The sequence below is a fragment of the Odoribacter sp. AF15-53 genome, assembly GCF_003479425.1.
GTDB lineage: Bacteria > Bacteroidota > Bacteroidia > Bacteroidales > Marinifilaceae > Butyricimonas.
This window is the reverse complement of the sequence record NZ_QUHC01000001.1, coordinates 1,038,088-1,095,758: the sequence shown is the minus strand read 5'-3', so window position 1 is coordinate 1,095,758 and position 57,671 is coordinate 1,038,088. Positions and strand designations below refer to the sequence as shown.

Annotated in this window: 48 protein-coding genes (2 of these 48 only partly in view); 31 read left to right on the top strand and 17 right to left on the bottom strand. The window is 42.5% G+C overall.

The features are described 5' to 3' along the window. Positions 1 to 1,580: the 5' portion of a penicillin-binding protein 1A gene (locus DWW52_RS04420; protein ID WP_118714224.1), read on the bottom strand. It extends 775 nt beyond the left edge of the window; only the first 1,580 of its 2,355 coding nucleotides appear in the window; it begins with the start codon at positions 1,578 to 1,580; its stop codon lies off the left edge, out of view. Between the two features lie 436 nt (positions 1,581 to 2,016). Between DWW52_RS04420 and DWW52_RS04415 the strand changes: the two genes are divergently transcribed. The 10 genes from DWW52_RS04415 to DWW52_RS04370 all read left to right on the top strand — a co-directional run bounded on the left by DWW52_RS04415 (position 2,017) and on the right by DWW52_RS04370 (position 16,355). Then, positions 2,017 to 2,364: a hypothetical protein gene (locus DWW52_RS04415; RefSeq protein ID WP_118714223.1), complete on the top strand. Its 348-nt coding sequence runs from the start codon at positions 2,017 to 2,019 to the stop codon at positions 2,362 to 2,364. A gap of 151 nt (positions 2,365 to 2,515) precedes the next feature. Further along, the gene (locus DWW52_RS04410; protein ID WP_118714222.1) at positions 2,516 to 3,088 is read left to right on the top strand and encodes an adenylate kinase; all 573 of its coding nucleotides are present in this window, start codon (positions 2,516 to 2,518) and stop codon (positions 3,086 to 3,088) included. Positions 3,089 to 3,151: 63 nt separating this feature from the next. Continuing rightward, positions 3,152 to 3,850, top strand: coding sequence for an RNA polymerase sigma factor (locus tag DWW52_RS04405; protein WP_233556691.1), 699 nt, complete (start codon positions 3,152 to 3,154; stop codon positions 3,848 to 3,850). Between the two features lie 80 nt (positions 3,851 to 3,930). Then, on the top strand, positions 3,931 to 5,103 hold the full coding sequence (locus DWW52_RS04400) for a FecR family protein (RefSeq protein ID WP_118714221.1): 1,173 nt from the start codon (positions 3,931 to 3,933) through the stop codon (positions 5,101 to 5,103). Between the two features lie 163 nt (positions 5,104 to 5,266). Next, positions 5,267 to 8,566: a SusC/RagA family TonB-linked outer membrane protein gene (locus DWW52_RS04395; RefSeq protein WP_233556690.1), complete on the top strand. Its 3,300-nt coding sequence runs from the start codon at positions 5,267 to 5,269 to the stop codon at positions 8,564 to 8,566. Between the two features lie 11 nt (positions 8,567 to 8,577). Then, positions 8,578 to 10,056 (top strand): RagB/SusD family nutrient uptake outer membrane protein, encoded by a 1,479-nt coding sequence (locus tag DWW52_RS04390; protein ID WP_118714219.1) that lies wholly within the window; start codon positions 8,578 to 8,580, stop codon positions 10,054 to 10,056. 6 nt (positions 10,057 to 10,062) lie between these two features. Next, positions 10,063 to 10,935, top strand: coding sequence for a DUF4843 domain-containing protein (locus tag DWW52_RS04385; protein ID WP_118714218.1), 873 nt, complete (start codon positions 10,063 to 10,065; stop codon positions 10,933 to 10,935). 27 nt (positions 10,936 to 10,962) lie between these two features. Next, on the top strand, positions 10,963 to 12,504 hold the full coding sequence (locus DWW52_RS04380) for a PKD-like family lipoprotein (RefSeq protein ID WP_118714217.1): 1,542 nt from the start codon (positions 10,963 to 10,965) through the stop codon (positions 12,502 to 12,504). Between the two features lie 12 nt (positions 12,505 to 12,516). Beyond that, entirely contained in the window at positions 12,517 to 13,866 is a 1,350-nt protein-coding gene (locus tag DWW52_RS04375; protein WP_158582476.1) for a TlpA disulfide reductase family protein, read from the top strand. Positions 13,867 to 14,063: 197 nt separating this feature from the next. Then, complete coding sequence (locus tag DWW52_RS04370) at positions 14,064 to 16,355, top strand: GH92 family glycosyl hydrolase (RefSeq protein WP_118714215.1); 2,292 nt, start codon at positions 14,064 to 14,066, stop codon at positions 16,353 to 16,355. Positions 16,356 to 16,760: 405 nt separating this feature from the next. Here the strand turns inward: DWW52_RS04370 and DWW52_RS04365 are convergent, their stop codons facing one another. After that, positions 16,761 to 17,873 carry an MFS transporter gene (locus tag DWW52_RS04365; protein WP_118714318.1) on the bottom strand — a complete coding sequence of 371 codons (1,113 nt, stop codon included), beginning with the start codon at positions 17,871 to 17,873 and terminating at the stop codon, positions 16,761 to 16,763. A 239-nt stretch (positions 17,874 to 18,112) separates the two neighbouring features. Between DWW52_RS04365 and DWW52_RS04360 the strand changes: the two genes are divergently transcribed. Continuing rightward, on the top strand, positions 18,113 to 19,021 hold the full coding sequence (locus DWW52_RS04360) for a bifunctional enoyl-CoA hydratase/phosphate acetyltransferase (RefSeq protein WP_118714214.1): 909 nt from the start codon (positions 18,113 to 18,115) through the stop codon (positions 19,019 to 19,021). 90 nt (positions 19,022 to 19,111) lie between these two features. Here the strand turns inward: DWW52_RS04360 and DWW52_RS04355 are convergent, their stop codons facing one another. Further along, entirely contained in the window at positions 19,112 to 19,555 is a 444-nt protein-coding gene (locus DWW52_RS04355; protein WP_118714213.1) for a peptidylprolyl isomerase, read from the bottom strand. 340 nt (positions 19,556 to 19,895) lie between these two features. Between DWW52_RS04355 and lipA the strand changes: the two genes are divergently transcribed. The 4 genes from lipA to DWW52_RS04335 all read left to right on the top strand — a co-directional run bounded on the left by lipA (position 19,896) and on the right by DWW52_RS04335 (position 24,327). Then, positions 19,896 to 20,750 carry a lipoyl synthase gene (lipA, locus tag DWW52_RS04350; RefSeq protein WP_118714212.1) on the top strand — a complete coding sequence of 285 codons (855 nt, stop codon included), beginning with the start codon at positions 19,896 to 19,898 and terminating at the stop codon, positions 20,748 to 20,750. An 11-nt stretch (positions 20,751 to 20,761) separates the two neighbouring features. Next, positions 20,762 to 21,442 (top strand): lipoyl(octanoyl) transferase LipB, encoded by a 681-nt coding sequence (lipB, locus tag DWW52_RS04345; RefSeq protein WP_118714211.1) that lies wholly within the window; start codon positions 20,762 to 20,764, stop codon positions 21,440 to 21,442. Positions 21,443 to 21,723: 281 nt separating this feature from the next. Beyond that, positions 21,724 to 22,488, top strand: a complete 765-nt coding sequence (locus DWW52_RS04340; RefSeq protein WP_199691950.1) for a copper homeostasis protein CutC — start codon at positions 21,724 to 21,726, stop codon at positions 22,486 to 22,488. A gap of 78 nt (positions 22,489 to 22,566) precedes the next feature. Further along, positions 22,567 to 24,327, top strand: a complete 1,761-nt coding sequence (locus DWW52_RS04335) for an aconitase family protein (protein WP_118714210.1) — start codon at positions 22,567 to 22,569, stop codon at positions 24,325 to 24,327. Between the two features lie 286 nt (positions 24,328 to 24,613). Here the strand turns inward: DWW52_RS04335 and DWW52_RS04330 are convergent, their stop codons facing one another. The 5 genes from DWW52_RS04330 to DWW52_RS04310 form a co-directional block, all read right to left on the bottom strand. Continuing rightward, a complete protein-coding gene (locus tag DWW52_RS04330) occupies positions 24,614 to 25,798 on the bottom strand; it encodes a porin (protein ID WP_118714209.1) in 1,185 nt (394 codons plus the stop codon). Positions 25,799 to 25,879: 81 nt separating this feature from the next. Further along, complete coding sequence (locus DWW52_RS04325; RefSeq protein WP_118714208.1) at positions 25,880 to 26,572, bottom strand: OmpA family protein; 693 nt, start codon at positions 26,570 to 26,572, stop codon at positions 25,880 to 25,882. 154 nt (positions 26,573 to 26,726) lie between these two features. Then, positions 26,727 to 27,884, bottom strand: a complete 1,158-nt coding sequence (locus tag DWW52_RS04320; protein ID WP_118714207.1) for a porin — start codon at positions 27,882 to 27,884, stop codon at positions 26,727 to 26,729. A 147-nt stretch (positions 27,885 to 28,031) separates the two neighbouring features. Beyond that, positions 28,032 to 29,093, bottom strand: coding sequence for an L-asparaginase 2 (gene ansB, locus DWW52_RS04315; RefSeq protein WP_118714206.1), 1,062 nt, complete (start codon positions 29,091 to 29,093; stop codon positions 28,032 to 28,034). 37 nt (positions 29,094 to 29,130) lie between these two features. After that, on the bottom strand, positions 29,131 to 30,441 hold the full coding sequence (locus DWW52_RS04310) for an anaerobic C4-dicarboxylate transporter family protein (protein WP_118714205.1): 1,311 nt from the start codon (positions 30,439 to 30,441) through the stop codon (positions 29,131 to 29,133). Positions 30,442 to 30,676: 235 nt separating this feature from the next. Between DWW52_RS04310 and DWW52_RS04305 the strand changes: the two genes are divergently transcribed. The 7 genes from DWW52_RS04305 to DWW52_RS04275 all read left to right on the top strand — a co-directional run bounded on the left by DWW52_RS04305 (position 30,677) and on the right by DWW52_RS04275 (position 36,713). Beyond that, on the top strand, positions 30,677 to 31,876 hold the full coding sequence (locus DWW52_RS04305) for a hypothetical protein (RefSeq protein ID WP_118714204.1): 1,200 nt from the start codon (positions 30,677 to 30,679) through the stop codon (positions 31,874 to 31,876). 168 nt (positions 31,877 to 32,044) lie between these two features. After that, the gene (locus DWW52_RS04300) at positions 32,045 to 32,695 is read left to right on the top strand and encodes a hypothetical protein (protein WP_148315326.1); all 651 of its coding nucleotides are present in this window, start codon (positions 32,045 to 32,047) and stop codon (positions 32,693 to 32,695) included. Between the two features lie 8 nt (positions 32,696 to 32,703). Further along, positions 32,704 to 33,021: a cupin domain-containing protein gene (locus DWW52_RS04295; protein ID WP_118714202.1), complete on the top strand. Its 318-nt coding sequence runs from the start codon at positions 32,704 to 32,706 to the stop codon at positions 33,019 to 33,021. A gap of 11 nt (positions 33,022 to 33,032) precedes the next feature. After that, positions 33,033 to 33,284 carry a hypothetical protein gene (locus DWW52_RS04290; protein ID WP_118714201.1) on the top strand — a complete coding sequence of 84 codons (252 nt, stop codon included), beginning with the start codon at positions 33,033 to 33,035 and terminating at the stop codon, positions 33,282 to 33,284. Next, positions 33,285 to 33,800, top strand: coding sequence for a hypothetical protein (locus DWW52_RS04285; RefSeq protein ID WP_118714200.1), 516 nt, complete (start codon positions 33,285 to 33,287; stop codon positions 33,798 to 33,800). A 254-nt stretch (positions 33,801 to 34,054) separates the two neighbouring features. Further along, a complete protein-coding gene (gene gyrB / locus DWW52_RS04280; RefSeq protein ID WP_118714316.1) occupies positions 34,055 to 36,013 on the top strand; it encodes a DNA topoisomerase (ATP-hydrolyzing) subunit B in 1,959 nt (652 codons plus the stop codon). 136 nt (positions 36,014 to 36,149) lie between these two features. Continuing rightward, positions 36,150 to 36,713 (top strand): TIGR00730 family Rossman fold protein, encoded by a 564-nt coding sequence (locus DWW52_RS04275; RefSeq protein WP_118714199.1) that lies wholly within the window; start codon positions 36,150 to 36,152, stop codon positions 36,711 to 36,713. A 452-nt stretch (positions 36,714 to 37,165) separates the two neighbouring features. On the opposite strand, the gene DWW52_RS04270 is transcribed toward DWW52_RS04275, so the two are convergent. Next, positions 37,166 to 38,116: a transcription antitermination protein NusB gene (locus tag DWW52_RS04270; RefSeq protein WP_118714198.1), complete on the bottom strand. Its 951-nt coding sequence runs from the start codon at positions 38,114 to 38,116 to the stop codon at positions 37,166 to 37,168. A gap of 118 nt (positions 38,117 to 38,234) precedes the next feature. On the opposite strand from DWW52_RS04270, the gene recN reads away from it, so the two are divergent. The 6 genes from recN (at position 38,235) to DWW52_RS04240 (ending at position 45,707) form a co-directional block, all read left to right on the top strand. Beyond that, positions 38,235 to 39,893: a DNA repair protein RecN gene (gene recN / locus DWW52_RS04265; RefSeq protein ID WP_118714197.1), complete on the top strand. Its 1,659-nt coding sequence runs from the start codon at positions 38,235 to 38,237 to the stop codon at positions 39,891 to 39,893. 29 nt (positions 39,894 to 39,922) lie between these two features. Continuing rightward, a complete protein-coding gene (locus DWW52_RS04260; RefSeq protein WP_118714196.1) occupies positions 39,923 to 40,759 on the top strand; it encodes an enoyl-ACP reductase in 837 nt (278 codons plus the stop codon). A gap of 121 nt (positions 40,760 to 40,880) precedes the next feature. Continuing rightward, complete coding sequence (locus DWW52_RS04255) at positions 40,881 to 41,453, top strand: 3'-5' exonuclease (protein WP_118714195.1); 573 nt, start codon at positions 40,881 to 40,883, stop codon at positions 41,451 to 41,453. Between the two features lie 4 nt (positions 41,454 to 41,457). Further along, complete coding sequence (gene dnaB, locus DWW52_RS04250; RefSeq protein ID WP_118714194.1) at positions 41,458 to 42,999, top strand: replicative DNA helicase; 1,542 nt, start codon at positions 41,458 to 41,460, stop codon at positions 42,997 to 42,999. Between the two features lie 68 nt (positions 43,000 to 43,067). Beyond that, complete coding sequence (locus DWW52_RS04245) at positions 43,068 to 44,879, top strand: LTA synthase family protein (RefSeq protein WP_118714193.1); 1,812 nt, start codon at positions 43,068 to 43,070, stop codon at positions 44,877 to 44,879. 57 nt (positions 44,880 to 44,936) lie between these two features. Continuing rightward, a complete protein-coding gene (locus DWW52_RS04240) occupies positions 44,937 to 45,707 on the top strand; it encodes an N-acetyltransferase (protein WP_118714192.1) in 771 nt (256 codons plus the stop codon). 193 nt (positions 45,708 to 45,900) lie between these two features. On the opposite strand, the gene DWW52_RS04235 is transcribed toward DWW52_RS04240, so the two are convergent. The 5 genes from DWW52_RS04235 to DWW52_RS04215 form a co-directional block, all read right to left on the bottom strand. Continuing rightward, the gene (locus DWW52_RS04235) at positions 45,901 to 47,652 is read right to left on the bottom strand and encodes a SpoIIE family protein phosphatase (protein ID WP_158582475.1); all 1,752 of its coding nucleotides are present in this window, start codon (positions 47,650 to 47,652) and stop codon (positions 45,901 to 45,903) included. 134 nt (positions 47,653 to 47,786) lie between these two features. Continuing rightward, positions 47,787 to 48,977, bottom strand: coding sequence for a metallophosphoesterase (locus DWW52_RS04230; RefSeq protein WP_118714190.1), 1,191 nt, complete (start codon positions 48,975 to 48,977; stop codon positions 47,787 to 47,789). A 6-nt stretch (positions 48,978 to 48,983) separates the two neighbouring features. Continuing rightward, complete coding sequence (locus DWW52_RS04225) at positions 48,984 to 49,640, bottom strand: carbohydrate-binding family 9-like protein (RefSeq protein ID WP_118714189.1); 657 nt, start codon at positions 49,638 to 49,640, stop codon at positions 48,984 to 48,986. 208 nt (positions 49,641 to 49,848) lie between these two features. Beyond that, positions 49,849 to 51,519 (bottom strand): formate--tetrahydrofolate ligase, encoded by a 1,671-nt coding sequence (locus DWW52_RS04220; RefSeq protein WP_118714188.1) that lies wholly within the window; start codon positions 51,517 to 51,519, stop codon positions 49,849 to 49,851. A gap of 23 nt (positions 51,520 to 51,542) precedes the next feature. Further along, positions 51,543 to 52,430, bottom strand: a complete 888-nt coding sequence (locus DWW52_RS04215; RefSeq protein WP_118714187.1) for a hypothetical protein — start codon at positions 52,428 to 52,430, stop codon at positions 51,543 to 51,545. Positions 52,431 to 52,665: 235 nt separating this feature from the next. Here DWW52_RS04215 and DWW52_RS04210 point away from each other — a divergent pair, with 235 nt between their 5' ends. Beyond that, positions 52,666 to 53,943: a DUF2851 family protein gene (locus DWW52_RS04210; protein ID WP_118714186.1), complete on the top strand. Its 1,278-nt coding sequence runs from the start codon at positions 52,666 to 52,668 to the stop codon at positions 53,941 to 53,943. A gap of 19 nt (positions 53,944 to 53,962) precedes the next feature. On the opposite strand, the gene DWW52_RS04205 is transcribed toward DWW52_RS04210, so the two are convergent. The 3 genes from DWW52_RS04205 to DWW52_RS04195 are packed head-to-tail and all read right to left on the bottom strand — an operon-like array spanning position 53,963 to position 55,565. Next, the gene (locus DWW52_RS04205) at positions 53,963 to 54,535 is read right to left on the bottom strand and encodes a DUF4840 domain-containing protein (RefSeq protein WP_118714185.1); all 573 of its coding nucleotides are present in this window, start codon (positions 54,533 to 54,535) and stop codon (positions 53,963 to 53,965) included. A 10-nt stretch (positions 54,536 to 54,545) separates the two neighbouring features. Beyond that, a complete protein-coding gene (locus DWW52_RS04200) occupies positions 54,546 to 54,908 on the bottom strand; it encodes a hypothetical protein (protein ID WP_118714184.1) in 363 nt (120 codons plus the stop codon). A gap of 6 nt (positions 54,909 to 54,914) precedes the next feature. Then, complete coding sequence (locus DWW52_RS04195; RefSeq protein ID WP_118714183.1) at positions 54,915 to 55,565, bottom strand: hypothetical protein; 651 nt, start codon at positions 55,563 to 55,565, stop codon at positions 54,915 to 54,917. A 201-nt stretch (positions 55,566 to 55,766) separates the two neighbouring features. Between DWW52_RS04195 and DWW52_RS04190 the strand changes: the two genes are divergently transcribed. Both DWW52_RS04190 and thiM read left to right on the top strand, forming a co-directional pair. Then, positions 55,767 to 56,951 (top strand): carboxypeptidase-like regulatory domain-containing protein, encoded by a 1,185-nt coding sequence (locus DWW52_RS04190; protein WP_118714182.1) that lies wholly within the window; start codon positions 55,767 to 55,769, stop codon positions 56,949 to 56,951. A 140-nt stretch (positions 56,952 to 57,091) separates the two neighbouring features. Continuing rightward, positions 57,092 to 57,671, top strand: the 5' portion of a protein-coding gene (thiM, locus tag DWW52_RS04185; protein ID WP_118714181.1) for a hydroxyethylthiazole kinase. It continues 215 nt past the right edge of the window; the window shows 580 of its 795 coding nt (coding positions 1-580); its start codon is at positions 57,092 to 57,094; its stop codon lies beyond the right edge, outside the window.

Sequence of the window (57,671 nt, the reverse complement as noted above, 5' to 3'; positions counted from 1 at the left end):
ACGGCAATCGTGTTGATAGATTGACTTAACGCACCCTTTAAAGTATAATAACCGCCATACTGGTTGTTCGAGTTCCGGGGCGTCCAGTTGTCGTAAGCCGGGTAACTTTTTTGCTCGTTATTATAATAGGCGTCCACCCGAGCCCCGTGTTCAATGGCAGCGCTGTAAACCACCGGTTTGAAAACCGAACCTACCTGACGGGGAGCCAATACCTGATCGTATTGGAAATACTTGAAATCAAGTCCCCCGATCCATACTTTTATTTTGCCCGAATGGGGTTCCACGGCAATCACGCCGGGCTGTAATATTTTCAGGTAATGCTTGATCGAGTCGATCGAGGACATCTGCATTTCGGTATCTCCCTGGTAGGCGCTGTAAATGGTCATTGTTTTTTTCTCGTTCATGGCAGCAAGGATCGCCTTCTCGCCAAGGCCCTGACGTTTTAATTGCTTGTAAACCTCGCTTTCCCGGATTGCGTTGTCAAGGATACTTTTCTCTTTATCCCACGGTTCCTGTTTTCCCAGATGCGTGTAGAATGAGTGCTGGAGTGATTTCATGTGTTGACGCATGGCATCTTCCGCATACCGTTGCATTTCCGCGTCAATCGTGGTCGTTAGTTTCAAACCGTCCTTGTACAGGTCGTAATTGGTACTGTTGGCTTCGTTGTACTCGGCGATAAGCCGCATGGCATCCTGCCGGATTTGTTCCCGCAAGTAGGGTGCCAATCCGGAATAATGATTCAGAGGTTTGAACCGGAGTTGCATTTTTTCTTTTTTCAGGATTTCTCCTTCCTCTTCGGTCAGGTAGTCGTACTTGACCATTTGAGCGATTACCGTGTTCCGGCGTTGTAACATGCGATCGGGATGTACCCGCGGATTGTAGTAGGAGGGACCTTTCAGTAATCCGATCAGCGTGGCTGCCTCCGGTATAGAGAGATGCGTGGCTGTCGTGGAGAAATATTTCTGCGCCGCACTTTCAATACCGAACGTGCCTTCCCCGAAAGATACCGTGTTCAGGTAGAGGGTTAGAATCTCGTCTTTCGTGTACAATTTTTCGAGGCGATGGGCCGTGATGATTTCCTTTATTTTAATCACGGGAATCATGAATCGGCTGTTGTATTGGCGGGGATACAGGTTCTTGGCCAATTGTTGGCTAATGGTGCTTCCACCTCCCGAACTCTTGTCCCCAAGAAGCAAAGTCTTGCATAAGACGCGTAGCATACTGACCTTGTCGAACCCGTGATGTTCGTAAAAGCGCACGTCTTCGGTGGCAATAAGTGCGTTCACGGCATTCCGGGATATTCCCCCGAACATGACGTTCGTGCGATTCTCCACGTAATATTTTCCAAGCAGTTCCCCGTCCTCGCTATATAAAGAGGATGCTTCGCTGTTGCGGATTTCTCTCAGATCCCGGTAATCCGGAATTTTTCCCCACATCCCGTAATACACGCAACACACGAATAGTCCGACAAGAATGGCACAGAATATCGCACTTAATAATAATGTATTAAAAATGCGGGCGAGGATACTTCGCTTTTTCTTGGCTGCTTTTTTTCGGGTTACGGGTTTCTTTTTATTCATATTTTTTTCATCGTGGAAATGGTTGCGAATGTACGAAATTGTAGCGTACTTTTCAAGTGTCTTTACTAAAACGAAAATCACTCTGGGATATCCTTGCTTTCAGGTTGGGCAATCTTTTCTCTTGCTCAAGAACATAACAACTACATAACACGAACATAACATAGACATATGTTTCGGTTTATGTTCCGTTGGTGTTGGGTAGGGATTGGCTTGTTGTTCAAGTGTAAGGGGGGAGGAAAAATAGTTTAAAATAATATGAATTAGTCTGGTGTAGTGACCTTTATCGGGGAAATGACATGTATTTATGGCCAACCTAGTCAAATAAAAAACAAATAACGCAATATATTTAAATTATTTTATATATTTGTAACTGCAAGGTGATGTTCACATGTTTGTGTGAAAAGTGATTTAGTTATTTCGATAAATGAATTAGACTATGACAAAAGAAGAGTTTTTGGCTTCCATGAGAGAGCTGGAGGAAACTATTGCTAAATATCGGGAGCAAGAAAAGCAACTGAAGGAGCAATATATTAACGAGAATAAGAAATTTGAGCTTGACGAAAAAGTGAAAATTATTACTCCTGCCTACAAGAGATCTATCCCGGATGAAAATGGCAGAAGGTATATGCCACAAGATTTTAAGTATGGATTTGTTGAGGATTATGAGGTTGATAACCAGGGAAATATCCGGTACGTTTTGGCCAAGATGAATGCAACGGGCAAGAAGTCTCAACATCGAACTTATTACACGGATATGGATCTACTTGAAAAGGTGGAGGAATAATTTGGCCTGAATATGTATAGACATGAATAACTTTATTGGAAAATAATCTGACTTTTCTATTTTAAAGTTTAGATTTAAATATACCTTTGTTGCAGAGTTCATAAACATGAAACAATTAATACATCAAAAGAAATAAAATAAAGTTATTGTCATGCTAAATGTTGCATTGTTTGGCCCTCCAGGAGCTGGGAAAGGAACCCAGGCTAAAAAGATTGTTGAGAAATACAATTTGGCTCACCTGTCAACGGGTGAAATGATCCGTAAAGAGATCGCCGAGGGTTCGGATTTTGGTAAAATGGCTGCCGGAATTATCAATAAAGGCGAATTATTGTCTGATGAGTTCGTGGTTGCATTAATTGAAAACAGTATCGAACATTGTAAAGGTGTTAACGGTTTTCTATTTGACGGTTTTCCTAGAACGGTTAGACAGGCCGAGATTCTAGATGAAATGTTGGCAAAGACGGGACATCCGCTTAGTGCTTTAGTGAGTATTGAGGTGCCTCATGACGAGTTGATGCGTCGTATGTTGGAACGTGCCAAGATCGAGGGGCGTTCCGATGACAATGAGGAAGTGATTGAAAATCGTTTCCGCGAGTACAAGGCCAAAACGTTACCCGTGGCCGATCACTACAAGGCTCAAAAGAAACATTTTTCAGTGAATGGACATGGTACCGTGGAGGACGTGTTCCAGTTCATCACGAAGATTCTCGAAGAAGTGAAGTAAGGTTATTTCGGAAAATAGATGAAGAGAGGTTAATCGACAAGACTAACCTCTCTTTTGTTTTTCATGATTAGTGATATTACGTTTTCAGAAAATTTACTGGTGCTTTTTGGGGGAGAAGTATTTATTTTCTACTTTTGTGATAAAGCTGTGTTAATCGAGTACAATTTAGGAAGATATAAAGTGAATGGTTCTAGATTAGATAGGAATCAAGAAATATGCGTGGTGTTACATTCCGATGATCCCAAAGGAATGGAAATGCTTTTTGATGTCTATTACAGTACTCTGGTCGTGTGGGCAGATACATTTTTACATGATATGGATTCCGCGGAGGATGTGATACAAGAGTTTTTTATTGATATTTGGAACGGTAAGATTTATCGAAAATTGAGGCCGGAGACATTGGCTTCTTTCTTGTATGTTTCCGTGCGGAATCGTTGTTTGAAGAAGATCGAGAAACAGGATGTGTTTCGTCATGTGATGTCGCTTGATCAGGTGGATCTTGTTTTCGAGGAGTATAATGAGCGCCATGATATAATCGTCTCAAAGGTGTTGGAGGAAATTAGTCAATTACCGGAACGGAGTAGGGATGTTATGAAATGTGTTTTCGTGGAAGGGATGAAATACCGGGAGGTAGCTGAGCGTTATGGGATTTCTGTTTCGACTGTGAAGACATTGCTGGGTAATTCGGTGAGGAAATTGAGAGAACGCTTGAATAAAGAGATGTATTCCGGTTTTTTGCTTTTTTTCTGTCGGCGGGAATAAAATAGATGTGATTTTTTTACAGAAACCATTAGACCTTTTTTTCATTTTCCGGTATTAATAGTGAAAACTTATTATACTTTATGGAAAAAGAATATATCGAAGGAGAAATGGAGGCCCGTTTGTTAGCTTATTTCAACGGAGAGTTGGAGGAGGAGGAACGTCGTGTGGTGGAACGTTGGGTGGAAGAAAAACCGGAAAATCGAAAAGCATTCGAGATGTTTTTGAGAGATTGCCAGCATGTTCGTTGGGTGGAGAAGGAGCAAAGCGTTGATCTTGTACGGGGAAAAAAACTTATGGTGCGTCGTATTCGTCGTGCGAAGGTTCGTCAAATTTGCTATAGGGTGGCGGCTTCGGTGGCGATAATCGTTACTTTGGGAGGATTGTATTTATTAAATAGTCCTTCCAGAGAAGATAAACTGGCGAATGGGATTGAAACGATTCGTCCCGGATCACCGAAGGCGAAACTGATTCTTTCTTCCGGAGAGGTGGTTGATCTGATGCAGGACGAAGAAGTGATCCGGGAACAGGATGGGTCTTTCGTGCAGGTGAAAGAGAAGAAAGGGCTTGTTTACGATACGGCTCAGGCAACTCCGAAAGCAGGACGGTTGCTATACAATAAAATTATAGTTCCCCGGGGCGGAGAGTTTTTTGTGACTCTGGCGGATGGAACGAATGTCTGGTTGAATGCAGATTCGGAATTGGAGTATCCTGTTCAATTTACGGGGGATAGCCGGGAAGTTCGGTTAAAGGGCGAGGCATATTTCGTGGTACATAAGGATGTACAACGTTCTTTCGTGGTACATTCCGGAGAGTATAGTTTGCGGGTGTACGGGACGGAGTTTAACCTGAATACTTATAAGCCGGATGAGATACAGGCTGTTTTGGTCGAGGGCTCTATCGGTTTTAAGGCAAACGAGGCAACTCCGGAAAAACAATTGAAACCGAATCAACTGGCCGTGGTGAATGTTTTTACCGGAGAATCGGAGATTACGAATGTGGACGTGTACCCGTATATCGCGTGGAAGAATCAGGATGTCGTTTTCGTGAACGAGCGTTTGGAATCAGTCATGGATAAAGCGGCACGATGGTATGATGTGGATGTGTTTTTCCAGCATGAATCACTTAAAGAGGTGCGATTTTATGGAAATATGCAGCGGTATGCGGATATAGAAGAGTTGTTGTCGCTGTTGGAAAAGATTTCGGATGTTCGTTTTAGTATAAAAGGAAGGACGGTGATTGTTAGCGATAAATAAAAAACGGAGAGTTGTGGAGACTCTCCGAATGATAGTAATTGATAACTCATCTTGCCGGATGTTGTTATCGTGTTTAACTATAAAATTTAATTACAAATTTATGAAAAAAAAGAGAATGTTGTGTCTCTTTCGAATAAGAGCGCATGAAAAAATCTGGAAAATTATGAGATTGTGTTGCATTTTTGTCATGTTTTTCGTGTTTTCTGTGTCGGCTAGAAGCTTGGGGCAGGAACAGGTTGTAACGCTAAAGTTGACGAAGGTAAGCTTGTACGAGTTGTTTGATGCGATTCACAAGCAAACGGGGTTACGTTTTTTGTATAATGCGGAACAGATGAATACGGTTTCTTCGGTTGATGTCAGCGTGAAGAATAAAAAGGTATGTGACGTGTTGACGGACGTGTTGGCAGGAACTTCCTTGACAACCGTTTTCGACAAAGATTTGGTTATGCTAGTTAAACGAACAGAGGCTTTGCAGCAAAAGACGAAAGAAATTAAGATTGTTGGGAAAGTGACGGATACGCAGAAACAACCCATTCCGGGCGTAACCGTGGTTGTTAAAGGAACAACATTAGGTGCTGTGACAGATCAAGACGGAATGTATGCATTGAGATTACCTCAGATGAAAGAAGATTTTTTACTGATATATTCGTTTATCGGGATGGAATCTCAAGAAATAAAGTATCAGGGGAAGGACACGATTAATGTTGTGCTGCGGGAAGATGTGAAACAGGTTGATGAAGTGGTTGTTACCGGTATATTTACTCGTAAAAAAGAGAGTTTCACGGGTTCTTCAACAACATTCACGACGAAAGAGTTGAAGATGGTTGGTAATTCTAATATTTTACAAAGTTTGAAGACTTTGGATCCCGCTTTTGCGATCATGGAAAATAATGAATTTGGTTCTGACCCGAATCATTTGCCGAATATTGAGATTCGTGGTAAGACTAGTGTTATTGGTTTGACTGAAGAATATAATACAGATCCCAATCAACCATTGTTCATTCTGGACGGTTTTGAATCGACATTGGCAACAATTAGTGATTTGAGTGTGGATAGAGTGGCAAGTATCACCATATTGAAGGATGCGGCAGCCACCGCAATTTACGGGGCAAAAGCAGCCAATGGTGTTGTTGTTGTAGAAACGAAAGCTCCGGAAGCCGGGCAGTTGAGGTTGAATTATACAGGAAACTTAAATTTTACTTTTGCCGATTTGTCGGATTATAATTTGATGAATGCCGAAGAAAAATTGGAATACGAGTTACTTTGTGGGGCGATTTACCAGAGTATGGGACCCGACGGATATCTGGGGGCTGTTGCGCAAGAAGTTAAATATAACAATCGTTTAGCCGAAGTGCGGAGGGGAGTAGATACCTATTGGTTGAATGAACCTTTACGGTTTGCAACAACTCATAAGCATAATGTATTTCTTGAAGGTGGTGATGAGAGTTTTCGTTACGGTATAGGTGTGAGTTACGGTAAGACTCAGGGGGTAATGAAAGGATCTGATCGGGATGTAGTAAATGGAAATGTTCGGTTGATGTATCGTAAAGGGCAGTTATCTTTTACTAATTCGTTTAATGTTGATTATACTATAGCCAAAAGGGAAAGTGTACCTTTTTCCAAATTTGCCCGAGTGAATCCTTATTTCCGTAAGACGGATGAGAATGGAGATCCGGTAAAAATTCTGGAATCTTATTCTTATTTGGATCTTTCGACATTTTCAATGAAAACGGAGAATGTATATGGGCCTTATTATGATTTATGTAATAATAATTTTGATCATACCAAAACTTTTGGTTTTACGAATAATTTCGAAATGAACTGGCGGCCGGTTGAAGAGTTGCAGGTAAGAGGAAAGATCGGGTTAAATAAATCGAGTGAGTTGGCCCAGAAATTTTCTTCTCCTTTTAATGCAGCGTACGTGGGTGTCGAGACGGATAAAAAGGGAGAATACACGGAATCCAACAAATATATTTTCGGGTATGATGGTGATTTGAGTGTTACTTACGGTAAATTGTTGGCTGAGCGCCACATGGTGAATGCTGTTGCCGGGATGCGTTTTACCCAGTCTTCTTCAGATGTAAGCGGTTACACGATGCGTGGTTTTATTGATGATGAGTTTTCAAATCCAATCTTTGCTCAAGATTATAATAAGGATAACAAAGTATTCCAAGAAGTGAAACGTAGAACAGCTAGTTATTATGTGAATTTAGGTTATTCTTATCGGAATCGTTATTTGTTCGATGCCAGTTGGCGTGCAGACGGGGCTTCAGTTTTCGGAGTCAATAAGTTGTTCACTAATACTTGGTCAGTGGGGTTGGGATGGAATGTACATAATGAAGCATTCTTTGAAGGTGTAGAATGGATAGATCAGTTGAAATTGAGAGCTTCTATCGGGAATCCCGGTAATCAGAATTTTGATGCCTATATCGCTATGAAGATTTACGAGTATAATAGTCATCATACAAACCCGTGGGGGGTGAGCACGTTGATCAAGACGTTTGGAAACGAGGATTTGGAATGGCAAAAAACGTTGGATCGTAATATCGGTTTTGATTTGTATTTATTGGATAATCGTTTGCGAGTGAATTTCGATTATTTTTCGAAGAAAACAGACCCGTTGCTAGTATATGTCGGGATGCCTTCGTCGACAGGAACGACTTCCTCGCCCACAAATGTTGGAGAACAATTGACGAAGGGGTACACGGTTATGTTGAATTATGCAATGATAAAACGTGAAAATGTGCTTTGGTCCGTGAATGCGACATTACGTCATTTGGCTTCCGAGTACCGGAATGTTAGTCGGTATCTGGATAAGTTTAACGCGGATAATAAATCGAAAAATATGCTGAGGTATTATGACGGTGGTAGTCCTTCTGATTTATGGGCAGTTCGTTCGGCAGGTATTGATGCAATCACGGGTCGTGAAATCTTTATTCGTAAAGATGGAACTCAAACTTTCACGCATAGTTATGATGACGAGGTTGTTGTCGGGAATAGTGATCCGGATTTTGAAGGTGTTATCGGGACCTCGTTTTATTATAAAGGTTTTTCTATTTCGGCTAATTTCCGTTACCGGGTGGGAGGACAGATATTCCTTTCTACATTGTACGAGAAGGTGGAGAATATTTCCGTGGATGATGCTTATTATAATCAAGATAAGCGGGCTTTGTATGATCGTTGGAAACAGCCTGGCGATAACGCAAAATTTAAAGCTATTTCAACAACCGACGAGACTCCGATGTCTTCTCGTTTCGTTGCTGACAATAATGTCTTCTCGGGAGAGTCTATTTCGATGGGGTATGAATCTCAAGGGAAATGGCTGCGAACTATCGGTGCTTCTTCATTTAACGTGAGGGTCTACATGAATGATATTTTTAGAGTGTCTACCGTGAAAAATGAAAGGGGAATTGATTACCCGTTTGCTCGTTCGGTTTCGATGTCTTTAGGTTTGAGATTTTAAAATGATTTGAGATGAAAAAACTGAGATATATAATAAGTAATGGATTGCTAATTATCCTGATGTCCTTGTGTTCCTGTGAATCTTGGATTAATGTTACACCTTCAGATAGGCTATCAGAGGACATGCTTTTTAAGGATCGTGAAGGTTTTGTGAAAGCATTGAATGGTGTTTATATAGAATTGAATACAACCCAATTGTACGGGTTGGATTTGACGGCTGGGGCTTTGGATGCCATGGGACAGTATTACACGAATTTTTCATCATCAACGCACGCTTTTCATCAGTATATAAAGTTAATTTTTACTGGAACGAATGAAAAGACGTTGTTTGATAATATGTGGAAGAAGTGCTATTTGGTGATAGCTAATTGTAACACGATTATTGAAAAATGCGGAGAGAAGAATGATAATTTACCCGAGCCTTATTTCAGCATGATCAAGGGGGAAGCTTTGGCGTTGCGTGGCATGCTGCATTTTGATATGTTGCGGCTTTTTGGGCCGATTCCTTCCGAGTTGAGCAAAGAGAGTATCCCTTATCAGACAACGTCTAAACAACAGATGTCATCCCTGTTACCCGGGACGGAAGCGTTGGAGTTGGTGATAAAAGATTTGAAGGATGCTTTAGATTTGTTGAAGATGTCTGATCCTTATTTAGTTGAGAATAAAAACGTGTATGACGATACGGATGTGAATTTACGTCAATTCAGAATGAATTATTATGCGGTGAAAGCTTTGTTAGCCAGAGTTTATTTGTGGGGAGGTGATAGGACTTTGGCATACGCTACGGCGATAGAAATATTGAAGGCCGTTCGGGATTCGGGTACGGAATTGTTTCCATTTGTAACGAATGCGGCCGCAACAAGTAGTTCTACTCCTGACCGAGTGTTTTCAACTGAGGTATTATTTGGTTGTTATAATTCTTCCCGTGGGACAATTCATGAGACGCTGTTTGCCCCTACTCTTGAGACGGCAAAAATCTTGACTTTTGCCGGAACTTTGAATAGCGGACGGGTTGAAGAGTTGTATGATGATAAGAATGATTATCGCTACAAAATTTGGGCGACTTATAATAATAACGGGAATTCGGTTTTATATCACCGAAAATATGAAGATTTCGAGGATAATTCCGGTACGAGAACTTATCGTTACATGGTACCGTTGATCCGATTGAGCGAGGTGTATTTGATCGCCGCGGAATGTTGTGATGATTTGGATGAAGCTGTCGGTTATTTGAATACCCTTCGTAATGCCCGGAATTGTTTCAGTGTTTATCCGACAGTCGATGGATTAAAAAATTATATTGCTTCGGAATATCGAAAGGAGATGTTGGGTGAGGGGCAAATGTTCTTTTTCTATAAACGGAAAGAGATTGTGAATATTCCTGATGGAACGCAGGCAAGCGGAACGATGAATGTTGAGTTGAATAAATATGTTGTTCCGCTACCGGATAGTGAAACCAGTCAAAGAACGAATACGGATACTTCTAAATAGTGAATTATGAAAAAGATATTCTATTATATATTGATGTTACCGATCTTTTTATCGGGGTGTGAAAAAGATTTGATGGATTATGAAGGATTGGAGGGAGTGTATTTTGCGGTGCAATGGGGAAGCTCGTGGGGAAATGAACGCACTTGGCCTTATCAGCCCTTCACAGAGGTGCAATTCATGCAATTGGGAAATGCGGATACGGCCACGGTTGATATAAAAGTGATGGTTACCGGTTCTGTGAAGGATTATGATCGAACTTTTCGGGTAGAAGTAAATCCGGATAGCACTACAGCCGTGGTGAATGTGGATTATCTGCCGCTGGAGAACGATATTATGATTGGGGCCGGGGAATATATGGCGATGGTTCCCGTCAGGTTAATACGTACCGAATCTCTCCAGCATGGAGAAAAGGTTTTAGGGTTGAAATTGGTAGAAAATCAGTATTTCAAACTTGCTTTTCCGGAATGGGATGCAGTGAAAGGTTTTACGAGTGGAGATGTTCGTGAACATTTTGATGCATCCTTGCATGAAATCCGGTTTAGTGATATGATGGTCAGGCCAACGGTATGGATCGGAACGGATAGTTCTCCTTATAATGATGGTGCAGAATCGGGGTATTGGGGGGCTTTCAGCCGTAAGAAGCTAGAGATGATTTGCGAGCGTTTTGATTTGACATATAATGATTTTATGAGTACGACAACAATGCCGACGGTGTTACAGAGTTTGATTGCAAAAACGATGTCTCAGCTTTTAATTGATCGGTATAATGCTAAAGATCCGGTGTTGGAAGATGATGGACGTCTGATGTATTTTAGCGGTTGTCCTTGGGCATCTAAAATCGGGGTACCTTGGATTCCGGATGAAGGTTATTATGATTGATGTGTTACTCTATTAATTGAGAAGATTATGAAGAAAGTATTATATGTATTGTTAGGAATATTTTTTGCAGCCTGTTATGATGACAAGGGTTCTTACGATTATCATGATGTAAATGAAACTACTATCGAGGGGATAAATGGTAGTTATAATGTGACGATGGGAGTAACGACTTTAAAGATTGATCCTAAAGTTACTATGACGATGGCAGATCCAGAGGATACGACACGGTTCCAGTACGAATGGAGGGCTAACGTGGCTTATAATAGTACTGTTTTATTGGGGACAACACGCACGTTGGATTACCCGGTAAAACTGGATCCTCGTAGTTATACGTTGTATTTTAGAGTAATTGACCGCCAGACTGATCTTGTGGCAGTCGCAACAGCCTCACTTAATGTCGGGGCTCCTTATTCAAGGGGTATCCTGTTGATCGGAGAAAACCGGGAAGGCGAAGCGGATGTACAAATGTTGGCAATGAGCACTGATACTGTATTATGTAGGGATTTATTGGCAGATAGCGGTTTACCTGTTTTGAGAGATCCTGTGGATGTAATTCACACTGGTTACAATAATAATGATAAGAATATCAAATTGTGGGTGTTGACAAAATCCCAGGCTTATTCCATGGATCGTAAAACGTTTAAGGGAAATGAGACGGATGTATTCTCTAAATTATTGTATTTATCTCAATCTTACGATTCGGACTTTGTGCCGGTGGATATTATTCCACGTATAAAAGATAATTTGGGAAATGTTGCCAGTACTTATGATCGGGCTGTTGTTTGTAACAATGGGTATATATTTGTCGGATCGTCCTTTATGTTGGGGGGAGATTATTATATGGATCCTGTAAATAGAGAAGAGTCAAATCCTAATGTTTGGTTAAAAGCTAAACCTTATTTATTGTACAGTTTGAACAGCTATAATGGAATTGTATGGTATGATGAAACGAATGAACGCTTTATGCGAGTGGCGTCTTCATTTGATTCGTTCTCAAAAACAATGAATGATGTGGAAGGTGATCCTTTTGATTGGGACCAGCGCAAAACGGGACGTACGATGGTGTATGGAGAAAACACGTTTAACACGGATGGGGGATCGACGAATGGTAATTCTTTCGCTCTTCTTAAAGATGGCTCCGGAGAATTTTATATTTATAAGTTTTATGTCTCATCCAGTGTGGCGAAACGAGATGCTTACACGATTAGCTCTTCTCTGGCGATAGATTTTGATAAAGCGGATTTTTACGCTTTCTCTTCTCGTCGTACAGTAGTATTTTATGCGGTCGGTTCGCGATTGTATGCTTATGATTATAATAAGGGGAACGAAAAATGTTATTTATTGGAGGATTTCGGAGAAGATCAAATAACGATGTTGAAGTGTGATACCCAGATAGAACCTTCTGCTAATCCGGTTTACGTGGCGACTTATAATAATACGAATGGAGGTACGTTACGTAAATATATTCAAGACATGAATCCGGATAAGGTGGAGGTAACTCCTGTGCCAAATTCTTGTTGGACAGGTTTGACAAAGATTAAAAAAATGAGTTGGAGAGCTGCTAATTAAAAAAATATGGAAATGAAGAAGATAATAGTATTGTTAGTATTTGTATTTACTACATTCTTTTCTGCGAGTGCGGGTATCGTTAAGATATCCGGCTCGTTGAAGGATTTCAAAATAAAAAAAGTAGAAATAAAAAATTGTGGAATTGCTGTAAATATACATGACCGTAAAATGTTGATCGAGGTTGATTCTAACGGTTTGTTTCAGTTGGAGTTGAAATTGAAACGACCGACTTATTACTTGATCGGTCATAATTTGTTGTATTTGTCGCCTGGGGATGATTTGAAAGTGAAGTTGGGGCATTCTGTAGCTCGTGGACAATTTCAAGGAGTAGGGGAAGAGGCAAATGTTTACTTAAAAGGACGTGAACGATTAAGTGGCTGGAAGATGTTTGATCCTATGAAATGGGCCTTGGATTCAAATAGCAGAATACCGACTTTTGATGAGTGTCGGATAAAGATAGATTCTCTGATCGGGGTTCGGTTGCAAGAATTGAATCGGTTGACGAAAGTAGATGATCGGTTCCGCGAATTGGAAGCTATTCGAGTTAAAGCTTGTCAAGTGCAAATTTATTTGGATTATTTTTCGTACGGACAATTGAGTAGATGGGATGACACGGCGGAGGTGAAACAGGAAAAGAAAAATGTTTTCTACCAGACGATTAAACTCTTTGTTGAACCGTTGTTGAAAGAATTGACAACTTCTGATGATTATCTGGAACTTGCGGAAGTTCGGGATGTGTTGGGTGAATGCTATTCTTCCAATGTATTTGAGTTTCCACAATCGGTGACATTTTTGGAATTGATGAAAGTACAGGAGAATGCGAGTTTATTGGACAGTGGACTGAAGAAGGCAGACTATAAATTGTATAAAGATTTCACGCAGAAAATCCAAAACAAAGATTTAAAACAAGCGTTTTCAGCTAAGTTACAAAGAAGAGCGATTTTGATGGAAGGTCGTTTGGCTCCGGATATCCTTTTGAAAGATATTGACGGGAATGAATTGAAATTAAGTGATCTGAAGGGAAAACCGTTGTTCGTGGATATATGGGCTACTTGGTGTTTACCTTGTTTGGCTCAGATGCCTCGTTTTCAGGAATTAAGTGAAAAATATCCCGGGATTCAATTTGTTGGAATATCTATTGATTTGGAGGTGAAACGTTGGAAAGAGAAATTAGAAAAGGGAGGGATTCCTCCTCGTATTAAGGAATATTTGGCTGATCCTTATGCTTTGCAGGAGTCTTGGGATCTGGCTTCTATTCCTCGTTTTATTTTGATCGACAGGGATTTTAAAATTATTACGGCTTTTGCGACTCGTCCTTCTGAAAAAGAAGAGATTGAAACAATATTGAATAGTGTAAAATAATAGATTCAAAAAACGTCTGGATTTATATCAAATTAGTGTAAACCCGGACGTTTGATTTTTATATATACCGATAATGGCATGTGATAGTGATGTTGTTAAACTTGAAATGTTGGATGCATTTCATCAAGATGTGATTGAGGGAGGAAAATAGTCCAAGGACATCGGAAGAATAAATTGTTATTATAAATATTGAATTGATGAGACATATCATTATTGTTTTAGCTTTACTGGCATGTAAATTTGTGTATGCTCAGGAACAGCCGTTAATCTCGTACGTGCGGCCGTTGGTTGGTACTTCCGGGTACGGAAATATTTATCCCGGTTCACAGATTCCTTTCGGTGGAATTCAGATCAGTCCTGACACGGATTTTGATTATTATGATGCTGCGGCAGGGTATAAGTATGATCACGCAACCTTACTTGGTTTTAGTTTAACGCATTTGAGCGGTACGGGAATTCCGGATTTGGGAGATTTTCTTTTTATGCCGGGTACGGGTAAGATTCATTTTACTCCCGGAACACACGAGAAACCGGATTCCGGTTATCGTTCCCGTTATAGTCATGATCGGGAATGGGCTTCCCCGAATTATTACGGGGTAGATTTGTTGGATTACGGGGTGAAGGCCGAAATGACCTCTGGTATACGGAGTGGTATTTTACGATTCACTTATCCGGCCTCCGATAGCTCTTTTGTCTTGCTGGATTTGAATCACACGCTTTGGCAAAGTTGTCCGTGGAGTAATCTCCGGGTAGAAAATGATTCCACGTTGACCGGGTATAAGCTGGTGAAGGGTTGGGGACCGGAACGTCACGTGTATTTCACGGCAGTATTTTCCCGGCCATTCGAGGATTTTGGTATCATGCAGGATACGGTACCGGTGATCTATAACACGAAACGTTTCCGTAGTCATTTGGAGGCTTGGGGAAAGGATTTACGTTTTTGGATGCGTTTTCCGACCCGGGAAGGCGAAATGATTACCGTGAAAGTAGCTATTTCTGCTGTTAGCACGGAGGGGGCCGCGAACAATATGCAGGAACTGGAAGGAAAGGATTTTGCTTCTTTGAAGGCGGAAGGGGAGAAGTTGTGGGAAGAACAGTTGTCAAAGTTCGTGATAGAAGGAACACAACAACAAAAAGAGACTTTTTATACTTCTGTTTATCATGCTTTCTTGCATCCCTTTATTTTCCAAGATGCCGACGGGCGTTTCCGGGAGTTGGATAAGAATATCGGACAGGCGGTAGGTTTCACGAATTATACGGTATTCTCTTTGTGGGATACGTACAGGGCTTTACATCCCTTGTTTAATTTGGTGCAACGGGAGATAAATGCGGATATTATCAATTCCATGCTAGTACACTATGATAAAAGTGTGGAACACATGTTGCCTATTTGGTCTTTTTACGGGAACGAGACGTGGTGTATGATCGGTTATCATGCCGTGTCCGTGATTGCCGACGCCATCATGAAAGATGTGAAAGGATTTGATTACGAGCGGGCTTACGAGGCCATGAAAACGACTGCCACAAACCCGCACTATGATTGTCTGCCGGAATACACGAAATTGGGATGGGTTCCTTTTGATAAGGAGAAAGAATCGGTATCCAAGAGCTTGGAATATGCTTATGATGATTATTGTATCGCCCAGGTAGCCGAGAAGTTGGGGAAAACGGAAGATTATCGCTTCTTTATGAAACGTGCGTTGTCATATAAGAATTTGATAGACCCGGAAACCAAGTATATGCGTGGGCGGGATAGTCAGGGGAACTGGCGTACACCTTTCTCTCCGATCGCGTATCAGGGACCGGGTTCCGTGCATGGTTGGGGGGATATTACAGAAGGTTTTACTTTACAATATTCCTGGTATGTACCTCATGATATTCAGGGATATATCAATGAAGCGGGTGAACGTTTGTTGTTGGAGAGGTTGGATTCTATGTTCGTGACCAAGATGGCCGATGATATTCCGGGGGCCCATGATATTCAAGGGCGTATTGGGGCATATTGGCATGGTAATGAACCTTGTCATCAGATATTGTATTTTTACAATTACCTGAAACAACCGTGGAAATGTCAGGAAAAGTTACGCTATATCATGGATACTTTTTACGGGAATACACCGGATGCATTGAGTGGGAATGACGATTGCGGGCAGATGTCAGCCTGGTATATATTCAACACGATGGGTTTTTACCCCACAGCTCCGTCAAGTAATATTTACAACTTGGGTTCACCGGGATTGGCTGCCGTGGATATGGAAATGAGTAATGGCAAGCATATTCGAGTGACAACCAAGAACTGGTCGAAGAAAAATGTATACGTGAAGGAGGTTTATTTGAATGGTAAGAAGTACGATAAGTCATACATCACTTATGATGATCTTAAAGAAGGAATGGATTTGCATTTCGTGATGAGTGGGCGTCCTAATTACAAGCGGGGGGTGTCAGATCATGCTGTTCCACCTTCAATTTCAGAGAAAAGAATCAGGTAATGAGAGAATGACTGTTTCATCTTGCTGAAGAAGGTATGTGTTATCGGGATATTGTGTTGTAAATGCCTGTTTCTTTTCGACCGATGGCATGTTATCTGTATTTGGCTTCATTTATTCCTTTGTGTGGTTAGGATGTTTTTATAAGTCATTTTTTGCATTATCATAAAAAGAGGGTGTCCGGCTTGTTCCGGGCACCTTTGTTTTTTGGGGATTTTTTTTGAGTTATAGTGTCGTTCCTCGAATCGAATAATGAAGTTCAGGGGATCGTTCAGGCTGGTTTATTGTCGTTGAGTTCAAAGATATCTTCTACTGTGGTTTGAAAATATCGGGCTCGTTATTGTTTATACAGGGATAATCCAATGTATGTGTTTAAATAGATAAAACAAACTTTAGAGGATTATTATTTTATAAAGAAGATTCTTTTGGTTTATAGCGCCATTGGAGGATTAAGAATAGTAATCCGGGAACGAAGACGATGGCGGCAGTGGCTTGAAGGGCGATAGAAAGAGAGTACAAGTCGTGCAACCAACCCACGAGCGGGGCCATGGCGGCAAACATGAGCCGGATAATAAAATTGCGGATTGATAACACGGTTGCCCGCATTTCGGAGAAGGTAATTTGGTTAATATATCCTTTTAATATAGGAGTGGCAAATCCTCGCACGATATAGAAAAAGAACAGAAATACCAGACCCGTGTAGGAGATATTGAATGCCACGGCGATATACCCTCCCACGATGAAAAACAGGATTAACGTGTACATTTTCATACTTCCCAAACGTTGATCTAGTTTGTCGGAGTAAAGGGCCGAGATTCCCACGGTGAGGTTGAGGATTGTCCAGATGATTCCGAACCAAGAGGTCGGGGTATCCAGCTCGATCAACAAGGGTTGGACAAACCAAGCCATGGTGAGCGTGGCTGCCCCGATAACCCCGGAGAACATGATATTGTAACATAACTCTTTATTCGTGAAAAGTGAGTATTGAATGATTTTCACGATATTGGCAAAAGAGTTCTTAATTCTGGTTTTAGCGGCATGTTCGGTTAGGGCGATTGCGGCGGGGATTCCGATGAACGCAATCCCGCTTTGCACGTAGAACGGGAGCCGGAGGGAGTAAACGGCCAGTAGACCGCTGAATATCCCGGCAAAAGCTTCCGAGAAATTCCCGACCATGGTGACTCTTCCCTCGTATTTTAGATATTCATCTTCTTTTTTGTAATGTAACATGGTATCGTAGAGTAGGGCGGAATCGGCTCCGGATACCAGACTTTGCCCGAATCCCAGCAGGATTTCCGAGAGAAAAAATGCCGTGAACGTGTCGGAGAGCGAATAGTTCGTGAAGCCGAAGAAACAAAATATGCATCCCGCAATCAAACAATTCCTCCGTCCCCAGACATCGGCCAGGTAGCCTGTCGGTATTTCCAGTGATACCATGGCAATGGAGTAAACGCTCTTTAAAATGAATATATCCGCCAACTCCAAGCCGCATTCCTTGTAGAATAACACGATGATTGGCATTACCAGCGTGAACCATTTGGATACTTTGATCAGGTAGAGGGCGATTATATTTTTCTTGAACGACACGTACTTTCTATTTTAACGATTCAATAGACAAAAGTAATTTAAAATTGAGAATAAATGAAAGGATTAGAATCTAAAATCAAAAAGCGGTTTTTTGTTTCTGATTTCATCAAAAAGAGTTATTTTTGCTTCCAAATTAAAAACATAAATCACTAATAAGTAAAAATAAGTTTGTCATGGCAATACAGAAAATTGATGACATTTATGAATTGTTGAAGGGGAACACCCAAAAAAAGCGTTTGGTTGTGGCTTACGCTAATGACAGCCATTCTATCGAAGCTGTGAATAAAGCCGTGGAAATGGGTCTTATTGAGGCTACTTTGTGCGGTGACGAGAACGAAATCAAGAAAGTGTGTACCGAGCATGGTTTTGATATTTCCCGTTTTAAGATTGTACATGAGCCGGTTGACACGAAGGCTGCCGCTCGGGCCGTTCAAATGGTTCGCGAGAAAGAGGCTGATTTTATCATGAAGGGATTGGTTAGTACCGATAAATACATGCGTGCTATCTTGAATAAGGATTGTGGTTTGTTGCCCCCGAAAGCAACGTTATCTCACGTTGTTGTTATGGAGTGCCCGAACTATCATAAATTATTAGTGTTTGGTGACGCTGCAATTATCCCGGCTCCGGATTTTAGCCAAAAGCTGGCTATCGTGAAATATGTAGCCCAGATTGCTAACGCTTTAGGTGTTAAACGTCCGAAAGTGGCTATGATTTCTGCAACCGAGCAGGTATTACCGAAAGTGGAATCCACTACGGATGCTGCTATCATTGCCAAGATGGGTGAGAGAGGGCAGTTGGGTAATATTGATATCGAAGGTCCTTTGGCTTTGGATGTTGCTATTGATAAAGAAGCTGCCGAGATTAAGAAAATTAACTCTCCGGTTGCGGGTGATGCCGACTGTCTGGTATTTCCGAATATCGAGTCTGGTAACGTGTTCTACAAGACAAACACGAAATTGGCAAATGCTCGTCAGGGGGCTATTTTGGTTGGAGCTACCGCTCCTAGCGTCTTGTCTTCCAGGGGAGATAGTGTGGATGCAAAATTGAATTCTATCGCGTTGGCGGCTCTTTTTGCAAAATAAGAGAAAACGAATTATAAACGAAATAGCCGAAGTTGTTGATATCAACGCTTCGGCTATTTCTGAATTATTTAAACAACTAAGAACACAGGCTTATTCATTTTCTTCGGTGATTACGATTTTGATAATCTCGTCACCTTGACGAATGGCATCAATAACTTCAAGTCCCTCGTATACCTGTCCGAAGCACGTGTGTCTTCTGTCCAAGTGTGCCGTATTCCGGCGATTATGACAAATGAAGAATTGAGATCCCCCGGTATCCCGTCCGGCATGAGCCATTGATAAAACTCCCCGGTCATGGTATTGATTGTCTCCGTTTAACTCACATTTGATGGTGTATCCCGGGCCGCCAGTTCCATCACCTCTGGGGCAACCGCCTTGGATCACGAAATCCGGAATAACCCGATGGAACGTTAGGCCGTCATAAAAGCCTTCCTTGGCTAATTTTACAAAATTGGCAACCGTGTTTGGCGCATCTTTTTCAAAGAAAAGAACCTTCATAACACCTTTCTCTGTGTGTATTTCTGCTCTATACATTACAATTGGTTTAGAATTACTGGAAACAAATGTAAAGTATAATCTGAATGGATGCAAGTCCTCCAAGTTTATTTAACGCATTTTATAAAGAATCGCCTTTGGCGAGTTACAGGTTAAATTCCAATCCACGAATCCCCAGCTAATTTAGTGATTTATGATTTCCGATTAGGTGATTTCAACTGCACAGGTCAACGCTTTTAATAATCACTAAATCATTCAATCGACAATCACAGAATCAATAGGATTACCTAATTGTATAGCTTTTCTTATTTTCAACTTTCAATTTTTCATTTTCAATTGTTTTATTATTTATCTTTGCGTTCTATTAAAAAATGAGAGTATGACGTGTTGTAATAGCAGACGGAAACCGGAATGGTTAAAGATTAAGTTGCCCAAGGGACAAAGTTCCACGGAGGTATTAAATATAGTGAGGAAACATAATTTGCATACAATTTGTACTAGCGGAATGTGTCCGAATCAGGGAGAATGCTGGGGAAACAGAACGGCCACTTTTATGATTGGCGGGGATGTGTGTACCCGTTCCTGCAAGTTTTGTAACGTGATGACGGGACATCCGGCTCCATTGGACCCGGCAGAACCGGAAAATATTGCTAACTCTGTAAAATTGCTGGGATTGAAGCATGCCGTGATTACCTCGGTTGATCGGGATGATCTGGCTGACTTAGGTGCCGGGCATTGGGTGAAGGTTATACAGGCCGTGAAGCGGGAGAACCCGGCAACGACGATGGAAGTGTTGATTCCTGATTTCCAGGGAAGGCCGGAATTGGTGCAACAAGTGATAGATGCTCGTCCGGAAGTGATTTCCCATAATTTGGAAACCGTGCGGGAGTTATCGGATGGCGTGCGGAGCCGAGCTAAATATGATGTTTCGTTGCAGGTTATCCGGCAAATTTCAGAGTCAGGAATTGTTTCTAAATCCGGTATCATGCTTGGACTGGGGGAAACCCGTGAGCAGATTCTTCAAACGATGGATGATTTGTTGGCTGTGGGATGTAAAGTAATGACTATAGGTCAATACTTGCAACCTTCTGCAGCGAACTTGGAAGTGAAAGAATATGTGACCCCGGAAACATTCCGGGAATACGAGCGTATCGGATTGGAGAAAGGTTTCCGGTACGTGGAAAGTGGTCCGTTAGTGCGATCAAGCTATCACGCGGAAAAGCATGTAAGATAAAAGTTACAGGTATGAAAAAGACGCGGTTGATTGATTTAGGAGTGGCAAGTTACATGCCTGTGTGGAAACAGCAAGAGGAATTGCACCAAGAGGTCATTGCTGCTAAATTGAGGGGGGAAGATACGGGAAATTACTTGCTTTTCGTGGAACATAACCACGTCTACACGCTTGGAAAAAGTGGTAGCGAGGCGAATATGTTGATTAACGCTATTCAATTACAGGCTGCACATGCTGAATTCGTGAAAGTAAACCGGGGAGGGGATATTACTTATCATGGCCCCGGACAGCTGGTCGTGTACCCGATCGTGGATATGGCGAATTTTGGCGTGGGAGTGAAAGATTACGTGGATCGGTTGGAAGAAGTTGTCATTCGAACCGTGGGAGAGTACGGGATCAAGGGAGAACGGCTGGAAGGAGCAACGGGAGTCTGGATAGATGCTCATACGCCTAAGGCTCGTAAAATATGTGCGATCGGTATTAAATGTTCTCGTTACGTGACAATGCATGGTTTTGCGTTGAACGTGAACACGAATTTGGATTATTTCAATTATATCAATCCCTGTGGTTTTGTTGATAAGGGGGTGACTTCTATTGCCAAGGAGGTTGGGCATGAGGTTTCGATGATTGAGGTGAAAATGGTTGTCAGACAGTATTTTGAAGAGCTGTTTGGCATGGAGTTTACCGAGATCTAGGATATTACGGTCGTGCTCGTGTTATCAAAAAGAGCTTGATATCATTTGTAAAATCTAAATGAATTTTTTAATTCGTAGCCATTAATTCTAAGGGTACGGCTAGGAAATCATTTGTCATTATCCGGAAGAAAAATGAGAAGTATAAGTTCGTGATACTACTTTGAATTTATGGATGTTATCATTTCTGCGTGTATTATTAACAATTTTCTCGGAGTTTTTTATTTGAATGTTGTTGATAATTTATGTATATTCGTAATACGAATTAAAAATCAAAGAGAAGAATGAAGAAAAATATTGAGGTCGAAATTTGTACTTTTTCTTTGGAATCATGTGTAAATGCCCAGTTGGCAGGTGCTTCCCGGGTGGAATTATGTTCGGGTATGTACGATGGGGGAACGACTCCTTCTGCCGCAATGATTCGTATGGCACGTGAGAAACTATCGATAGAACTTTACGTGATGATTCGGCCACGGGGTGGCGATTTCCTTTATTCTGATTTGGAATTTGAATTGATGAAGGAGGATATTCTTTATGCCAGATCGTGCAATGCAGATGGTGTTGTTTTTGGGATTTTGAAGGCGGATGGTTCGGTAGACGTGGAACGTACGAAGGAATTGGTTGAATGGGCAGCCCCGATGAAAGTCACGTTTCACCGAGCGATAGATATGACCCGAAACATGGAAGAAGCTTTGGAAGACGTGGTCCGTGCCGGATGTTATCGGATATTAACTTCGGGTGGGCGTAACACGGTGGACGAGGGGATCGAACAGATCAGAACATTGGTAAAACAGGCGGAAGGTCGGGTGCAAATCATGGCAGGAAGCGGGGTGAGCGCCACGAATGCCTCCCGTTTGGTCGAGATTGGGGTGGATGCGATTCATTTAAGCGGTAAAAGTAGCCGGGATAGTAAAATGGTTTTCCGTAACCCGAACGTGTTCATGGGAGGGGTGCCCGGACTGCCGGAATATGAACAGTATTATAGTGATGTTGAAAAGATAAAAGCGGCACTAGGAAAGATAAAAGATAAAAGGTTCTGTGATTATTAATAAGCGTTGGCTAGTGCGGAGAAATCATATAATCGGAAATCAAGAAATTAATAAATTCTTCAATCTAAAATTAATAAGGTGCGTACATTTGTAGAAAAGATATTAGGAGCCGAACAGGGCAGTATTGTAGTACGGGAACCGGATTTCGTGATGAGTCATGATAATTCAGCACGGGTGAGATTTTTATTTGAGCGAATCCGGGGGACGAAAGTTTATAATCCTTCCCAGTTGGTGATCGTGTTGGACGGGAAGGTTTCCGGGTTGATGAATGAACTATCCTTGGAGTATAATTCAATACGGGATTTTGTTGAGGAGCAAGGTATAGAACATTTTTATGATTGTGATCGCGGAATCAGTCACCAAGTGCTTTCTGAACTTGTACGTCCCGGGATGTTGATCGTGGGAAGCGACACGCACACGGCAACCGTGGGTGCTTTTAATGCATTTGCAGTGGGGATCAACAAGACGGAGACCGCCGTGTTGTGGAAAACGGGGCAGATGTGGTTCCGGGTTCCCGAAACGATTAAAATCGTGTTGAAAAATAGCCTTCCTGAAGGAGTGTTCGCCAAAGACTTGGCTTTATGGATAAAAGGGATATTAAGCGAGTTGAACGTGAACGAACAAGCTGTCGAGTATCATGGTGATGGCGTTGCTTCTCTGAGCATTGACGACCGCATGACTATAGCGAATATATCTACTGAAATGGGCGTGGTCAGTTCTGCGTTTCCCCCTGACGATCGTTTGGCTGATTACTTTAACGAACCTGCCGTACGAGGTATTTGGGCGGATGAAGACGCTGTTTATTCCCGTTTTATAGAGATCGACCTGGCTAAGGTGTTTCCGTTGATTTATGATACACGTAATCAGGCCGTCCGCTCCGTGGAGGAGTTGGTCGGGTTGAAAATACAACAAGGTCTTATCGGGGCTTGTGCTTCTGGTAGGCTGGAAGATTTAAGATTAGTTTCCATGATTTTGGAAGACAAGCATATCGCTAACGGCTTTCAGTTGTTCGTGGTTCCGGCTTCTAGGGATATTTACCTGCAAGCGGTTGAAGAGGGTATTATTGATAAAATTGCGCAATCGGGAGCGGTGGTTCTTGGTTCCAGTTGTGGGCCATGTCTTGGCGTGGGGCACGTGGCATCTGCGGGGAATAGTCGTTTCCTGTCCACGGCTAACAGCCGTTATATCGGAAGTGCCAATCATTCCGGCGTGGAGAAGTACATTGCCTCTCCGGCCACGGTGGCGATGACCGCCTTGCGGGGCGAATTGACTCCCATGATTCATTTTAAAGGTTCACAATACAAGTATCGAGCAAAAGAAGTTGAACCCGTTGTGTTAGAGATGTATGATTATCGCAAAAGTAACGGTGTGTGGAATTATGCCGATATAGATAATATATCCAGCAACCAGATTTTTGCCGAGAAATTGATGTATCGTCTGACGTTGGAACAGGTGGAGGAGATAAAACCGTATCTGTTTGAAGGATTGGATAAGAATTTTGCTTGTGACGTGAAACCGGGAGATATTATTGTTGCCGGTGAGAATTTTGGGTGCGGGCAATTGGTTAAACATGCAGCCACGGGATTGGTGGCCGTGGGGGTGAAAATGATTATCGTGAAGTCCGTGAATAGAGATTTTTATAGGATGGCTATCAACCATGGTCTACGGATTCTTATCGACTGGGAGATCGTGGATGCATATACGTCTGGTGAGCATTTGGTGATAGATAACGAAAATAATTTATTATATTTGAACGAGAAAACGTATAAACTTCCCCGGATTGATGATACTTTCAGGAAGATCATCGAGAAAGGCGGTTTAATAAAGGCTTTTTCTTGATACGAGAGTGTTTGGAAAAAACCAATTGATATTCATGTGTGTGTTGTTTTTTGCTGTTTCCGGGTGTACTGGAACAGGAAAGAGGGCAGTCCGGTGGGATTGCCCTTATTCTTTAGAGATAATTTCCTCGTGGGTTCGTTTTATTTTTATGTATTTAATATTGCCGACTCATTGCCAAGTTAAAGATAAGATAAAGACGGGCAGACCCCGTCCTTATCTCATTTTTCAATCTTGTTTCTCCCGTTGACAATAATTATTCACCAATTTCGAATTGAATCCTCCTGGTTCAGAATAGAGGAATGTGATACATCAGACCGATGGATAACGTTGAGGTTGAGTAGTTTTCTGCTCCTAGCTGTTTAGCCTTGTTTGTGAAATGATAAGACCGTCCGATGTAGGATGCGAAGAAACGTAAGTTTTCTGTCATGGGATAGTATTCGATACCACCGAAATATCCGTAAGCTGTCCGGTATTTTCCTTTTGACAGTTGATCAGCGTATTTATAGACAGAAGCATTTTCATACATGCCTTTTACGAAAATGTTCCATTTGGGGCGAAAACGATAGTTCAATTTGGTAACCCATGATTCGTAACGGGTGTTTTTAACGCAGGGTTGATCACCTTGAATCCGACTGAGTGTCGAGACAATTCCCCGGTTGTCTAGTTCTTCGTCAGAAAGGTAAAAATCGAGATACATGCTGAATTTTCCTAAGTCCAGTTCATTTCCCAGAGCATAAAAATGATTATTGTATTTCTTGGCTTGACAGAGCAAGGAATAAGACCAACGGGTTCTGAACGTGTTGTTGAAGAAATTCCCGTTCCAGTTGACCGAATAGGCGAGCGGAGCTTTGCTTTCCTCGATGCCTGCGGGAAGTTGCCCGTATATATCTTTCATGGAGGCCGTCCGGCTGTTTACCACTTGCAAGGCAATTTCCTGCGTGGGATTAACCTGGTATGAAAAAGTGATTCCCGTCATGAAATCGAATAGCATGTAATCGATCATATCGCTATACTGGTATATTTCAATCGGGTCCAGATCGTATTCGAATCCCCCGTAGGCTGCAGCCTGCTTCCCGATCGAGGTCGTGAACTTGTCGGTCAAGCGTACGGAAATCATTGCGTAATCGATCGAAGAGGGAAGGTTATCCAGAGCGTGAGGTGTATTGCTACTATTCAGGCGTTGTCTCCAACGGTAGGATAACCAGTCATTGATATCACCCCGGGCTTCTAAACGAAGTTGGTTCATTTTAAAAGCGGCCTGTTCCAGAGAACCGTCAGAGAAAGTTCCATTGAACGTGGCCTGCATATGCAATTTTAAATTGAAGCGATTGGTCTTTTTTTCCATATTCATCACTCTCTCGAAAAGAGAGCGGTTGCTCATGGTGTCATCCAGATGCGATAATAAACCTTGGGCACGTGTACCCAGTAATGATAGCGTGAATAGCGTGACGAGTAATAGTTTTCTTTTCATTCTTGTTATCGGTCAAAAAAATAAAAGCTGGAAATCGTTCGAAAACAGCTTTCCAGCTTTTAGATATTATTTATCATTCACTTATTTCAAAGTGCCTTCTTCTGCTTGTTTTATCATGTTAGCGCTTGCCGTGATATACACTTCTACACGACGGTTTTTGGCACGTCCCTCGGCTGTACTGTTGTCTGCAACCGGTTGATCGAAGGCCAATCCTTCTGTGGTAATCCGGTTACGGGCAATTCCGTTACCTACAAGGAAATTAGCAACGGCTTCCGCACGTTCTTTGGAGATTCTCTCGTTCACGGCACGGGTTCCCGTGTTATCCGTGTGGCCGTAGATCGTGATATCCGTTTCCGGGGAATTCTTTAATGACGTGGCGAATTTAGTCAAGGCATCTCTTGAAGAGGCGCTTAATTGACTGGAATTTGTGGCGAATAATATCCCGTTATCAAAAGTTACCTTGATGGCTTGTAAGTCGTTGGCATCGGTAACGGTTTCTACTTGGGCACCTTCAATGGCTTCCAGCTCTTTCTTTTGCTTATCCATTTTCTTTCCGATCAAGGCTCCTGTTCCGGCCCCCACAGCTCCACCCACGGCGGCCCCGATTGCAGCTCCTTTACCTTTACCTACCAAGGCACCGATTCCAGCTCCGAGTGCAGCACCGCCTCCGGCCCCAATAGCGGCCCCTTTGCCCGTGTTACTCATAGATGCGCAACCGGAAAGAATAATACTCCCGCTTAACGCTAAAATAGTGAGTAGATTAGTTTTTTTCATAGTAATAGTTTTGTTTTAAATACTGGTTTAAATCCTTGCTCTAATATTGTACAAAAATAACATTCGGAAGAGTAATTGCAAAATAAAAACCGGACAAAAGAAAAGAGGAGATTCCCGAAGAAATTTCCTCTTTTTGTAGTGTTGTCCCACTCAATTAGAACATCGGTAATTGATAAATAAATCCGACTTCCAGTCTTTGGGTGTTATAGTTTCCGAATCCAAGTACTTCAGCTTTGTTGGTGAAGTTGTAACTGCGGCCCACGAAAGTACAGAAGAAATGCAAGTTGCTTTCCATGGGATAATATTCGATTCCGGTCAAGTAACCGTATGAAGTACGATATTTACCTTTTTCAATGTCTCCGGTAGCTTTGAATACAGAAGCTGTTTCGTACATTCCTTTCACAAAAACATTCCATTTTGGCAAGAAACGATAATTTACTTTAGCCACAAGTGACATGTATTTAGCGTTTAGTGCCTTGTGTCCGTCTTCTTCTCCCACGATTCCGGTAATGATACCTTTTCGGTCAATGTCCTCGTCCGAGTACATGAAGTCTACGAATGCATTTACTTTTTTAGAAAAGGTAAAGTCATTACCTAATGCGTAATAATACATTTGTTTGTCTTTCGTTTCGGACATGATAGAAGCTGACCAACGGGTTTTGTAGAAACCGTCAAATAGGCTACCGTTCCAGTTTAAAGTATACAGAAGCGGGGCACGACCTTTTTCGAATCCGGGACCGTAAGTCTCATCTTGAGAACCGTTACGGCTATCTAAAATCTGGAATTGAATCTGGTGATTGTCGCAAATCTGGTAAGCGATATTCAAACCGGTCATGAAGTTACTCATGTTCTCGATCATATCACTATACTCGTAAATCTCGATCGGGTTCAAGTCAAATTCGATACCACCATAAGCAGCACATTGTTTTCCGGCAAAGAAAGAAAATTGATCGTTCAGTTTCACTCCAATTCCGGCGATATCGATAGAGGTGGGCATGTTGTCGATATTGTTACCGCCATTGTTTCCGCGGTTTAATCGTTGTCTCCAACGATAAGATAACCAAGGGGTAACGTTACCTTTAGCTTCGATACGAAATTGGCGCATTTTGAAAGCAGCCTCGCTCAAACCGTTCATATCATAATTAAAACTGGCATCGAAAGAACCTTGCATGTTCAAATAGAAATTGAACCAGTCTATTTTCTTTTCCATTTGGGTTACCCGTTCGAAAAGAGTCTTTTCATTCGGGGTACTTTGCGCGAAAACACCTGCTGCACAGCCCATAACAAGTACTAATAAAGCTATTCTTTTCATATTTTGAGTTTATATTTGAAATATAACATTCCTTTCTTTGTTCGATTTGATCAAAGTTCTGCAAATAGAGTAGGGGTACAAGTTCACAAGTTGCTCTCGTACTAATTGGTTCGGATAACTTGTGAACTTGTAACCTATAACTGCATATTAATATTCGTTGAAATATTGTTGGATTTGCTTCCAGTCGTTGGTTTTGGTCAAAGCCAACATTAAAAGGATTCTTGATTTCTGCGGGTTCAATTCCTGTGAAGCGATAAATTTGTATTGATTGTCATCAACCTCCGCGTCAAGTGTGGTAGGCCCTGTCGGTACACGAGTAGAACGAACGATAAGGATACCCTTATTGCGTGCGTTGATCAGTTCCGGGAACACGTTTTTGTGGATGTTGCCATTACCTAATCCGGCATGGATAATTCCCTTGTAACCACTGTTGGCCATCATCTTCACAACATCACCTTCCATGTTTGAATAGCTGTACACGATACCAACTTTCGGCAATGAATTCAAATTCGTCACGTCGAATACGGACTGACTAGTGTGTTTTTTCAACGTTGATTGATTGTAGAACACTTTACCGTTGTAGATATAACCAAGGGCTCCGGAGTTTGGTGCTTGGAAAGTCTGAACGTCAATTGTGTTCATTTTCAATACACTGTGAGCGCCAATGATTAAACCGTTCATGGCAACCAACACGCCTTTACCGATAGACTCTTTCGCTCCGGCGGTAACAACAGCGTTGTACAAGTTTAACGGGCCGTCAGCACTGATTGCCGTAGACGGGCGCATTGCACCAACGAGAACAACCGGTTTGTTGCTTTTCACGACAAGATTCAAGAAATAGGCCGTTTCTTCCATGGTATCGGTTCCGTGAGTGATCACGATTCCGTCGATATCTTTTCTGGCCAACAGTTTGTTGATCGTTTTTGCAAGTGTCAACCACACGTCGTCTGTCATATCCTGTGAACCGATCTTCACGATTTGTTCTCCAGTCACGTTGGCTATTTTCTGAATTTCCGGAACAGCAGACAGAAGAGTCCCGATAGCTACTTGTCCGGCAGTATAGTTGGTTCCGGTTGAAGAGGCTCCGGTTCCTGCAATCGTACCACCTGTTGCCAGAATATGGATATTAGGCAACTTTTGAGCGAATGTAGTCGCTACGGAGAATAGCACCAAGGCTACCAGCAAACTTAAATTTCTAAACATTTTCATAACCTGTAATTTTAAATTTACTTATAAATTAGAGTACTTAAAAAATCTGTATAAATAGTAATCCCAGCCCGACGGCGACCACCGTGGCAACGAGGCCAGGCATCATGAATGAGTGATTCAGCACGTATTTCCCGATACGAGTCGTACCCGTTCGGTCAAAATTTATCGCCGCGACAACGGTGGGGTAGTTTGGTATAAAGAAATACCCGTTCACGGCCGGGAACATGGCTATCAACATATAAGGCGATATACCTAGGGCGATTCCGAGCGGCATGAGAGCCCGCACGGTGGCAGCCTGGCTATATAATAATATGGACATCACGAACAATGCGATTCCGAACAACCAAGGCATCTGTCTTACGATCTCCTCGATAGAGGTTTTCAATTCGGTCATATTTCCTTGCAAGAACGTGTCACCCATCCAGGCGATACCGAAGATTGCGACCACGGCTTGCATACCAGCACCAAACACGGAACCCTGAGCGGCTTTTAACCCGTCGGTACGAGTTACCAGCAAGATGATGGCGGCTGCGGATAACATTAATATTTCAATAATGTAAGGCATATCCAGCAAAACTTGATTACCGTCAATCATGAAAGAAGGACGCATCGAGTCGATAGAACCGAACAACACGATAAACACGGTGGCAATAACGAACACTAGAACAGAAAGGCTTGCTTTTCTTTGGTTGGCAACATCTTTTGACTCGTATTTCTTGTCGCTGAAAACACCTTCTTTCAGACGTTTCTGGTATTCCGGATCATCCACCAACTCTTTTCCCACGCGCATGGAGAAGAATGCCCCGACGAGCACGCCGATGAGTGTGGCGGGAATGGTGATTTTCAGTATATCAAACAGGCTAATATCAAACCCGGTCAGTAACCCGAGTAGTGCGACCGTCGCTGCTGATATGGGGCTGGCGGTAATGGCCTGTTGCGAAGCGATTACTGCAATTCCCAGAGGGCGTTCCGGTCGGATTTTGGTTTCGGTAGCAACTTCGGCGATAACCGGGAGTACGGAATAGGCAACGTGTCCTGTACCTGCGATAAACGTGAACACGTAAGTTACTAACGGACTCAAGATCGTCACGTGAGCTGGATTCTTTCTTAATAACCGTTCGGCAACTTTGACCATCAAGTCCAAGCCTCCGGCGGCTTGCATACAAGCTGCGGCAGAAATTACCGCCACGATCATAAGCATGACATCAATAGGGGGTGCCGTGGGTTGCAAACCGAAAACGAAGGTCAATATTCCCAGTCCGATTCCTCCCATAACCCCCAGTCCGATTCCTCCCAGACGCGCTCCGATGATGATTGCTGTTAAAACGAAAGCTAGTTGTAAAATCATCTCATCTATTTATTTAAAGTTTTATTATTCAATCATTATCAAATTGTACACGATATCTCGTACGATTATGCGATCATGAAAGTTTCATTTTCCGTGAAATAGTTGAAATTTTTTGTTATTTATCTGAAATGAGTATAAATATGGACTGTCTTTCATATACTTCTTAACTTAAACTATTGATGAAGATGCAAAATTTAAGCCAAAAGTGCTATTTTTGTCCTAAATTTTAACAATTATGCAAGACCTTTACTTGTTTAATCCGGATAACGAAATTTCAATCGCCAATGGGACAAATGGTTACACTCCGAAAGCAAATATTTCCATTATGGCGAGTGATCTTGCATATTTGTCTGCATATTTATCTAACAAGGGTGATTACGTGTTAGTATCCGGTATCCCGGATGTTGCTTTCATTCGGAGTCGGGAGGGTATTTTCGGGTTGGATTGCCAACCTGTTGTCTGGGAAAAAGCGCAAATCATCACTTTTAACGAGTTAAAGCCGTGGGGATGGAGCCCGCGGGTGCATAACCTGCTGAAAGATTTAAAAAAAAGTTGCAACGAACAGTTCTGCCGGGGAGTTATGGCAGAATGGAGTGATGGGCGACGGGAACTATATAGTCGCCGAATGGCTGCCATTTGTTTGGCGAAAGTCTTGCGGACTGTTCCAGGCATTGATGCCACGATCATACCGCGGGAATGTGGTTCTTTGGAGGCAATCCGTTGTCTCTCCGAACAGGAAAACATTGTGGCGAAAGCTCCTTGGTCCTCTTCCGGTAAAGGAATATTATTCATTCCGAAGGGAAAAATGACTTATAAGGAAGAAGAAGTGTTGTCCGGTATTTTGCACAAACAAGGATACGTGATGGTCGAGCGAAGACTGAATCGGGTGCTGGATTTTGCCTTGGAGTTCGAGATGGATTATTCATTTCACTTGAATTTTTTGGGGTATTCTGTCTTTCACACCAGTAAAAGGGGGGAGTACGAGGGGAATATCGTGGCTGCCGAATCCCGATTGAAAGAAATTATTGCCGGGTATATAGGTGTGGAGATGCTGGATATGGTGCGGGAACAACTTGCCCTGATTTTGGCTACTGAATTCCGAGGGAAATATACGGGATGTTTTGGTGTGGATATGATGATATACGAGGATGTTGAAGGTCATTTTCGTGTTCACCCTTGTGTTGAAATAAATTTGCGTTATAACATGGGGATCGTGGCCGGACGTCTACAACGTTATTTATCTGAAGGTTCCGAGGGTATTTTTATGATCCGTTTTTCTGCCAAACCGGGAGAATTATTGCGATCGATACGGCAAAATGAACAAGATCATCCCTTGGTCATGACGGGAAGTAAGATCGAATCCGGATATATTAATTTAACTCCCGTATCCCTTGATTCTCGCTTCGTGGCGGAGTTTATAGTAAACAAAGAATAAAAAGTTTGTAAAATTTATGAACTTTTATGGGGAAAATAAGGAAAAATTTATTCTCTTTGTTGTTGTTAATAATAAAGGATCAGGCACTAATTTATAGACAAGCGTATGCATACGAAGATGAAAGGTGAGGGTATTAGGAGGCTTTTTGTTGAACAAATTGTTCCTACCATGGAAAATCATGGATTTACTTTTTCGAAAGCGAGGAATGCGTTTGTCTATGAAGACCGGGAATGGAAGAACGAGTGTATTCTTCGGTTCACGAACTGGGAAAATGATCAATTGTCCCTGCGCACGGAATATTTTGTTACAAGTAAAAGGATTAGTCAACTCTACCGGGAAGCTATTCTGGAGAAGGATTGTATGCCTACTTGTGGCGTGCTGGATGTCGGTTGGGCGTACAAGTTTCTAGGAGTGCCATTGGATGACAGACCTTGGTTCGAAATGAATATTGCCAAGCTCGATTCGATTGTGCAGAAGTGGATTGTAGAATTCGAAAGCGTGGGGCTTTCTTTTTTCAAGGAGATGAATGATTACGAGAAGTTGGCCAAAGCATTGGATATTTTCAATGTTTCCGGCTGGGCTCCTTTATCGGTGTGGACCGGGGAACGCATTTTGCACGGGATATGCCTCTATTATTTGAATACACGGGATAAATGCAAAACACTGGAGCTTTTTGATCTGTATCGTCAAAAAGTCAGTGAAATGGAATTCCCATCTATCAAGGATCAATTCGAACGATTAGAACGATATATACGTGACCTGCCGGATTTGGAACCTGTTTCCCGGAAAAATAAAGATAAAGGAAGTATCATTAAATAGGTAAAGTCATGGTCACTAAAAAAGAAAATGCAAAACCAAAGGAATTCAAAGGGGTATCCTTCGATGTTTTGGCCGTCGGGGAGAAATCTATGGTAACCCGGATGAATTACAAAATCGGGGATAATGTCCCAGCACATGCTCATCCCAACGAACAAAGCGGTTACGTGGTTTCCGGTAAGTACAGGATTCGTTACCAAGATGTGGATGAAATTCTTACTTCCGGGGATAGTTATTCGATTCCCGAAGACGTGGCACATGCTTGGGAAGTGCTGGAAGCGGGGGAGGTGATTGATGTGTTTACTCCTGTACGGGAAGATTATTTATAAGAGAAAAAGAAATGAAAACTGTATGTTACTTTACCTTTTTTCTACTGGCGCTTTTTAGTGTGGCTTGTAGTGATAATGATGAAAAGCCTGTTGCTCTTTACGTTTCGTCCGGACAGGTGCAAATAAATGAATTTTCGGTGTCTGTCGGGGAAAACTGGTTGAGAGCGGGAGGTGGGAGTGGTGTGTATACGGTCTATTCAAGTGATGTCGATATAGTGAAGGCTGAGATTTCGAAAGATGTTATCACGTTGAAAGCCTATTAGGTGGGAGTGGTCGAAATCACGGTAAAGGATAACCGGGATGAGCAGGCCACGATCCGGGTGACTGTGATTCCGAGGGTCATGTCTATGGAGGTGACGGAAATTTATCCTCATATTGAATATATTGATAATGAAAAAGGCATAGAGGTCGAGGAAGAAGTAAAAAAAGATATTATCGAAAATTTGGATGTTTCCGTGGGGTGGCGTTTCGAACTGGAACGGAAAAATTGGAACGGAAAGTACAATTCAAAGGGTAAATTAACCGTTTACCCCGTGTCGGGTGGTGAACCTATCGAGGGAACATTCAAGATAGGTTACGGGCCTAAAACAGTATTAACTCTCGAATACGGGGATCAAAAGCATATCTTGGAAACTCCTGAAGTTTCAGTTACGGGAAAATCAAGAGATACGGGACCTTTACACATGACTTTCGTGCTGGATTATACTGGGAAGTATTCAGGGTTATACCCCGGGGCGAATTTCTCGCATGTGGGATGCGGCATAAAAATAACTATGTGAGGTAGATAACCTGTTCTTCATGCTTTCTTTTGCTTCCCAGACACTGGCGAAAGAATTAAAAAGATCGTGTATAAATTAAGCCTTAACGGGTGGAAAATATATCGAAAAACTTTCGATATTGTGGCTTATTTTTATTATATTTGTACGTTTTGTGGAGAAACAAGTGATAAGCTGTGAATGAATAAATTAGCAGGTTTTAGAAATAAGGAAAAACAATATAAAGATATCATATGAGTGAAGAATTAGAGCAGAACATGAGTGAAGAAACAGGGCAAACGAATAATGAATACTCGGCTGATAGTATTCAGGTGTTGGAGGGGTTGGAGGCCGTTCGTATGCGGCCGTCCATGTACATCGGTGATGTAAACACGAAAGGACTGCATCATTTGGTGTACGAGGTTGTCGACAACTCCATTGACGAGGCGTTAGCCGGCTATTGTAAAAATATAGATGTTATTATTAACGAGGATAACTCGATCTCCGTGAGTGATGACGGTCGTGGTATCCCGACAGGAATGAACCAGAAAGAGAACCGTTCGGCTCTTGAAGTCGTGATGACGGTTTTGCATGCTGGGGGTAAGTTCGATAAAGGTTCGTACAAAGTTTCCGGAGGTCTTCATGGTGTGGGAGTTTCCTGCGTGAATGCGCTTTCAACGACGCTGATCGCTACCGTTTACCGTGAAGGTAAGATTTGGAATCAGGAATATAGCAAAGGAGTCCCGGTATCGGGAGTCGAGGTGATCGGGGAAACTGATCGCACGGGAACGACCATTTATTTCAAACCAGATGAAACGATATTTTACGAGACAGAATATAAATATGATATCCTAGCAGCCCGTTTGCGAGAACTCGCTTACCTGAACCGGGGAATCCGCTTGACATTGACTGACAAACGGAATATAGATCCGGATACGAAGGGATTCCGGACAGAAGTTTTCTATTCGGAAAAAGGATTGAGTGAATTCGTGGAATATTTGGACGAGAACCGAGAGAAGTTGATTGACGAAACCATTCACATCACTACCGAGAAGAATGGAATACCTATCGAGGTTGCCATGCATTATAACACGGAATTTAAAGAAAACGTGTACTCTTACGTGAATAATATTAACACGCTTGAGGGAGGTACGCACCTTGCAGGGTTCCGTCGTGGAATTATGCAGACGTTAAAGGCATACGCTGATAATTCGGGTATGTTGAGTAAGTTGAAATTTGATATTAGCGGAGAAGATTTTCGCGAGGGTTTGACTGCGATTATCTCTGTGAAAGTGGCAGAGCCTCAGTTCGAGGGACAGACTAAGACCAAGTTAGGTAACACCGAGGTTGGTACCGCAGTCGCCCAGGCTGTCAGCACTACTCTAGCGAATTACTTGGAAGAACACCCAAAAGATGCCCGTTCAATTGTAGATAAGGTAATTCTCGCTGCCCAAGCCCGTCATGCCGCTCGTAAAGCGCGGGAGATGGTGCAACGGAAAACGGTACTTTCTGGATCGGGACTTCCCGGTAAACTGGCTGATTGTTCTGACAACAACCCGGAAAACTGTGAGATATTTCTGGTAGAGGGAGACTCTGCAGGGGGTACTGCAAAACAAGGTCGTGACCGTAAATTCCAGGCGATCCTGCCGTTGAGAGGTAAGATCCTAAACGTGGAAAAAGCTTTGGCTCATCGAGTATGGGAAAGCGAAGAGATCAAAATCATTTTCCAAGCCTTGGGAATCACGATTGGTACGGCTGAAGACAGTAAAGCCGTTAACCTAGAGAAGATACGTTATCACAAGATTGTGATCATGGCCGATGCCGATGTCGACGGGGCACATATCGCCACGTTAATTATGACGTTATTCTTCCGCTACATGAGATCGGTTATCGAGAATGGATATCTGTATATTGCAACCCCGCCTTTATTCTCCGTGAAGAAAGGAAAAGAACAACGTTATTGCTGGACAGACGAGCAACGTTTACAGTTGATCCAAGAAATGGGAGGGGGAAGAGAAAATAGCTTGCATATCCAGCGTTACAAAGGTCTTGGTGAGATGACGGCTACTCAATTGTGGGACACGACCATGTCTCCTGACGGAAGAATATTGCGCCAGGTAACGATCGAGAATGCGGCAGAAGCAGATCGGATATTCTCCATGCTTATGGGAGATGATGTTCCGCCTCGCAGACAATTCATCGAACAGAACGCTACCTACGCAAACATTGACGCTTAAGTGTTAATATGATTACAGGTTACAAGTTGGCAGGTTACAGGTTAAGTAACCAACTTGTAACCTGTAATTCTTTTTATAAACCTGTTTTTTTATAACTAGTAACCTGTAAGTTGTCAACTTGAAACTTTTTTTGAATATGAATATTTGTGTGTTTTGTGCTTCGTCCGAGAATGTGGGGCGTGTGTATTTTGAGGCTGCAGCCGATTTGGGAAGAGAGATCGTGAATCATGGTTGGGATTTGCTTTACGGGGGAACAAATTGTGGGTTGATGCGTGAGGTTTCAGATACGGTAAAGAATGCCGGGGGGAAGGTTACAGGGATTATTCCCCAGTGTATCGTGGACCGGGGTGTGTCGGCGCAAGGTATTTCCGAGTTGATCGTGGCTCCTGACATGAAAGAACGAAAAAGCCTAATGCGTGAAAAAGCGGATGCGTTCATCGCCTTACCTGGAGGATGGGGGACGTTGGAAGAGATTACCGAGGTGATCACGTTGAAACAACTGGGCATGCACAACAAGCCGATTGTTTTCATTAACACGAATGATTTCTACGAGTATTTTTTCCTGTTCATTAATAATATACGGAAAGAAGGATTCGTGTCAACGGCCTATGATGGGCTGTATACAGTTGCAAACACTGTGGAAGAAGCTGTGGAATACATTAAGAAATACCAGGTTAAGGAATTTTCAAGCAAATATTGAAAAAAACTTGTTTTTTTTATATTTATGTTCTATATTTACAGAGCTAATATAGCGTATGAGTTGACTATTGTAGTGATACAAAAGTTTGGTTAGTTTAGTTTAGAATGTAAAGGGTGGCGTAAGTCACCCTTTATTTATTTAGAATATCAAATGCCAGATTTCCATTTGCAGGAATTTTCAAGTTAAAATAGTCATGATTTTAGGAAGATATAAGGTCACAACACCGTTACAACATCGCTACACCTCCCGTACAACACCGCAAACGAGTGGTGTTGTACGGGAGGTGTAGCGGTTATAGAGTAAATGTAGGAACTGATGTGGCTAGTAAAAATTCTTGTAAATTTTGGGTCTGGAAGAGTATCGGTCTGATTTATCCCGTAGGATATACAAAAAATACTTGTATCCTTACAATTGTGAGGTATACAAGTATTATATTTATAGGAGAGAAACTCTTAGTTTTCCATAAGTCCTCTTCCGATCTTCCGGATTTCGTTTTTCTCTTTCAATAATGTAACTGTTTTGTCGAGGACACCATTGATAAAACCGCTACTTTTCGGGGAACAGTAACTCTTGGAGATTTCAATATATTCATCCAAAGTTACTTTCACGGGAATAGAAGGAAAATATTTTAGTTCACTGATTGCGGCGTTCATGATCAACTTATCCATGTCGGAAATGCGATCCAGTTCCCAGTTCGTCGTGAACTGATCGATGATTTCCATGTTCTCTTTCATGTCGAGAATGGATTTCCGGAACAAGGTTTTGGCAAAATCTAAATCTTCATCTTCGTTGTACAAGGTAATGAAGAAAACGGTGTCTTCGGAATAACTTTCCTTCATGTTTTTGAGAGTCTTGTACACGATACTCAGCACAAGTTCGAAATCATCATTCCAGAAAATATTCTTCTCTTCCATGGCCTGTGAGAAATTCTCGTCCTCGGCGATTAGCTCCGTGAGTATGTTAAGCACAAGTTGTTTGTGATCCTCGTAAGTCACGGTAGGTTTGGTCATGTATAAATTGAAAAAATCAGATTCAACTAGCCGATCGTGCAACGAGGCAACCACGTCCTGACATTCGTTCAGGGAAACCAAATTGGTGGAAACGTAAGTTTTGAATTTCCGGTTATTGGCAATTTGGTTGATTACCGGGTTGTCGATAAAACGGGTGTTGGGGTTCAAGTCTTTAGGTGAAGCAAGCTTCCGGTTACGGGCTGCATCTATTTTTAAAAATGCCCGACGTTGGATTTCCGTGATTAAAAGAAAAACGTGGTAATATAGATCCGTACTCTTGTTTATACTTTTGAACAAATCTCTTTCCACTTCCGTGATCGTTACTCCCTCTTTCTTTGTGTAAGAATATAAAAGTTGTAAAACTTTAATTCGAATTAATCTTCTGCTTGTCATTTTATAAAGAACTATATGTTTAAACCGGTGCGCAAAAGTACTAATTTAATTGAAAACGGAAAATTGAAAATGGAAAATTATTAGTACTTTCGCATGATTTATGCAATAAAGTAGAGGAATGATAAAGAATATCCATATAAGAAATTATGCTCTGATTGATAAGACGGATATCGAATTGGAGAAAGGGTTTACAATTATCACCGGTGAAACGGGTGCGGGAAAGTCCATTTTACTGGGAGCGATCGGGTTGACCTTAGGACAACGGGCCGATGTTGCTGCTATTATGGATAAAAGCAGGAAGTGCGTGGTAGAAATTACATATAATGTTGTGGGATACGATTTGCAGCGATGGTTTGTTGACAATGATTTGGATTATGATGACTTTGTTGTTGTGCGGAGAGAGTTAATGGCAGACGGCAAATCGCGGGCTTTTATTAACGATACTCCTGTCAACAATAAGGTGTTGAAGGAATTCGGGAGTTTCCTGATAGATGTGCATTCGCAGCACCAATCTTTACTGATCGGGCAACCGGAGTACCAATTGGAGATACTGGATGCTTTTTGTGGCAATCAATCCTTGTTGAAAGATTATAAAGTGAAATATGCCCGTCGTCAGGGTGTATTGGCGGAATTGAATTTCGTGAAACAAAAGGCTAGAGAAGCTGCGCAAGAGGAGGATTATTTGAAGTTCCAGTTCAACCAGTTGGACGAGGCACGACTACGGGAAGGGGAACAACGGGAATTGGAAGAGGAATTGGCTGTATTGAATAATGCGGAAAGTATTAAATCTGCTTTTTCCGAATCCACGTACGTGTTGACAGAAGCGGAGGTTCCTGTGATCCCGTCTTTAAAAGGGCTGAAAAATAAAATGGCCTCGCTGGAAGGGGTGGTAAAAGAGGCTACCGACTACGAACAACGATTGAATTCCGTGATTCTTGAATTGGAAGACATTGCCGACGAGTGCGAACGGGTGGCCGAACGGGTGGAGTATAATCCGGTCCGGGTAGATACGATTAACGATCGGTTGAACGTGATGTATGATTTATTGCACAAGCATCGGGTAGAGAGGACAGAGGATCTGATCACTCTGAAAGAGGCGTTAGGCGAAAAATTGAAAGGAATACAGTCTTTTGCCACGCAAATAGAAGAGTTAGAGAAGCAAATCAACGTGTTGGAGAAGGAAATGGACGTGTTGGCGGGAAAAATTCATAAAGCTCGCGTGGAATCGGAACAGAAATTGAGAGAAGAAATGCGGGGATTACTGGTTGGTATGGGTATCAAGCATGCCGTGTTTAAAGTTGTGATTACTCCTTTGGATCATTTTACCCCGACAGGAAAAGATGACGTGAGTTTTCTGTTTGCGGCCAATAAAAATCAAGAGCCAGGAGAATTGGCTAAAGTGGCTTCTGGGGGAGAGATTTCACGATTGATGTTATCATTAAAATACATTCTGTCACGTACGAAACAGTTGCCCGTGATTATCTTTGACGAGATCGATACGGGGGTTTCCGGTGAGATCGCTCATAGTATGGCGGCGATGATGAAAGAAATGGCCGAACGGATGCAAGTGATCAGTATTTCTCATTTACCCCAGATTGCGGCTGCGGGAGATACCCATTTTAAGGTATATAAAGAAGACGATCAGGAAGGAACCATTTCGCGTATCCGTCGTTTAACAGATGAAGAGAGAGTGATCGAGATCGCCGGAATGATCAGTGGAAGCGTTGTTAGCAAGGCTGCATTGGAAAATGCCCGGTTGTTGCTTGGTCAGTTTTAGAAAATGATTTTTTAATTTAATACGAGTATATGAGTTACAATTTATTGAAAGGGAAAAAGGGAATAATATTCGGTGCGTTGAATGAAATGTCTATCGCGTGGAAAGTGGCGGAGAAATGTTTGGAGGAAGGTGCACAGATTGTTTTGACGAACACGGAATTATCTATTCGGATGGGGCAAGTGAAGGATTTCGCGGCGAAGAATAATGTACCTTTGATTCCTGCGGATGCAACGAGCGAGGAGGATTTGGAGCAATTGTTCTCGAAAGCAATGGATTTGTTGGGTGGTAAGATTGATTTTATATTACATTCGGTAGCCATGTCGTTGAACGTGAGAAAAAAACGTCCTTACGATGATCTGGATTATGATTTTTTGCAAAAAACATTAGATATTTCGGCTATTTCTTTCCATAAGGTTCTCCAGACGGCAAAGAAGTTGGATGCCATGAATGAATGGGGGTCTGTCGTGGCGCTTTCATACGTGGCGGCACAACGTACCATGTTTGAATACAACGATATGGCGGATGCGAAAGCCATGTTGGAATCTATCGCCCGGAGTTTCGGGTATATTTACGGGCGGGAGAAACGGATTCGGGTGAATACGATCTCTCAGTCTCCGACTGTGACCACGGCGGGTAGCGGTATCAAGGGATTTGATTCTTTGATCGATTTTGCGGAACGGATGTCTCCACTGGGGAATGCCTCTGCCGACGAGTGTGCAAATTATTGTATAACCTTGTTTTCTGATCTTACCCGTAAGGTAACCATGCAGAATTTATTCCATGACGGAGGGTTCTCCAGTATGGGTATGAGTTACCGGGCTATGCATCAGTATAACAAGAGTTTTGAGAACGAAAACGACAAATAAATCGAGTGATTGGGTGATTGTCGATGAAATGATTCTGTGATTATAAGAGCATTGACCTTGTAAGGCTGGAATCATAGAATCGAAAATCACTAAATCTCAGAATCTTTAAATTTATTGGTAGATGTTTCTATTTTTTGATACGGAAACAACGGGACTTCCACAGCGTTGGAATGCACCCGTGACGGACGTGGATAATTGGCCCCGGTTAGTACAATTGGCGTGGATTATGTGTGACGAGAAGGGGAACATTATCGAAGAACGTAGTGATATCGTGAAGCCGGAAGGTTTCGCAATTCCGGCAGAAGCATCCCGAGTACACGGGATTACTACGTTGAAAGCCCAGGAGGAAGGGAAGGATTTATTGTCTATCTTGGAGATATTTTCGGATAAGATGGATTCGGCTTTTGCATTGATCGGGCATAATATCAGTTTTGACGAGTGTATCGTGGGGGCGGAATTTGAGCGGAAGCGAATGATGACATCGTTATTTTTAAAACCGAAGTATTGTACGATGAAATTGTCGACAAATTATTGTAAATTGCCAGGTGGAAAACAAGGTTTCAAATCGCCGAAATTATCCGAATTGCATCAGGTTTTGTTTGGGGAAGGATTTGAAAATGCACACGATGCGTTGGCGGACGTGCGTGCCACGGTGCGTTGTTTCTGGAAATTGAAGGAGTTAAAAGTAATTTAAATTTATGGCGAAAAAACCGGACTATAATTATAAATCATTGCAGACTGAGTACGGGAAGATGCCACCGCAGGCCGTTGACCTGGAGGAGGCGATTCTAGGTTCTCTGATGCTGGAAAAAGACGCATTTATTACTGTGAGTGACTTTTTGAAACCAGAGTGTTTCTATAAGGAGGCTCACCAAAAGATATACAGGGGTATTCAAAATTTGTCGTTGAATAACGAGCCGGTAGATATTCTTACCGTGAGCGAGGAGATGAAGCGTTTGGGAGAGTTGGAAGATATTGGTGGATATTATTATCTGGCGCAGTTGACCTCAAAAGTGGCTTCTGCCGCTCATATCGAGTTTCACGCCCGTATCGTGGTACAGAAATATATACAGAGGGAATTAATCCGGGTATGTACCGATATACAGAATAAGGCGTATGATGAAGCGACCGATGTTGCCGATCTGGTGGATATGGCACAGAAACAGGTATTCGAGATTGCCGAGGGAAATATAAAGAAAGAAACAACAGCTATCAACGCCTTGATTGATGAAGCGATCAAGGGGATCGAGATTGCCGGGAAGCGTGCCGACGGGTTAAGTGGGGTTCCTTCCGGTTTTACGGCGTTGGATGAAGTGACTTCCGGTTGGCAGCCTTCAGACCTCGTGATTATTGCGGCTCGTCCCTCTATGGGTAAGACGGCATTTGTGTTGTCGATGACCCGGAATATGGCGGTAAATCACAACCAGCCCATTGCTTTGTTCTCTTTGGAGATGTCTTCGGTGCAGTTGGTGAATCGTTTGATCGCGAGTGAGACGGAATTAGGTTCCGAGAAGATACGTAACGGTAAGTTGTCGGAAGAGGAGTGGCAGCAATTGCACTCGAAGATCAAGGCCTTGATCAAGGCTCCTATATACGTGGATGATACTCCAGCATTGTCGATTTTCGAATTACGGGCTAAATGTCGGCGTTTACAACAACGGTACGGGATTAAAGTGTTAATTATAGACTACTTACAGTTGATGACAGCCGGAGCGGATATGCGGGGAAATCGTGAACAGGAGGTGAGTATGATCTCTCGACAGTTGAAGATTATTGCTAAAGAATTGAATATTCCCGTGATTGCTTTGTCTCAGTTGAATCGTGGTGTCGAGCAACGTACGGGAGACGCCAAGAAACCGATGTTGTCGGACTTACGTGAATCAGGGGCCATCGAGCAGGATGCCGATATGGTACTTTTTATTCACCGCCCGGAACGTTACGGTATCATGGAAGACAGTATGGGAAATAGCTTAAAGGGTATTGCCGATATTATTATAGCCAAGCATCGTAACGGTGCGGTGGGAGAGATTCAACTTCGTTTCCGCAACGAGTTGGCTCAATTCTGTGATTTGGAAGAGGTTTCCCCGTTTGGATCGGGAGGATCGCCCGTGAAAACTGTTACTTTCGGTTCCCGGATGAACGAGGATGCCACTAACCCGATGCCGCCACTGGATTCTGACTTCCAGGAGGGAGGAAAGAGTTTCGAGAGCGGGGTAAACTCGAATAAGGCACCCTTTTAACAATTGAAAATGAAAAAGGATTAACCTTGTGTGGTTGGAATCTAAAATTTGAAATCTAAAATTAACAGATGCGGGATAAATTATTGTTTTTGCTGAAATATTATCTTTTTTGGATAGTATTTTCATGGGTGGCCAAGATTATCTTTTTGATATATCAATATAAAGAGACAGCGACTCTAACAGGGCATGATTACGTGATGCTCTTCGTGAAGGGGTTCCGCATGGATCTGTCATTTGGCGGGTATGTGATGCTTTTGGCTTGTATTGTGATGGCAATAGGGGTCTTTCTGTCCGTGAAAGCAGTGAAGCGTATATTTTCCTGTCTAACCATATTACTTTTAGCCATATCAAGTTTGGTTGTCGTGGGAGATTTGGAATTGTTCAAGAATTGGGGCTATCACATGGATGCCACCCCCTTGTTTTACTTGAAAACACCGGGAGAGGCAATGGCTTCCACCCCGACAAGCTTGGTATTGCTGCTTTTATTGCTTTATGCTATAATGGTAGCTCTCTTTTATGGGTTATATCATCGTTGGGTGAGTTGTTCACTTCGGACGGATAGGCAAGAATCATCGTGGCATGGTTTACTGTATCTTATTTTAGGCGGAGTAATGGTAATTCCAGTGAGGGGTGGTTTTAACGTGGCACCGATGAATGTCAGTTTTGTGTTCTTCAATAATAAGAATATGTATGCGAATCAAGCTGCTGTCAATCCGGTTTGGAATTTCCTGTACGAGGTAATGCATATAGACAAGGTAAAAGGAAATTACGCTTTTATGCTGGAAGATAAGGCACAACAGTTAGTGGATAGTATCTACGCGGAAGCCGGAGAATATCCCAAGGTGTTGAAGACGAACAAGCCCAATGTGGTAGTTCTTTTACTGGAAACGTTCACACTGAACGCTTGGGATGCCATGCCGAATTTGCAGGCTGCGGCCAAAGAAGGGATATTTTTCTCTAATATCTACGCCACGGGGAACCGTTCCGACCGGGGGATACTAGGTGTGATCAGCGGATTTCCGGCCTATCCGAACGTATCCATGTTGAAATATCCGAATAAAACGTACACGCATCCCCGTTTTCCGTTGGATTTCGAAGCGGAGGGCTATTCTACCCGTTTTTATTATGCTGGTGATCTTAACTTTGGCGGTTTCCGTTCTTACATTACCATGAGTTTCCAGAGTGCAGTTACTGAGGATGATTTTTCGGGCGAAGCGATTGAGAATCGTTTCAAATGGGGGGTGCACGACGGGTATATGTTGGATCGTTTGTATGAGGATTTGCGGGTGGCTAAAGTTCCGTATATGTACATGGCGTTCACGATGAGCAGTCACGAACCGTTTATTGTACCTATGGAAACGAAAATACCCGGCGATGACAATGGCTCTAAATTGAAAAATGCGATTGCTTATACCGATCAATGCTTGGGTGAATTTTTCGAGAAATGTAAGAAATCGGGCATTTGGGATAATACCTTATTCGTGTTAGTTGCCGATCACGGAACGCGTCATATCGGGAATTTGCAACCTCATTTACCAGAGGCTTATCGTATACCGATGATATTCACTGGCGGGGCGATGCAAGTACGGGATTCTGTGGTAAACACCTTAGGATCACAGACGGATATGGTGGCAACTTTGTTTGCCCAGTTGGGTATGAACGCTTCAGCTTTTCATTATAGTAAGAATTTGTTAGACCCGACGGCTATTCCTTTTGCATTTTATGCGTTCACGAATGCCGCTGCGGTCGTGACGGAGAACGGTCCCTACATTTACGATCTGAAAACCAAAAAACCGATTGGGCCTAATACAAACGTCCAAGATGGGGAGTTGTTGAAAGCCTATCTACAAATTATAGATCGGGATTTCAAAGAAAAGTAGAATTCAGAAGAAAGCAAAACCTGTTTGATTTTATAAATGCATAATAAATAGTGGAATATGGAAGCGAAGTTTATCACGTTGACGAAGGAAAATATAGATAAGGAACACATTTGTTGTGCTTTCTCGGATAAAAAATGCAAGGTCGGCTACGAGTTGAAGAAAGAGTGGTTGAAGCGTGAATTTGACAACGGGTATGTTTTTCGACGACTTGATGAACGTGCTAAAGTATTTATGGAATACGTTCCAGCTGAAAAAGCTTGGATTCCGGTAGAAGCCCCGAATTATTTAATGATTAACTGTTTTTGGGTTTCCGGGCAATACCAGAAGAAAGGTTACGCGAAAGCCTTGCTACAATCAGCCCTTGATGATGCTCAAGCCCAAAATAAGAATGGATTGGTTACGGTTGCGGGAGCTTCTAAATTTCACTTTATGAGCGATACCAAATGGTTGATGCGTCAAGGCTTTGAAGTGGTAGCGGAACTACCCTCCGGTTTTGTTCTTTTGGTAAAGAAACTCAAACCGGAAGCTAAACACCCAACATTTAAAGAACAGGTTTTAAGCGGGGAATGTCCCGATAAAGACGGATTGGTTGTTTATTATTCCGATCGTTGTCCGTATATGGATTATTATGTTCGGCAAGTTTTACCTGAAACGGCAAAGGAGCGGGGGATGCCTTTGAAGCTAGTGAAATTGGACACATTGGAGGAGGCTCAAGCGGCACCTTCACCGGCAACTATTTTTAGTTTATTTCATAATGGTCTGTTTATCACGACAGATGTCAGCGTGTGTTTAGCCAATCGGTTCGCTAAGATGTTTAAGACGCCATGATTTGTTAAAAAGTTTGTTAAAAGAGGGCACAGAAAAGTCAGTTTTGTGAGCAACAACAACCCCCTCTGGCCCCCTACACAGGGGGAAAGGTATTACGTTTCCTCGCCTGTGTAAGGAGAGGAAAGGGGAGGTCGTTCAAGATAATGAGACTTTTTCGGTTGCCTCGATAATAATTACCTGATCTTTCAAAAGTTTATTGGTATTGAACGGCGAGCATTGTCAAGTCATCGGCATCTTCACGGCTATTTTCCGTGTAGGTCTTCAAATCCGCTAATACTGTTTGTATTATTTGTTCCGGATTTTCACAACGGTTTGCCGTGATGACTTCTTTGATCCGTTCTTTACCGTAGAAATGATGTTCTTTGTTTTGAGCCTCCGTCAGGCCGTCCGTGTAGATAAAAAGCATGTCACCGCTTGACATCTGGTAACGACTCTCTTTGTACATGGTCCGCATGACACCAATCGGGATTTCAAGGGAATTTTCCAGGAAGTTCACTTCTAGATTTTCTTTTTTGCATAGAATTGGAAACGGGTGTCCTGCATTGGAGTAGGAGAGCATCCCGTTTTTCAGATCCAAAATACCAACAAACATGGTGATAAACATATCATCTTCCACGTTGTCACTCATGTAGTTGTTTATGGTGTTACAGATATCCGAGGACGTGCGTTTCCGAGGCGCTAGGTAGTTAAACAAGGTTACCACCGAAGCCATGTACAGGGCTGCCGGGATACCTTTTCCTCTCACGTCTCCCACGACGAAATAGAGACAATTTCTTTTCACGAAATAGCTGTACATATCTCCTCCGACCGCTTTGGATTGTTCCAAAAGAGCATGCAGGGAAAAGTGAAACCTTGATATCTTGGGCACGGAGGGAAGGAACCTTTCCTGAATACGTTGAGCGACACGCATTTCTCCCTCGATTTTTTCTTTCTCGATCGTGTTGATTTTCAAATCTTCGATGGATTCCACGATCTTCTTTTGCATGTAGACGAAAGACTCCCGTAGTTCTTGTATTTCATCTTTATTGCCGATCATGGGAATGGGGTCATTGAAGTTTCCATCGGCAATTGTGCGGGTGACAGCAGAGAATTGTTTTAGCGGGTAGAACAGGCGTTTTATAACCCGGATAACGACCCAGAAAAGCAAGATAAGGCAGGAGATACAACATAGTAATATCAAGTCGTTGACACGGGCAATGGAATCATATACCTCGTGGTGTGGACAAAGTACCACGAGAACCCATTTTGTGTATTTCATTTGCCTGAAATACACGAAGAACCGGATGTTATCTACCGATATTTCCCCCGATCCGCTTTTTTCTTGAGTCGCTCTCTTGAGAATTTTCTCGTAATCGATGTTTTTGACTTCAGCATATTTACGAATATCACTGTACATCTGGATTTCTTGGTTCGGGTGGGCGATCAGAATGCCGTTTTTAGTCATCAGATAGGCGTATCCCGTTTTGTAAAGAGATAAATGGTTGACAAAGTCCGTGAATTTTTCCAGAAAGATATCTAGTCGTAGGTATCCAACAAATTGATTCTTTGAATCATACATCGGTTCAAAACGGGAAAATACACGTTGTTTAATGTATGAAAAGCTATAATAATAACCACTCCAAAAGGAAATCCTTTTTGCGAAAGCATCCTTATCCAGACGTTCCGGAGAAAAATTTATAGTTCCATGCGGGAGTTTCCGGAAATGGATTTGTTTTTTGTGTTTGTAAGCAAACACGTCATGATCCTTGTAGCCCGGAGCGTATTCCATTGCACAACCGCATATTTCAGGACTGTTCTTTAAAATGGATTCGAACGTGCCCTGGTCCCCAGCGAGGAGTAAGCTCTTTACCGGATCGAGTGTAAGTATCGAGTTGATTCTTTCAATGACACGTCCTTGTTCAATAATTTGATTTTCAGCCTGATCAGCAATTAGTTCAGAGTACATGATCACGTTTTTGTGCTGTGATATTTTAGGCATGACATATAAAATGATGAAAATGACTAGAAATATCACCGTGCAGACTGATAAAATATAAATTGTCAGTTTGGTACTAAAAGAATTTTTCAAGGGAGCTCTCATCATTTGCAATCGTTGGTTAACTGGATTAAAGTGATTTCCGGTCTTTGTCCGATACGTCCGGCGAATCCTAGATAACCAACCCCTCGGGAAACGTATAACTGCTGGCCGTTTGATTCATACAGGCCGTTATATTCCGGGTAAACGTATTTCGCCGGGCTCCAACGAAAATTTCCGATCGTGATCCCCAATTGCATGGCATGCGTGTGTCCTGCCAACATGAGGTCTACCGGGTAATTCAATACTTCGTGTCGCCAGTGGGAGGGATCGTGAGAGAGAAGAATCACGGGATGTCTCGCCGTTCCTTCTAACGCTTGTGATAGTTGGCCAAAGCAAGGGAAAGGTGGGAGCCCCCAATTTTCGACTCCTGCCAGATAGAGAGTATCACTTCCGATAACGAGAGGAATATTCGTGTTATTCAACATTTTAAATCCTGTCAGTTCCATATTTTTGAAAAAGTGCTTCAAATTATTTTCCTGATCCTCTCGTGTGGGCCATTTCACGTATGTACCGTAATCGTGATTCCCCGTGATGGCGTATTTCCCGTATTTGGCTTTCAACTCTCTCAGGGATTCTATCCAAGGGGTAATTTCCGAGGCAAAACTGTTCACCATGTCTCCGGTAAACACGATCAAGTCGGGTTTTAATCGATTTACCTCGTTTACCAATTTGGTAATTCCGGGATAATGTTCCCCGTAACTTCCTAAATGCAAGTCTGTTAATTGTATAATTCGAAAATTATTGAAATTATCAGGTAATCTTTTGATACACACTGTTTCCCGTTCGATCTTGTAGCTATAACGGTACCACGTGATCCCGTTTAGAATCATGATAAAAGCTAGTAGGGCAATGCCTAAAGCCAATCGGCTAATTACTTTTGCTGCGGGGATACATTTCATTTTCCGTAGCAAAAGTGAAAAGGCATTCACGATGATATAAAGCGTTTTAGGCGTGTAGAATAATAATATGACAGAAATAGCTTTTTCCACCCAAAAGTATGCTTCCGGGCCTTTTAATGTGGGGATAAACAGGTGATACCCCACGATACACGCCACGAAGAAAAGCGACTGGAACCAAAACAGGTAAGAATAGATTTTGCGTTTAAAATAACGCTTGATTTGCAGGTATAGAAGCGAGTCATTGATTAACACGCAGAGGATTCCAGCTATAAGTATGAATAATCCTGTTTTCATGGTTCGTTATTTAAAAATGAGCGTTCCGAAATATTCCGGTCTGTGAAAATCCGGTTTTTCGGTTTTAACCGGGTTCCAGGAAACGAAATGTGGGTGGGGTAATTTGTTCCCGCATTTATAGATATTACCCTTGATCAGATTTCCCGGAACGGGAGTGAAATGGTGTTTGAAAAATGCCGTGTGCGGAAACTTGACGATCAGTGACCATTGATAGAAGGCTTCGTCTTTATTCTCGTTGTTGTATTTTATTGTGGAATCCCGGAGAATGGTGTTACTTAGTCTTGTTGGCATGACCCTTCGCCCGACTCTCCCCGTTCCATAAGCACATAAAATCGTTCCGATGGCATTGATTTCGATATTGTAGTATCCTTTACAGTTTTCCAGTTGGACGAAAAACTCAACGCATGAATCTTCCCACACGGGTCTGTGATCCTCAATTTCCGTGGCACGGAATTCATTTTCATGAACATCGAATTTTAGAAAAATATGTTGCTCGTTGTAGGCGATCCGGAAATGGATTTCCGGGCAGTAGGGATATGCATCGGGCCAGTTGATCTCTTTTAAAGTGATACGGTTACATTCTCGGTCCAGCTGGTAACTTAATGCTTGCAAAGTTTCGTTACTCGCGTACGGGGAAAATTTGACGATTTCGATGATATCCATGGCTCAGAAAGAAAATGTGAGGGTGTGTCAAAGTCAGATCCTCTTCAATAAACTCCTCCGTCGGCTTCGCTGCTAAGTGAGCCCGAGGTGGTTTCCTCTATAAACAGAGGAGGAGCTGGTGACCCTTCTCGAAGTTGGAGAGTATTTTCAGCTCTCCCTCTATTTATAGAGGGAGTTTGATCTTGACACACCTTCGATGAAAAATTATTTAGAACAATCCGGTAATTTTACCATTGTTGTCTATGTCTATCTTTTCGGCTGCTGGAATATCCGGTAAACCGGGCATTCTCATTATACTACCCGTGATCGGGATGATAAATCCCGCCCCGGCTGCGATCTCTATTTGTCGTACCGTTACCACGAAATCTTTCGGACGACCCAGCAATTTCGGGTTATCTGATAGTGATTTTTGTGTTTTGGCGATACATACCGGAAGTTTGTCTAAGCCTAAATCTATCACTTTCTTCAAATCGGCTTTTGCTTCCGAGGTATAGTCGATAGCGGCGGCACCGTATAATTCTTTGGCAATCGTTTCGATTTTCTTTTCCACGCTCCATTCCCAATCGTATAACGGTTTCATGCAACAGGTACATTGCTCTGCAACCTTGGAAACCAAACGAGCCAATTTTTCGGCTCCTTCACCGCCTTTTGCCCATACCTCGGCAACTTCCATGGGAACATCGAGTTCTTTACATTTCTCGGCAAGGAATGCTATTTCTTCGTCGGTATCCGTCACGAATTTGTTGATAGCAACTACCGGACAGATGTTGAATTTCTTCATGTTTTCGACTTGTTTCTCCAAGTTGGCAACCCCTTTCTTCAAGGCTTCAAGGTTGGGTTCCTTTAATTGGTCAAGTTTGGCGCCCCCATGATATTTCAATGCTCTTACGGTTGCAACCATGACCACGGCGCTAGGTTTCAATCCGGCCTTCACGCACTTGATGTCAAAGAATTTCTCGGCTCCCAGATCAAAACCGAATCCGGCTTCCGTCACCACGTAATCAGATAACGTCAATCCCATGCGGGTAGCAATGATTGAATTTGTTCCTTGTGCGATATTCGCGAATGGTCCCCCGTGTATGATTGCCGGGTTTCCTTCCAAGGTTTGTACGAGATTCGGTTTGATCGCATCTTTCAGCAAAGCTGCCATAGCACCATGAGCATGTAGATCACGAGCGTAAATCGGTTTCTTGTCGAAAGTGTAACCGATAAAGATGTTGCCTAGCCTGTTTTTCAAGTCCTCGAAGTCATCAGACAAACAGAGAATAGCCATCACCTCGGATGCAGCCGTGATATCGAATCCGGTTTCCCGCGGAATACCGGCAGAAGTACCCCCTAAACCCACGATGATGTGACGTAGAGAACGGTCGTTCATGTCCATGACCCGTTTCCAGGTTACCGTACGGGGGTCAATGTTCAGGGAGTGAGTTTTGCTTTGAATGTTGTTGTCGATAAGAGCCGATAACAAGTTGTGAGCCTTTTCAATTGCCCCGAAATCACCCGTGAAATGCAGGTTGATGTCCTCCATGGGAACCACTTGCGAGAAACCTCCTCCCGTGGCACCTCCTTTGATTCCGAATACCGGACCGAGCGAAGGTTCGCGGAGTACAACGGTTGCTTGTTTCCCTATCCGGTTTAATCCTTCCGTAAGACCGATCGAAATGGTTGTTTTACCTTCTCCTGCCGGGGTAGGAGATATGGCGGAAACAAGTACCAGTTTTTTCCCTTCAATCTTTGATTTATCGATTAAACTAAGGGGTAATTTTGCTTTATATCTTCCGTAGGGTTCCAGTAAATCCCTGTCAATACCTAATTTATCCGCGATCTCGTAGATCGGTTTTATTGTTATTGAATTCGCAATTTCTATATCTGTTTTCATAGTGTAAAGTTTAATGATCCTCTTTATTTTAAAATGAATTTAATTGAACCGATTTGTTGATCTTCCGAGAACAAATCGGCGATGTATTCTCCTTTGGTCAGACTACCGTCATTTGGCCAGTAGATAGCGACATCCAGTTTCTCACCCTCGTACGTGATCTCTCTTCTGGCAGAATACGTCAGGGAAGCGTTTTGGAATTTGAAGAATGATTTACTGGATGCAGCAAGCACTTGTCCGTCGGGACGGGTGATCCGCAGGTAAATCATCCTGGCGCCTCGTTTGGCTGTTATATTTCGGGTGATCGTGAAGTCTGCTTTCAACTGGAAACATTTTTTTAACGTGGTTTCCTTATCCCGCTTATTGATCGGGTACACGTGAAAATTCTCGACAGCTAGGGTACTTGCTTTTTCAAGAGTCTCTTCCATTTTCACGGTTTTCTGTTCGAGGTTCTTGTTGCGTTCGCGTACCCAATCCATTTGTTTTTTCACCTCTTTGTTTTCGGCAAGAAGTTTTTGATTTAATTGATTGAGTGAATCAATTTGCACCACATAACTTCTTAGAACGGTTTTCAATGTTCCTATTTCCCGTTTGTAGCGGTTAATTTCGGCGTATGAATCGTTACGGAATTTTTTCATTGATTCCATGAGAGTCGCAATTTTCTCCTGCTCGTGTGCCAGTTTAACGTTTAGCGTGTCATTATCGGTTTTCAGATTATCATAGTGGTGACTCAGATCGGTCAATTCTTGTTGAAGTTCTTCCTTTTCGGCCGTGATTGCGATCATATTGGCCCGATTCTCTTTCTTCTCCACGAGAAAAAACACGAAAAGTACGATTAGTACCACGGATAATATCCCGATAATTATCATTAACGTCTTATCTTTCTTGTTTTTAGTCAAAGTTTGATCTTCCATATTCGTTTTCTGTTTTATGTTATAACAAAAGCTCGGTTATTCTTCTCAACAAATATAGGTATAAAACGTTATAGAAAGGAGAAAGGATTAGAATTTATAAAATTTTAGCACTTGTTTTTTATCACAAAAATTCGTAATATTGTGAATGGCGTTTTTAGAGTCTTGAATGAGAGGGAAAAGCCGTGTGAAGCGAGTTTCCGGGGTCTAAAACTTTAAACTTTAAAATAGACGGACTATGACGGAAGAGTTTTTACAATACGTGTGGGCAAATTCGCTTTTCACGAGCGTGAAGTGTGTTTCAACCCGGGGAAAACAAGTGGAGGTATTAAATGTCGGACTTCAGAACCGGGATGCTGGGCCGGATTTCTTTAATGCCAAGATTCGTGTGGATGGTGTTGTGCAGGTGGGAAACGTGGAAATTCACCAAAAAGCGAGTGATTGGTTTCGGCATGGGCACGAGAAAGATGCAGCCTATGATAACGTGATTCTTTCCGTGGTCGGGGAGGCAGACATGGAGGTACACGACTCACGGAGGCGAAAAATTGATGCGATCACCCTTGATTATGATGTTCGCCTATGGGATGAGTATGTTTTCATGCAGGGCGTACCTGTTGAACCTCGTTGTTATCGTTACTTGAAACAGATTGATCCGGCACGGATGGAAATGTTATTCACGGGGTATGCGATCGAGAGATTGGAGCGTAAATGTAAGGATATACAACAGATGTTGAGACAATCCAAAAATGATTGGGAAGAGTGTTTTTACCGCATGTTGGCTCGCTACTGGTCGGGAAACGTGAATGCTGATGCCTTTGCTCAATTGGCTCAAAATCTCTCGTACAAGAAGGTGATTCGTTGTAGTGATACCCTGTTTCGGGTAGAGGCTTTGTTACTGGGATATTCCGGTTTACTGTCCGGATTGGAACAGGAAGATGACTATATAAAAGCTTTACGAGAGGAATATGATTATCAGGCGGCCAAGTTTCATTTGACGGGAATGAATGCGTCACAATGGAAGTTTATGCGAATTCGTCCGACTTCTTTTCCCTCGGTTCGATTGGCCTTGTTGGCTTCTTTGATGATGCGATTCAATTTCCTACTTTCTGGGGTACTGGATGCAACTTCCGTGTCAGAGGTGTATAAATTATTGAATGTTACGGCTTCCGAGTACTGGGCCACGCATTATAAGCCGGGAGTGGTTTCCACGACACGGGTGAAGAAAATGGGAGATAGTATGAAAAATGTAATCGTGATCAATGCAATTGTTCCTTTCCTGTTTATTTACGGGAAGGAGCGGGGAGAGGAACGCTATTGTGATAAGGCTCTTCAATGGTTGGAGGAATTGGATGCGGAACGTAATCACGTCACGGAAGCATGGACACGGCAAGGGGTAAAATTGACTTCCGCGTTAGAATCCCAAGCGTTATTACAAATTAAACGGGAATATTGTGATGCACATCGCTGCCTGCATTGCAAGATCGGTGCGGAGGTATTTCGTCGGGTAGGAAATTGAGGGGGCTTGTAAAAACGGATTACTCGTATTCTCCACGGAAGTGATAGACGAGTTGTTTAAAAGAGTCGAGTTTAACACCTCCTACCCGGATTTCGATAGGTGAAACATTGAACATGATGAAATTAAAGGCTTTTTCGAAATTACCGCCGAAGTTATCCGAAAAGACTATCGTGATATCCGGAGTATTTTCATTGGCCGGAATGACAATGTTTTCCGGATGAAGTACGAAATTTACAGAGTATCCATCATTGTCAATTTGCAGGAATTCGTATCCGGCTTTGAATGTCACTTCTTCGACGTAATGCAAAGTTGCGGCAACGTGCTCATCGCTGATAATATCGGCAATGGTGCCGAGCGGCATCACTAGTGAAAGCGAATCACGTGATATAACCTTGGCACTATCAATCTTTACAATTTCAGAGCCGTGATAAAATGAGACTTCAAGGTTTCCGTGGTATGTTCCTTTCATATCGAATAACGCTTGCCGAATTTGCTTGCCACTGATCTTTTCATCATTATCATTGCATGCTGAAAAAAGAATGACAAGGGAAAAAATTCCTAAAACTTTCAATCCTGATAGAATTTTTTTCATTTTATATGCTTTAGTTTAGTTCCTGTTTCAATACATCCGGTAGTTCAATACCCCGTTTTTCGAGACTGATAAACCAATCGGACAGTTCTTCTGGTCGGATCGTGTAGAGGATTTCCCGGAATTGATCGATTTGCGTGTCATTAAATTGATCGGAAGGAATACCTCTAAACTGATCGAGTTCCTCGTCATCAAAATACTCTATTGTTTCATCCATTTTTTTCAGGCCTTTCTCGCAGATTGCGTGAGCCCCGCAGCAATCGGCCGGGGGAGCCGAAACTGGTGGTTCCTCGACCTTATTCTTCGATTTTGAAGAGTACGTAAAAAGGGCAACTATTACTAGAAGCCCTATTATACTGATGATGATATAAATCATTTTGAATTATTTACCGAGTTCTTTTTTCAGTAGATTCACCTGATTCGTTAATTTTTCTACTTCTTGGGTCTTCTTTGCCAATTGGTTTTTAGCATCAGTTACCTGTTTTTTTACCCCGGCGATCTCTTTCTCCAAACGGGCAATCTCGCTATCCTTGAATTTGAGGCTGGATTTGATGTGTTCTACCTCGTTATTTAGTTTCCTGTTATCCCAATCTGCGTTAGTCTTGTAGTCTGCCAGTTGTTTTTTGATCTGATCCCGTTCTTCCATGGTCCTTGCCAGTTGGCTTTGTAACTCGGCCAGTTGTCCCTCGCTATTTTTTACTTTTGATTTCACTTGTTCCGACACGTCTTTCAGTTCAGATTTCAAGGCTGATTCTTTATTTTGTAGTGTTCGTAATTGAGTATTCAAGTCATCAATTTGTTTGTCTTTAGCGGCATTATTAGCCGTAAGCTGATAACGAACAGCATTAAAGTCATTTTTAAGTTTTTGAATTTCGGCTTCTAGCGTCTTCTTATCGTTTTCCAAGGTAGCCGCTTCACGGTCAACACTTCTCTTTGCCCTTGCCAGTTCCTCGTATTTCTTTTTTGATACACAGGAAGAAAGAAATAGGGTGAAAATCAAGAAGCTTGATATATAAAATAATCCTTTTCTCATATTGAAACGTTTTAATTGAATTTTATTGTTGTCATGTGGCAAAAGTAGTAAATTATTTGTGGATTTCAAAGAATATAAGGACAGGCAGAATCTTAATTTATTGTTAATGACAGGTGACCTAAGGTGATTTTTGTGTGTCATGTACGTATTTATTTATATATTTGCAATTCAAATTTAATATAGAATATAATAGATATAGCTATGAATAAAAAAATACTCTCTTTAATTATTTTGTTTCTAGGGGTGTTGTCCGTCGTGCATGCACAAGATGATGGGAAAATACGAGTAAAAGGTGTCGTGTTGGACGGGGAGACTCGCCAACCTATTGCGTTTGCCAATATCGGGATCATCGGGACCGTGGCCGGGGTTGCTTCGGATATGGATGGTTTTTTTGAATTGGTGGTGACCGAGAAATTGGCTACCTACATGATGAGAGTATCTGCCGTGGGGTATGCTTCCGTCGAGATGAAAGTATACGAGGCAAGGGATAAAGGAGAGGTGCAGTTCCTATTAAAACCGGTGACTTACGGGATCGGGGAGGTGGACGTGACAGCCGAGTCGTTGGTGTTGAAAAAATTACTAGAGAACGTGGTTAAGAATATCGGGCGGAACTATATTCCCCGGCCTTATAATTACGAGGGATATTTCGAGTATGGTGTTACCGTGAATGACGGTGCGAAAAAATCCAAAGAAGCTATCGTGGATATTTATGACAGCGAGGGATACAAACGCTCGAATGTGGAACAGGCTTTCAAGGTATTGAATTATACTTTTTCACAGGTGCGTAGGAATGATGAAACGGGTTCCGCTGTTGACGGACTGATTTATTTTGATGATATCCTTACGGCCGATATTGTTCGTAATACCCGCAATGTGTTAGATATTGAAAATTTCAGGGATTTTAAACTGAAAAGCAAGGGGAAATTCATGTACGAGGGGGATTCTGTGCAGATCGTTACGTACGAGTGCCTGAAACCTTCTTTATCTAATTCCGGCACGGCAAACGTGACAAAATTCAGCGGGGAGCTGTACGTGGAGTTGAAGACTTTTGCCATTATCAAAAACGTGATGCGTGTTACTTCTTCAGCATTCAACCTGCTGGGACGGAATTTGCTGCTTGCCGGTGACAGTCCTCGTCACGAGGTTATGGCCACGATCACGACAAATTACAAGCGTGTGAGTTCGTACTATTTCCTAAGCGGGGTAAGTATGGTTTACACATATAAAGACGGTGCGGATCGGGTAAAAGGCGAAATGCAATACCAGACAACCAAGGTTAGCGTGAACAAAACAACCCCGATCGCCGGAAGAGTGTATTACGAGGAAGTTCCGACAGATCATAATTTCTGGGATCGTTACACGATTTATTTGGAAGAGGAAGAATAGCCCCGAAGGGGTTGAGTCCATAAAGTCTGTAAGGTCATAAAGTCTGTAAAGTTACTGGTGTCCTTCGGACTATGTTTGTCGGCAACTTACGCTGCCATGGATAAAGCGCCCCGCAGGGGGGCCATAGACTTTATAAACTTATGAAAGAATTGGTTTGGGAGAATATCCAGCGGGTTAGGAACGAGGCCCCGCTGGTTCATAATATAACAAATGCCGTGGTGATGAACAACACTGCGAACGCTTTGCTTGCCGCGGGGGCTTCCCCGATCATGGCACATGCCTTGGAGGAAATAGATGAAATGGTACCTTTATGTCGTGCGACGGTGATCAATATCGGGACATTGGATCGTTTTACCGTGGAATCAATGAAAGCTGCTATTCGGCGGGCTAACGAGGTAGGACGCCCCGTGGTACTTGATCCGGTGGGAGCCGGGGCCACGAGTTTTCGGAACCGGACGTTACAGGAGATATTGGTTTCGGGAAAACCGCAGTTCATCCGGGGAAATGCTTCCGAAATCATGGTCATGGCGGGTTTGTCAACTCGCTCCAAAGGAGTGGATAGTTCCGAATCTTCTTTAAACAGCCTAGAAGCAGCCAAGGCGTTGAGTAAACGTGTCGGTTGTATCGTCTGTGTTAGCGGGGAAACGGATTTGGTGGTCGAGGGTGACAGGGTGGTGTACTTGTATAACGGTTCTCCGATGATGGAGAAAGTAACGGGGT

Bases quoted from the DNA above. Each gene is read 5' to 3' on its own strand.
- lipB (WP_118714211.1), top strand. From the start codon at position 20,762: ATGAAAAAGACGCGGTTGATTGATTTAGGAGTGGCAAGTTACATGCCT.
- DWW52_RS04260 (WP_118714196.1), top strand. From the start codon at position 39,923: ATGAGTTACAATTTATTGAAAGGGAAAAAGGGAATAATATTCGGTGCG.
- DWW52_RS04310 (WP_118714205.1), bottom strand. From the start codon at position 30,441: ATGATTTTACAACTAGCTTTCGTTTTAACAGCAATCATCATCGGAGCG.
- DWW52_RS04255 (WP_118714195.1), top strand. From the start codon at position 40,881: ATGTTTCTATTTTTTGATACGGAAACAACGGGACTTCCACAGCGTTGG.
- DWW52_RS04300 (WP_148315326.1), top strand. From the start codon at position 32,045: ATGGAAAATCATGGATTTACTTTTTCGAAAGCGAGGAATGCGTTTGTC.
- DWW52_RS04370 (WP_118714215.1), top strand. From the start codon at position 14,064: ATGAGACATATCATTATTGTTTTAGCTTTACTGGCATGTAAATTTGTG.
- DWW52_RS04225 (WP_118714189.1), bottom strand. From the start codon at position 49,640: ATGGATATCATCGAAATCGTCAAATTTTCCCCGTACGCGAGTAACGAA.
- recN (WP_118714197.1), top strand. From the start codon at position 38,235: ATGATAAAGAATATCCATATAAGAAATTATGCTCTGATTGATAAGACG.
- DWW52_RS04240 (WP_118714192.1), top strand. From the start codon at position 44,937: ATGGAAGCGAAGTTTATCACGTTGACGAAGGAAAATATAGATAAGGAA.
- DWW52_RS04215 (WP_118714187.1), bottom strand. From the start codon at position 52,430: ATGGAAGATCAAACTTTGACTAAAAACAAGAAAGATAAGACGTTAATG.
- DWW52_RS04385 (WP_118714218.1), top strand. From the start codon at position 10,063: ATGAAAAAGATATTCTATTATATATTGATGTTACCGATCTTTTTATCG.
- DWW52_RS04375 (WP_158582476.1), top strand. From the start codon at position 12,517: ATGAAGAAGATAATAGTATTGTTAGTATTTGTATTTACTACATTCTTT.
- DWW52_RS04230 (WP_118714190.1), bottom strand. From the start codon at position 48,977: ATGAAAACAGGATTATTCATACTTATAGCTGGAATCCTCTGCGTGTTA.
- DWW52_RS04415 (WP_118714223.1), top strand. From the start codon at position 2,017: ATGACAAAAGAAGAGTTTTTGGCTTCCATGAGAGAGCTGGAGGAAACT.
- DWW52_RS04400 (WP_118714221.1), top strand. From the start codon at position 3,931: ATGGAAAAAGAATATATCGAAGGAGAAATGGAGGCCCGTTTGTTAGCT.
- DWW52_RS04360 (WP_118714214.1), top strand. From the start codon at position 18,113: ATGGCAATACAGAAAATTGATGACATTTATGAATTGTTGAAGGGGAAC.
- gyrB (WP_118714316.1), top strand. From the start codon at position 34,055: ATGAGTGAAGAAACAGGGCAAACGAATAATGAATACTCGGCTGATAGT.
- DWW52_RS04325 (WP_118714208.1), bottom strand. From the start codon at position 26,572: ATGAAAAAAACTAATCTACTCACTATTTTAGCGTTAAGCGGGAGTATT.
- DWW52_RS04270 (WP_118714198.1), bottom strand. From the start codon at position 38,116: ATGACAAGCAGAAGATTAATTCGAATTAAAGTTTTACAACTTTTATAT.
- dnaB (WP_118714194.1), top strand. From the start codon at position 41,458: ATGGCGAAAAAACCGGACTATAATTATAAATCATTGCAGACTGAGTAC.
- lipA (WP_118714212.1), top strand. From the start codon at position 19,896: ATGACGTGTTGTAATAGCAGACGGAAACCGGAATGGTTAAAGATTAAG.
- DWW52_RS04410 (WP_118714222.1), top strand. From the start codon at position 2,516: ATGCTAAATGTTGCATTGTTTGGCCCTCCAGGAGCTGGGAAAGGAACC.
- DWW52_RS04205 (WP_118714185.1), bottom strand. From the start codon at position 54,535: ATGAAAAAAATTCTATCAGGATTGAAAGTTTTAGGAATTTTTTCCCTT.
- DWW52_RS04340 (WP_199691950.1), top strand. From the start codon at position 21,724: ATGAAGAAAAATATTGAGGTCGAAATTTGTACTTTTTCTTTGGAATCA.
- DWW52_RS04290 (WP_118714201.1), top strand. From the start codon at position 33,033: ATGAAAACTGTATGTTACTTTACCTTTTTTCTACTGGCGCTTTTTAGT.
- DWW52_RS04365 (WP_118714318.1), bottom strand. From the start codon at position 17,873: ATGCCAATCATCGTGTTATTCTACAAGGAATGCGGCTTGGAGTTGGCG.
- DWW52_RS04390 (WP_118714219.1), top strand. From the start codon at position 8,578: ATGAAAAAACTGAGATATATAATAAGTAATGGATTGCTAATTATCCTG.
- DWW52_RS04355 (WP_118714213.1), bottom strand. From the start codon at position 19,555: ATGTATAGAGCAGAAATACACACAGAGAAAGGTGTTATGAAGGTTCTT.
- DWW52_RS04275 (WP_118714199.1), top strand. From the start codon at position 36,150: ATGAATATTTGTGTGTTTTGTGCTTCGTCCGAGAATGTGGGGCGTGTG.
- DWW52_RS04195 (WP_118714183.1), bottom strand. From the start codon at position 55,565: ATGAGAAAAGGATTATTTTATATATCAAGCTTCTTGATTTTCACCCTA.
- DWW52_RS04395 (WP_233556690.1), top strand. From the start codon at position 5,267: ATGAGATTGTGTTGCATTTTTGTCATGTTTTTCGTGTTTTCTGTGTCG.
- DWW52_RS04295 (WP_118714202.1), top strand. From the start codon at position 32,704: ATGGTCACTAAAAAAGAAAATGCAAAACCAAAGGAATTCAAAGGGGTA.
- DWW52_RS04380 (WP_118714217.1), top strand. From the start codon at position 10,963: ATGAAGAAAGTATTATATGTATTGTTAGGAATATTTTTTGCAGCCTGT.
- DWW52_RS04220 (WP_118714188.1), bottom strand. From the start codon at position 51,519: ATGAAAACAGATATAGAAATTGCGAATTCAATAACAATAAAACCGATC.
- DWW52_RS04245 (WP_118714193.1), top strand. From the start codon at position 43,068: ATGCGGGATAAATTATTGTTTTTGCTGAAATATTATCTTTTTTGGATA.
- DWW52_RS04305 (WP_118714204.1), top strand. From the start codon at position 30,677: ATGCAAGACCTTTACTTGTTTAATCCGGATAACGAAATTTCAATCGCC.
- DWW52_RS04210 (WP_118714186.1), top strand. From the start codon at position 52,666: ATGACGGAAGAGTTTTTACAATACGTGTGGGCAAATTCGCTTTTCACG.
- DWW52_RS04200 (WP_118714184.1), bottom strand. From the start codon at position 54,908: ATGATTTATATCATCATCAGTATAATAGGGCTTCTAGTAATAGTTGCC.
- DWW52_RS04330 (WP_118714209.1), bottom strand. From the start codon at position 25,798: ATGAAAAGAAAACTATTACTCGTCACGCTATTCACGCTATCATTACTG.
- DWW52_RS04320 (WP_118714207.1), bottom strand. From the start codon at position 27,884: ATGAAAAGAATAGCTTTATTAGTACTTGTTATGGGCTGTGCAGCAGGT.
- DWW52_RS04405 (WP_233556691.1), top strand. From the start codon at position 3,152: ATGATTAGTGATATTACGTTTTCAGAAAATTTACTGGTGCTTTTTGGG.
- ansB (WP_118714206.1), bottom strand. From the start codon at position 29,093: ATGAAAATGTTTAGAAATTTAAGTTTGCTGGTAGCCTTGGTGCTATTC.
- DWW52_RS04235 (WP_158582475.1), bottom strand. From the start codon at position 47,652: ATGTACTCTGAACTAATTGCTGATCAGGCTGAAAATCAAATTATTGAA.
- DWW52_RS04190 (WP_118714182.1), top strand. From the start codon at position 55,767: ATGAATAAAAAAATACTCTCTTTAATTATTTTGTTTCTAGGGGTGTTG.